This window comes from Blastocatellia bacterium, assembly GCA_025055075.1.
In the GTDB taxonomy this organism is placed as follows: Bacteria; Acidobacteriota; Blastocatellia; order HR10; family HR10; genus HR10.
Window position 1 is genome coordinate 57,672 of sequence record JANWYV010000004.1, and the last position, 57,671, is coordinate 115,342.

At 60.4% G+C, this 57,671-nt stretch carries 52 protein-coding genes and 1 tRNA gene (2 of these 53 cut by a window edge); 30 read left to right on the top strand and 23 right to left on the bottom strand.

All coding sequences use genetic code 11. The features are described from left to right. Together NZ746_00815 and era are read left to right on the top strand one after the other, a co-directional pair. Positions 1–1,066, top strand: partial view of a hemolysin family protein gene (locus NZ746_00815; protein MCS6815898.1) — the 3' portion only. 227 nt of this gene lie to the left of the window's left edge; the window shows 1,066 of its 1,293 coding nt (coding positions 228–1,293); its start codon lies beyond the left edge, outside the window; its stop codon occupies positions 1,064–1,066. Next, on the top strand, positions 1,044–1,982 hold the full coding sequence (gene era / locus NZ746_00820; GenBank protein ID MCS6815899.1) for a GTPase Era: 939 nt from the start codon (positions 1,044–1,046) through the stop codon (positions 1,980–1,982). Before NZ746_00815 ends, era begins: the two co-directional genes overlap by 23 nt. 125 nt (positions 1,983–2,107) lie before the next feature. On the opposite strand, the gene NZ746_00825 is transcribed toward era, so the two are convergent. Beyond that, positions 2,108–4,009, bottom strand: a complete 1,902-nt coding sequence (locus NZ746_00825) for a thioredoxin-like domain-containing protein (GenBank protein ID MCS6815900.1) — start codon at positions 4,007–4,009, stop codon at positions 2,108–2,110. A 364-nt stretch (positions 4,010–4,373) separates the two neighbouring features. Between NZ746_00825 and NZ746_00830 the strand changes: the two genes are divergently transcribed. Further along, complete coding sequence (locus tag NZ746_00830; GenBank protein MCS6815901.1) at positions 4,374–4,784, top strand: DUF4234 domain-containing protein; 411 nt, start codon at positions 4,374–4,376, stop codon at positions 4,782–4,784. Positions 4,785–4,882: 98 nt separating this feature from the next. Further along, positions 4,883–5,317 carry a DUF2752 domain-containing protein gene (locus NZ746_00835; GenBank protein ID MCS6815902.1) on the top strand — a complete coding sequence of 145 codons (435 nt, stop codon included), beginning with the start codon at positions 4,883–4,885 and terminating at the stop codon, positions 5,315–5,317. Positions 5,318–5,328: 11 nt separating this feature from the next. Here the strand turns inward: NZ746_00835 and NZ746_00840 are convergent, their stop codons facing one another. Beyond that, entirely contained in the window at positions 5,329–5,802 is a 474-nt protein-coding gene (locus tag NZ746_00840; GenBank protein ID MCS6815903.1) for a hypothetical protein, read from the bottom strand. Positions 5,803–5,871: 69 nt separating this feature from the next. On the opposite strand from NZ746_00840, the gene NZ746_00845 reads away from it, so the two are divergent. Then, positions 5,872–6,831 carry a glycosyltransferase family 2 protein gene (locus NZ746_00845; protein MCS6815904.1) on the top strand — a complete coding sequence of 320 codons (960 nt, stop codon included), beginning with the start codon at positions 5,872–5,874 and terminating at the stop codon, positions 6,829–6,831. Then, positions 6,795–7,940, top strand: coding sequence for a glycosyltransferase family 4 protein (locus NZ746_00850; GenBank protein MCS6815905.1), 1,146 nt, complete (start codon positions 6,795–6,797; stop codon positions 7,938–7,940). Before NZ746_00845 ends, NZ746_00850 begins: the two co-directional genes overlap by 37 nt. Before the next feature lie 12 nt (positions 7,941–7,952). Here the strand turns inward: NZ746_00850 and ttcA are convergent, their stop codons facing one another. Continuing rightward, entirely contained in the window at positions 7,953–8,831 is an 879-nt protein-coding gene (gene ttcA / locus NZ746_00855; GenBank protein MCS6815906.1) for a tRNA 2-thiocytidine(32) synthetase TtcA, read from the bottom strand. 179 nt (positions 8,832–9,010) lie between these two features. Here ttcA and NZ746_00860 point away from each other — a divergent pair, with 179 nt between their 5' ends. Beyond that, a complete protein-coding gene (locus NZ746_00860) occupies positions 9,011–9,964 on the top strand; it encodes a PDZ domain-containing protein (GenBank protein MCS6815907.1) in 954 nt (317 codons plus the stop codon). A 39-nt stretch (positions 9,965–10,003) separates the two neighbouring features. Here the strand turns inward: NZ746_00860 and NZ746_00865 are convergent, their stop codons facing one another. Next, entirely contained in the window at positions 10,004–10,603 is a 600-nt protein-coding gene (locus NZ746_00865; GenBank protein MCS6815908.1) for a molybdenum cofactor guanylyltransferase, read from the bottom strand. 46 nt (positions 10,604–10,649) lie between these two features. On the opposite strand from NZ746_00865, the gene NZ746_00870 reads away from it, so the two are divergent. From NZ746_00870 to NZ746_00880, 3 genes are all read left to right on the top strand, one after another. Further along, positions 10,650–12,524, top strand: coding sequence for a hypothetical protein (locus tag NZ746_00870; protein MCS6815909.1), 1,875 nt, complete (start codon positions 10,650–10,652; stop codon positions 12,522–12,524). Between the two features lie 93 nt (positions 12,525–12,617). Continuing rightward, positions 12,618–14,915 carry a hypothetical protein gene (locus NZ746_00875; GenBank protein MCS6815910.1) on the top strand — a complete coding sequence of 766 codons (2,298 nt, stop codon included), beginning with the start codon at positions 12,618–12,620 and terminating at the stop codon, positions 14,913–14,915. 296 nt (positions 14,916–15,211) lie between these two features. Further along, the gene (locus tag NZ746_00880; GenBank protein ID MCS6815911.1) at positions 15,212–15,643 is read left to right on the top strand and encodes an STAS domain-containing protein; all 432 of its coding nucleotides are present in this window, start codon (positions 15,212–15,214) and stop codon (positions 15,641–15,643) included. Positions 15,644–15,724: 81 nt separating this feature from the next. Here NZ746_00880 and NZ746_00885 read toward each other — a convergent pair whose 3' ends face one another. From NZ746_00885 to NZ746_00905, 5 genes are all read right to left on the bottom strand, one after another. Then, positions 15,725–17,125, bottom strand: coding sequence for a sodium:solute symporter family protein (locus tag NZ746_00885; GenBank protein ID MCS6815912.1), 1,401 nt, complete (start codon positions 17,123–17,125; stop codon positions 15,725–15,727). Beyond that, the gene (locus NZ746_00890) at positions 17,122–18,141 is read right to left on the bottom strand and encodes a P1 family peptidase (GenBank protein ID MCS6815913.1); all 1,020 of its coding nucleotides are present in this window, start codon (positions 18,139–18,141) and stop codon (positions 17,122–17,124) included. Before NZ746_00890 ends, NZ746_00885 begins: the two co-directional genes overlap by 4 nt. A gap of 78 nt (positions 18,142–18,219) precedes the next feature. Continuing rightward, on the bottom strand, positions 18,220–19,221 hold the full coding sequence (locus tag NZ746_00895; protein MCS6815914.1) for a M20/M25/M40 family metallo-hydrolase: 1,002 nt from the start codon (positions 19,219–19,221) through the stop codon (positions 18,220–18,222). Further along, positions 19,218–19,808, bottom strand: a complete 591-nt coding sequence (locus tag NZ746_00900) for a macro domain-containing protein (GenBank protein MCS6815915.1) — start codon at positions 19,806–19,808, stop codon at positions 19,218–19,220. The genes NZ746_00895 and NZ746_00900 overlap by 4 nt, the downstream gene beginning before the upstream one ends. A 27-nt stretch (positions 19,809–19,835) precedes the next feature. Beyond that, complete coding sequence (locus NZ746_00905; protein MCS6815916.1) at positions 19,836–21,356, bottom strand: fumarate hydratase; 1,521 nt, start codon at positions 21,354–21,356, stop codon at positions 19,836–19,838. 273 nt (positions 21,357–21,629) lie between these two features. Between NZ746_00905 and NZ746_00910 the strand changes: the two genes are divergently transcribed. Next, on the top strand, positions 21,630–22,259 hold the full coding sequence (locus NZ746_00910) for a class I SAM-dependent methyltransferase (GenBank protein MCS6815917.1): 630 nt from the start codon (positions 21,630–21,632) through the stop codon (positions 22,257–22,259). A 32-nt stretch (positions 22,260–22,291) separates the two neighbouring features. Here NZ746_00910 and purK read toward each other — a convergent pair whose 3' ends face one another. Beyond that, a complete protein-coding gene (gene purK, locus NZ746_00915) occupies positions 22,292–23,452 on the bottom strand; it encodes a 5-(carboxyamino)imidazole ribonucleotide synthase (GenBank protein ID MCS6815918.1) in 1,161 nt (386 codons plus the stop codon). Continuing rightward, on the bottom strand, positions 23,449–23,958 hold the full coding sequence (purE, locus tag NZ746_00920) for a 5-(carboxyamino)imidazole ribonucleotide mutase (GenBank protein MCS6815919.1): 510 nt from the start codon (positions 23,956–23,958) through the stop codon (positions 23,449–23,451). Before purE ends, purK begins: the two co-directional genes overlap by 4 nt. A 123-nt stretch (positions 23,959–24,081) precedes the next feature. Here purE and NZ746_00925 point away from each other — a divergent pair, with 123 nt between their 5' ends. Both NZ746_00925 and NZ746_00930 read left to right on the top strand, forming a co-directional pair. Next, the gene (locus tag NZ746_00925) at positions 24,082–24,753 is read left to right on the top strand and encodes a Crp/Fnr family transcriptional regulator (protein ID MCS6815920.1); all 672 of its coding nucleotides are present in this window, start codon (positions 24,082–24,084) and stop codon (positions 24,751–24,753) included. A 158-nt stretch (positions 24,754–24,911) separates the two neighbouring features. Then, positions 24,912–25,379, top strand: a complete 468-nt coding sequence (locus NZ746_00930) for a hypothetical protein (GenBank protein ID MCS6815921.1) — start codon at positions 24,912–24,914, stop codon at positions 25,377–25,379. Between the two features lie 74 nt (positions 25,380–25,453). Here the strand turns inward: NZ746_00930 and carA are convergent, their stop codons facing one another. From carA to lepB, 3 genes are read right to left on the bottom strand one after another with little or no spacing between them, the layout of a single operon-like run. Next, positions 25,454–26,584 (bottom strand): glutamine-hydrolyzing carbamoyl-phosphate synthase small subunit, encoded by a 1,131-nt coding sequence (gene carA, locus NZ746_00935; protein ID MCS6815922.1) that lies wholly within the window; start codon positions 26,582–26,584, stop codon positions 25,454–25,456. A gap of 23 nt (positions 26,585–26,607) precedes the next feature. Further along, a complete protein-coding gene (locus NZ746_00940) occupies positions 26,608–27,438 on the bottom strand; it encodes a hypothetical protein (protein MCS6815923.1) in 831 nt (276 codons plus the stop codon). 6 nt (positions 27,439–27,444) lie between these two features. Next, positions 27,445–28,005 (bottom strand): signal peptidase I, encoded by a 561-nt coding sequence (lepB, locus tag NZ746_00945; GenBank protein MCS6815924.1) that lies wholly within the window; start codon positions 28,003–28,005, stop codon positions 27,445–27,447. Between the two features lie 379 nt (positions 28,006–28,384). On the opposite strand from lepB, the gene NZ746_00950 reads away from it, so the two are divergent. After that, a complete protein-coding gene (locus NZ746_00950) occupies positions 28,385–28,597 on the top strand; it encodes a hypothetical protein (GenBank protein ID MCS6815925.1) in 213 nt (70 codons plus the stop codon). A 102-nt stretch (positions 28,598–28,699) separates the two neighbouring features. Here the strand turns inward: NZ746_00950 and NZ746_00955 are convergent, their stop codons facing one another. Both NZ746_00955 and NZ746_00960 read right to left on the bottom strand, forming a co-directional pair. Further along, positions 28,700–30,010 (bottom strand): alkaline phosphatase D family protein, encoded by a 1,311-nt coding sequence (locus tag NZ746_00955; protein ID MCS6815926.1) that lies wholly within the window; start codon positions 30,008–30,010, stop codon positions 28,700–28,702. A 6-nt stretch (positions 30,011–30,016) separates the two neighbouring features. Further along, positions 30,017–31,120 carry a VWA domain-containing protein gene (locus NZ746_00960; protein ID MCS6815927.1) on the bottom strand — a complete coding sequence of 368 codons (1,104 nt, stop codon included), beginning with the start codon at positions 31,118–31,120 and terminating at the stop codon, positions 30,017–30,019. Between the two features lie 81 nt (positions 31,121–31,201). Here NZ746_00960 and NZ746_00965 point away from each other — a divergent pair, with 81 nt between their 5' ends. The 3 genes from NZ746_00965 (at position 31,202) to NZ746_00975 (ending at position 34,815) form a co-directional block, all read left to right on the top strand. Continuing rightward, positions 31,202–31,624, top strand: coding sequence for a hypothetical protein (locus tag NZ746_00965; GenBank protein ID MCS6815928.1), 423 nt, complete (start codon positions 31,202–31,204; stop codon positions 31,622–31,624). Between the two features lie 879 nt (positions 31,625–32,503). Continuing rightward, complete coding sequence (locus NZ746_00970; GenBank protein ID MCS6815929.1) at positions 32,504–34,678, top strand: FG-GAP-like repeat-containing protein; 2,175 nt, start codon at positions 32,504–32,506, stop codon at positions 34,676–34,678. A gap of 61 nt (positions 34,679–34,739) precedes the next feature. Next, positions 34,740–34,815: transfer RNA gene (locus NZ746_00975), tRNA-Ala, on the top strand. Between the two features lie 141 nt (positions 34,816–34,956). Here NZ746_00975 and rbsK read toward each other — a convergent pair. Further along, positions 34,957–35,913, bottom strand: a complete 957-nt coding sequence (gene rbsK, locus NZ746_00980; GenBank protein MCS6815930.1) for a ribokinase — start codon at positions 35,911–35,913, stop codon at positions 34,957–34,959. A gap of 219 nt (positions 35,914–36,132) precedes the next feature. Between rbsK and NZ746_00985 the strand changes: the two genes are divergently transcribed. The 8 genes from NZ746_00985 (at position 36,133) to NZ746_01020 (ending at position 43,275) form a co-directional block, all read left to right on the top strand. Next, complete coding sequence (locus NZ746_00985; GenBank protein ID MCS6815931.1) at positions 36,133–36,471, top strand: hypothetical protein; 339 nt, start codon at positions 36,133–36,135, stop codon at positions 36,469–36,471. A 57-nt stretch (positions 36,472–36,528) separates the two neighbouring features. Then, positions 36,529–37,824, top strand: coding sequence for an asparagine--tRNA ligase (gene asnS / locus NZ746_00990; GenBank protein ID MCS6815932.1), 1,296 nt, complete (start codon positions 36,529–36,531; stop codon positions 37,822–37,824). A 14-nt stretch (positions 37,825–37,838) separates the two neighbouring features. Then, on the top strand, positions 37,839–38,396 hold the full coding sequence (locus NZ746_00995) for an LOG family protein (protein ID MCS6815933.1): 558 nt from the start codon (positions 37,839–37,841) through the stop codon (positions 38,394–38,396). 34 nt (positions 38,397–38,430) lie between these two features. Beyond that, positions 38,431–39,099, top strand: a complete 669-nt coding sequence (locus tag NZ746_01000; GenBank protein MCS6815934.1) for a class I SAM-dependent methyltransferase — start codon at positions 38,431–38,433, stop codon at positions 39,097–39,099. Further along, positions 39,096–40,007, top strand: coding sequence for an arginase (gene rocF / locus NZ746_01005; GenBank protein MCS6815935.1), 912 nt, complete (start codon positions 39,096–39,098; stop codon positions 40,005–40,007). The genes NZ746_01000 and rocF overlap by 4 nt, the downstream gene beginning before the upstream one ends. Before the next feature lie 78 nt (positions 40,008–40,085). After that, the gene (locus NZ746_01010) at positions 40,086–41,210 is read left to right on the top strand and encodes a D-alanine--D-alanine ligase (GenBank protein ID MCS6815936.1); all 1,125 of its coding nucleotides are present in this window, start codon (positions 40,086–40,088) and stop codon (positions 41,208–41,210) included. Positions 41,211–41,379: 169 nt separating this feature from the next. After that, complete coding sequence (locus NZ746_01015; protein MCS6815937.1) at positions 41,380–42,189, top strand: hypothetical protein; 810 nt, start codon at positions 41,380–41,382, stop codon at positions 42,187–42,189. 249 nt (positions 42,190–42,438) lie between these two features. After that, positions 42,439–43,275, top strand: a complete 837-nt coding sequence (locus NZ746_01020) for a hypothetical protein (protein ID MCS6815938.1) — start codon at positions 42,439–42,441, stop codon at positions 43,273–43,275. A gap of 104 nt (positions 43,276–43,379) precedes the next feature. Here NZ746_01020 and NZ746_01025 read toward each other — a convergent pair whose 3' ends face one another. Continuing rightward, positions 43,380–45,449 carry an FG-GAP-like repeat-containing protein gene (locus tag NZ746_01025; protein MCS6815939.1) on the bottom strand — a complete coding sequence of 690 codons (2,070 nt, stop codon included), beginning with the start codon at positions 45,447–45,449 and terminating at the stop codon, positions 43,380–43,382. A gap of 674 nt (positions 45,450–46,123) precedes the next feature. On the opposite strand from NZ746_01025, the gene NZ746_01030 reads away from it, so the two are divergent. The 3 genes from NZ746_01030 (at position 46,124) to NZ746_01040 (ending at position 51,198) form a co-directional block, all read left to right on the top strand. Continuing rightward, a complete protein-coding gene (locus tag NZ746_01030; GenBank protein MCS6815940.1) occupies positions 46,124–46,714 on the top strand; it encodes a class IV adenylate cyclase in 591 nt (196 codons plus the stop codon). After that, positions 46,702–47,661, top strand: a complete 960-nt coding sequence (locus NZ746_01035) for an NDP-sugar synthase (GenBank protein MCS6815941.1) — start codon at positions 46,702–46,704, stop codon at positions 47,659–47,661. The genes NZ746_01030 and NZ746_01035 overlap by 13 nt, the downstream gene beginning before the upstream one ends. Before the next feature lie 273 nt (positions 47,662–47,934). Continuing rightward, on the top strand, positions 47,935–51,198 hold the full coding sequence (locus NZ746_01040; GenBank protein MCS6815942.1) for a TonB-dependent receptor: 3,264 nt from the start codon (positions 47,935–47,937) through the stop codon (positions 51,196–51,198). 92 nt (positions 51,199–51,290) lie between these two features. Here the strand turns inward: NZ746_01040 and NZ746_01045 are convergent, their stop codons facing one another. The 4 genes from NZ746_01045 to NZ746_01060 form a co-directional block, all read right to left on the bottom strand. Beyond that, positions 51,291–52,154, bottom strand: coding sequence for a xanthine dehydrogenase family protein subunit M (locus NZ746_01045; GenBank protein ID MCS6815943.1), 864 nt, complete (start codon positions 52,152–52,154; stop codon positions 51,291–51,293). A gap of 20 nt (positions 52,155–52,174) precedes the next feature. After that, a complete protein-coding gene (cutA, locus tag NZ746_01050; protein ID MCS6815944.1) occupies positions 52,175–54,502 on the bottom strand; it encodes a glyceraldehyde dehydrogenase subunit alpha in 2,328 nt (775 codons plus the stop codon). Between the two features lie 39 nt (positions 54,503–54,541). Continuing rightward, positions 54,542–55,024 carry a (2Fe-2S)-binding protein gene (locus NZ746_01055; GenBank protein ID MCS6815945.1) on the bottom strand — a complete coding sequence of 161 codons (483 nt, stop codon included), beginning with the start codon at positions 55,022–55,024 and terminating at the stop codon, positions 54,542–54,544. Positions 55,025–55,316: 292 nt separating this feature from the next. After that, positions 55,317–55,550, bottom strand: coding sequence for a KH domain-containing protein (locus NZ746_01060; protein ID MCS6815946.1), 234 nt, complete (start codon positions 55,548–55,550; stop codon positions 55,317–55,319). A 173-nt stretch (positions 55,551–55,723) separates the two neighbouring features. Here NZ746_01060 and NZ746_01065 point away from each other — a divergent pair, with 173 nt between their 5' ends. Next, positions 55,724–56,419: an LON peptidase substrate-binding domain-containing protein gene (locus NZ746_01065; GenBank protein MCS6815947.1), complete on the top strand. Its 696-nt coding sequence runs from the start codon at positions 55,724–55,726 to the stop codon at positions 56,417–56,419. A gap of 48 nt (positions 56,420–56,467) precedes the next feature. Continuing rightward, entirely contained in the window at positions 56,468–57,178 is a 711-nt protein-coding gene (locus tag NZ746_01070; protein MCS6815948.1) for a molybdenum cofactor biosynthesis protein MoaE, read from the top strand. Here NZ746_01070 and NZ746_01075 read toward each other — a convergent pair. Next, positions 57,164–57,671: the 3' portion of a DNA-3-methyladenine glycosylase gene (locus NZ746_01075; protein ID MCS6815949.1), read on the bottom strand. 125 nt of this gene lie beyond the right edge of the window; 508 of the gene's 633 nt are visible here — the last part of the coding sequence; the start codon falls outside the window, past its right edge; the stop codon is at positions 57,164–57,166. The two genes, NZ746_01070 and NZ746_01075, sit on opposite strands and share 15 nt — an antisense overlap.

Sequence of the window (57,671 nt, forward strand, 5' to 3'; positions counted from 1 at the left end):
CGTCTTCCTGTTCCAGCGTTGGGAGGTCGAGCATCCGCTCGCGGCAGGTCTCGTCGCCATGATCCTCGTCGTCGGCGTGTTTCGGCAGTTCCTACCGCGCCTCCTGGTCCAGAACGATCCCGAGCGCATGCTCTTGCGCTTGCTTCCCGTGATCTCGGCTTTCTACGCGCTCTTTTGGCCGCCAGCATATCCCATCTATCGCGCCCTTCAGGCCGCGAAAGCTCGAACCCCTGAGCCCCCTGAGGAGGAGAGCTCCGGCGAAGAGATCCAAGCGTTCATTGACGTGGGAGAACAAGAAGGCATCATCGAGGAATCCGAAGGGCAGCTCATCCAATCCATCGTGGAACTCGGCGATCGGCGCGTCCGCGATGTGATGACCCCTCGAAGCGACATCGTCGCGATTCCTCTGCAGACGACCATCGAGGATGCTCTTCGTACAATGGTCGAGACCCGATATTCGCGATTGCCCGTCTATCGAGAGCACTTGGACGACATCGAAGGGATCGTTGTCCTTCGCGATCTTGTGGCCGCTTATCTCGCGGGCCGAGGGAATGAGCGAGTCACTGCGGCGATGCGACCGGCCTACTTTGTGCCAGAGACCAAAGGCGCGGCCGAGCTGTTGCAGGAGATGAAGCGCGCCCGCCTTCATATCGCTCTCGTCGTGGACGAATACGGAGGCATCGCCGGCCTGGTCACGCTGGAGGATCTGCTGGAGGAGATCATCGGGGAGATCCACGATGAAGGGCAACCCGAGCCCGCTGAGATCCTCGCTCAACCCGATGGGACGTTCCTCGTCAAAGGGACGACCGACGTCCGGAAGCTCGAACTCTTCTTCCGCACCGAGATCGAGAGCGACGACTTCACGACGGTGGCCGGATTGATCCTCAAACATCTGGATCATCTTCCCACTGTCGGCGAGGGCATCGAATATAAGGGCTTCCGCTTCGAGGTCGTGGATGCCGATGCTCGTCGTATCCGCACGGTGCGCGTTCATCCGCCCCCCCCGCCTTCCCCCTCCCCGGAAGAGGAGGGAGGAATTTCTCATGCGACGACTGCCCGGAGGTGAATCGCTCATGTCAGAAGACGTCGCTGATCGCCCGACGAAATCCGGATTCGTCGCCCTCATCGGCCGACCGAACGTCGGAAAATCGACGCTCTTGAATCAGCTCATCGGCCAGAAGATCGCTGCCGTCTCGGACAAACCGCAAACCACGCGCTGGCGCATTCGCGGGATCCTCACTCGTCCGGAAGGGCAAATCATCTTCGTGGACACGCCAGGGATCCACAAACCCATCCACCGCATGAACGAACGTATGATGAGCGCTGTCGAAGCCGCCATCGCCGACGTGGACCTTTTGCTCTTGATGATCGATGTGACCGAGCCCTTCGGAGGGGGCGATCGCTTTGTGCTAGAGATGGTGAAGCGAGCGGAGAAGCCGGCCTTTTTGCTCCTGAACAAGATTGATCGGCTGGCCGACAAGCGCCAGCTTCTCCCGCTCATTGATCTCTATCGCCGCGAATACGACTTCAAGGAATACATCCCCCTCTCGGCTCTCACGGGGGAGAACGTGGACCTACTCCTTCGCCGCCTCTTCGAACATCTCCCGGAAGGTCCCTTGTATTATCCCGAGGGCGAGATCACCGATCAACCCGAACGGCTCCTGGTGGCCGAGATCGTGCGCGAGAAGATCCTCATGATCACGCGCGATGAGATCCCCTATGTCACGGCGGTCTATACGGAGAGCTTCAAAGAGGAGGGGAACCTGCTCCGCATCCACTGCGTGATCTTGGTCGAGCGCGAGTCGCAAAAGCCGATCATCATCGGCAAAGGAGGCGAACGCTTGAAGAAGATCGGCACGCTCGCCCGCCAAGAGATCGAATTCCTGTTCGGGAAAAAGGTCTTCCTGGAGCTTTACGTCAAAGTTCGCGAGAAGTGGCGCGAGAACGACGCCCTGCTCACGCAACTTGGTTTGGAACGTTGACGGAGGATCTTTCGGCGAAGACCGACGAAGGGCGATTCCTCCATCTGCAGTGCGTCCTCAGCGTCATCCAGGAAGTGAGCGCTTCCTGAATGTGGCGAGCGGCCTTCTAGACTTCACCGCGGCCATCAGTGCCTCACTTCATACGCGAGAGAGAGACGCGGAGAGGTCCCGCCGGATCCAACCTCAAGGGGGATTTCCTGGCGGGCTTCGGTGAAATAGCAGAGGCCGGTGAGGTCAGAACGACAATAGTAGAGCGTCCATTCGACGATGAGCCGACCCTTTCCCTCACGGAAGACGACGGGGAGCGAGATGGGGAACGTTGGACGGCGAAGCGTCAGCGTCGTCTGCTCCTGATCGAAGCGCACGACGGGATCTCCTTCGACGCGCAGCGAAATCAATGAGGGGGCTTGTTCGTTCACCTTATGGTCCTTGGGTAAGCGTAACGAGAGAGTAAGCGTTCCCGCACCCGCTGCCACCCGTTGTGCGGGCCCAATCAACACGGGGGAGACGGAAGCCGCCTTCCCACGCGGACGCAGCCGCTCCACGCCCTTCAATTCCAGCGTGGCGACACGTCCCGTCTGCAGATCAGCGACGCGAATGACGTGATTGTTCGTATCGGCGATGTAGAGCTTCCCGTTGGCGACGCTGATTCCCGCGGGCTCATCGAAGAGCGGGCGCTCGCCATCGCGCAATCCGGCTTCCCCAGTGCCGAGAAATGTGACGACCTGCCGCACGGTGGGGAAGAGCTTCTTGATCTTGTTGTTGTACGTGTCGGCCACGTAAATGACGCCCTCGTGAAATGCCACGCCGAGCGGATGTTGCAATCGGGCTCGAGAGCTTGGCCCATCGCGATCGCCGAAGACGAAGAGGTCTTCGCCGACGAGCGTCTCCACGCGCCCGCGCGGATCGAGGTCAACGGCGCGAATGGCGCTCGCCTCGCTATCGGCGACATAGAGCCGCTGGCCATCGGTCGTCAGCCCACTCGGTTGAGCAAGCGACGCCTCCAGTAGAGGTCCATCTTGGCATCCTTCATATCCACTCCCCGCATACGGCATCACGGTCTTCGCCTTCAAATCCAGCACCCAGAGTTGATGTGAGCCGGCCATGGCGATGTAGAGCCGATCGTCCAGAAAGAGGAGATCCCACGGCGAATTCAAATCCACCTGAAGCGCTGGCCCTCCCGAATGGAACAGACGGCGCAATTGATATCCTGTCCCCGCAATCGTCCTCACCGTGCGGGCCTTCAAATCCGCTTCGCGAATAGCGTGATTCTCCGTATCGGCGATGTACAGTGTGTCGCCGCGCAGAGCCATCCCTTGCGGATGATTGAATTGCGCCGTCTCGAAATCCCCATCTCGCAATCCGGCCTCCCCGTGTCCAATCACGTCCAGGATCGTCCCATCGGTGAGCGAGGCCACCACGATGCGATTGTGATTCGAATCAGCGATGAAGAGACGCCCAGAGGCAGCGTCGGCGAGGACCTTCCCCGGGAAGGAGAGCACCGGCTCCGGCACGCGCTCCCGTTCAAGATCGAATCGAATGGGCCGACGATCAATCTCTCCCCGCGCGTCGAAGGTGCGGATCACCTCGGCGATCACCGCTCCGAAAACCTCAGCCGTGATCTCGCCCGCGACTTGTCCGACGATCTTCCCCCGTGGGTCAATGAGCACCAGCGTTGGCCATGCGCGCGCGCCGTAGAGCCGCCAGACGAGCATGTCGCGATCGTTCACCACCGGATGCTCGATCTCGTAGCGCAAGATCGCCTGGCGGATGTTCTCGGTCTCCCGCTCGGCGGGGAATTTGGCCGAATGCACTCCAATGACGACCAGCTCGCGCTCGAATCGCCGCTCCAACTTCTTCAACTCCGGGAGAATGTGCATGCAGTTGATGCAGCAGTAGGTCCAAAAATCGAGCAGCACGACTTTTCCGCGCAGTTCGCGGAGCGTGAGCGGACGCTTCGTATTCAACCATTCCAAGCCTTCCGGAAATTCCGGCGCCGTCACCTTCCCCATGTAATCCTCGGACATTCGCTGCCCCTCCTTCGACACGGGCCCCGCGCTCTTGATGGAGAGCGCCATCAAGACGACGGGGATCATGAGGATTTTCCCGTCTCTCGCCATGCGGTTTGAAGCCAACATGCTACCAGAACTTCCGGTGCGGAGCAATCGCGCCGCTATTGCCAGGTCTTCCTTCCTTGCCTCATAATGAGCGCCGGTGAGCGACGCGGCTCGGATCTATTGCGCGCAATGCGGTGCTCCGATTCGCTCGGGGGCGAAATTCTGCACCCGTTGTGGGTGGCGCGTATCTTCCTCTCCGGAGGAGGAGTCGAGTGGATATCGAAGCCTCTTCGCCTCGCCACCTCCCGTAGTCGAAGGGAAGCCATACTCCTCGATGGAGGAATGGAGGGGATTCCAGGCGTATTCCCGCACGTTCTTCGGCGCACCGGGTCCGGAACGGAACGTGGTACTCTATGTCATCCTATCGCTGCTCAGTTGTGGCCTCTTCGCACCTCTGTGGATGTATCTGATCGGCCGCGATCTGCGCCGAGCACTCGTGCACGAGGAATTGCGCCCCGGATTAGACCTTCTGCTGGCCGCTATCACCTGCGGCATCTGGTGGTTTTACCTCCTCTACCGGTATTCCTCGCTCGTCGTGGAACTGAAGCGCCGCGTCGGATTGAGCGGTGGGGAATTGCCGGTGATCTCCCTCATCCTCGGCATCTTGAGCTTGGGCTTGGTGAGCCTGGCGCTCATGCAAAGCGAATTAAATCGCATCTGGCGGGTCGTGGAAGGACGGACATGAGAATCGGAAGCGCAGGGGAATGGAGCCGACAAAGGCTCGCGCCACACCGGGAAGGAGACTCGCGGCGATGCGCTCCATTGGGAGAGCGCACGGAGGCTTTGGGCGAACTTCTTCTGGTTGCGCTGGCAGCGCTTCTCGTGTACTTGACGACCTCGGCCCCGACGACTTCACTGCTCTTTTGCCCGTTTCGCTGGCTCACGGGGTGGCCGTGCCCGGGATGCGGAATGACGCGCGCATTCGGCGCACTGGTGCAGGGGCAATGGGAACGAGCCCTCTCCCTTCATCCGCTCAGTCCGATCGTCGCGCTCGGATGGTTGCTCTTCGGGCTCTCCGCGTTCTCGAAGGCCATCCTTCCCTCGCGCGCTCCGTTCCGCCACCTCAGCGCTCTCGGCGAGCGCATTCTGATGACCTCGTGGACCATTGGCCTAGCTCTCGCCCTGGTCCTGGGCGTATGGGGGATTCGCTTGATCGCTCTCATCGTCAAGGGGGAAGCAAGCGAGCTTTTCCGCCAGGGCTGGTTGAGTCGCTTGTGAAAGCGCGACGCTCACGTTCGCTTCCGGCCAAAGAAGCGGTGCAACAAATGACGAAGCCGCTCCTTCAGGGGAAGCCCTCGCTTCAGGGAGATCGTACGTCCGCTTCTGCGACGCTCAATAGCAACAACGCGCCCGAGGATCTGGTGCAAAGCGATAGGCGTGCTGGGGAACTCCGCGCGATCCCCGCGCGTGATGGCATAGGTGCATCCGCCGCGCTCTTCGAGGGCGATCACGCGCTGCACGACGGCTGTGCCACTGCTCGTCGCATAGAGCACGATGTCGTGCGGACGAATCGTCGTCACATCCACGGGTTCGATGGTGAGAATATCGCCTTCTTCGATCGTCGGCCGCATCGTGGGCCCGGACATCTCCAGGCGCAGGGGGCGATTCCGCGAAAGCTCGAACCGGGCGTACTCCAGAAGCTCCGGCAGATCGAGCCGGAGCCGCTGTCCCCGATACGTCTTCATCTCTCTGAACGTCGGCATATCCGCCTCGCGTCATGCCAATATTAGCCCGAGTGGGTATAATCTTCAAGCCGTCAGGAGCCGAGCGCCATGCCCGATCTTTCGATCGTCATCGTGAGCTACAATACGCGCGAGCTGACGGAGCGCTGCCTGCGCTCTCTCTTCGCCTTCACGCGCGATCTTCCGATCGAAGTCATCGTCGTGGACAACGCGTCCGAAGACGGTACGGCCCGCCGAGTGCGAGAGGAATTCCCCGACATCCAGCTCGTCGAGAATACGACGAATGTGGGATTCGCGCGCGCCTGCAATCAGGGCTTACGGCGAGCACGCGGGCGATACCTCATGTTGCTGAACAGCGACACGGAATTGTGCGCAGACGTGCTCGGCCCACTGCTTCGTCGGCTCGATGCCCATCCGGAGGTCGGCGCGGCCGGCCCCCGATTGATCTACCCGGACGGGCGCACACAGCATTATTCGGCAGCGCGCGCGAAATCTCTGCTGGGGACGCTCGCCCAATACAGTATCCCCCGGCGCCGCGAGATCCCCCTTTATCTGAAGCCGCTTGATCCCTCGGGGTCTTTCTACGAGACCGAGTCCATCTCCGGTGCGGCGATGATCGTGCGGCGCGAGGTCCTGGAGACCGTCGGGTTGTTGGACGAAGGCTTCTTCCTCTACGGCGAAGATGCCGATTGGATTGCCCGCATGCGTCGAGCTGGATATAAAGTCGCCTGCGCTCCCGACCTCATCCTCCTTCATCATCATGGAGCGAGCAGTCGCCAGGATGAACAACGACGAGAGATCGAAGCCGTGAAGTCGAACCTGCGCTATTTCGCCAAACACGGAGGACGCTGGCACGTTCTCCTCTTCCGTCTGGGACTCGCCCTCATTCTCATTCTCCGCATGCTTTCGCTCGATCTGGCGCGCGCCCTCTTTCGCGGAAATCGAACGCGCCTCCGCAGGGATGCCGTACTGTTGAAATACGCGCTCGCGCACCGCGTGACAGAGAGCTCATCATGCGCGTGCTCTTCATCCATCCGAGCCCACATCTGACCGGCGCCGGACGTATGCTCGCTCTTTTGGCGAAGCATCTGCGGCGGCGTAGGCATGAGACGCTCGTCGTCCTCCCGGGACCCGGTCCCCTGGCGCGGGTCCACGCCGAGGATCTCGGATCCATCGTCTTCGTCCCCATGACGCCCATTCGGCGCTCCCCGTCGGCGATCGCTCGCCATCTCTTGGAATTCCCCCAAACGGTGCATCGCCTCGAACGACTCATCCGCACTTGGCGTCCCGATCTCGTACACGTCAATGGCGTGTACACACTGTGGGCGGGGATCGCCGCACGAAGAGCGGGCGTGTCGTGTCTCTACCATGTACACGAAGCGCTCGAATCTTACCCGCCATGGCTCTATCGAATGTGGCAAGCCCTCGTCGGGAAGCTCGCTTCTCGCATCGTTCTCGTCCACGAAAATCTCCGAGCCGCCTGGACCGACTTCGCTTCGCGGCTCCTCGTCATCGAAAACGGTGTGGATGTCGAACGCATTCGCGCGTATGTGAGAGAGTCATCATCGGCAGACCTGCGTCGCGCTTGGGGAGATCGTTCGCCTATTCTTCTTTGCCCCTCGCACATTATGCCCGGGAAGAACCAACTCCTGCTCGTGCGCGCGGCTCCGACAATCTTTCGCCAGCTTCCCGAGGCTCGGATCATCTTCCTCGGACGCACGCACGGACGAGCGACGAATGAAGCGTATCGTCGTGAACTGCAACGGCTCGCCCGCGCTCTAGGGGTCGAAACGCGCCTTCGCTTCGTTGATGAGCCCGAAGATGCTCACCGCGCCTATGGCGCCGCCGACCTCGTCGTTTCGACCTCACCGTTGGAGTCGTTCGGGCTTATCCCACTCGAAGGATTAGCGGCTGGGAAACCCGTCGTCGCCGTTCGAACGGCGATCGCCGAAGAGCTTCAGGCCCGCGGCCATGCGATACGCACAGTGAGCCGCGACGATCCCGAGGAATTGGCTCAAGCTATTGTGGAGTTGCTCGCGATGCCCTATTCACCAGAAGCCCTCGCTCTCCCCCGAGAATATGAAGCGGAGTACGTCGTCGCGCGATTTGAGATCGTATATGCGGGAATGCTCGACGAGCGACGCGCCACTGCCTCCTGAGCGCGCGATTACTCATCCATCGCGAGCGTCCATGTCCTCGAACGCCGTCGGCATCGCCAGAGCGACGCGCCTGTCCGTACTCCCGGAATCGGCAGAACATATGGGCAAGAACCGCCGATCCATGAGATGCGTGAGATTGACTTTCCCCAACGCCGCCAGCAGCGAATTCTTCAAGCGCGGATACCGGCGCTCCAATTCGTTGAGCAGGTTTTTCATCTGAAAGCGAAGTGCTGTCTCGTCTTCGCAATAAGGAGATGCGCAGGAGACAACGGGCGCTCCCGTATGGGGAACGTATTGGCGGATCTCGTCCTCGAACACGTAGCAGAGCGGACGAATGACGATGTTCTGCCCATCGTCGGAGATGAGGATGGGCGGCATCGTGCGAACCTCTCCCCGGAAGAAGACCGAGAGCAGAAACGTCACCATCAAATCATCGGCATGATGACCGAGGGCGATTTTCGTCGCCTTCAGCTCCTTCGCCAACCGATAGAGCGTCCCTCGACGGAGCCGCGAGCACAACGCGCAGGCCGTTGTGCCTGGTTCCAGTTTCTCCTGGATGATGCGATAGGTGGGGTTCGAGACGATGTAGTACTCGTACCCCTCGCGCTTCAAATACTCCTCGATGAGATCGGCGCGGAATCCGGGATACCCTTGATCAATGTTGACGGCGAAGAGCTCGAAGCGCACGGGCGCTCGCCGTTGGAGCAGGCGCAAGACGTGAAGGAGCGTCCAACTGTCCTTTCCGCCAGAGATGGCTACCAGAACGCGATCGCCGTCCTCGATCATCCGATAGTCCTTGATGGCGCGCCCCACCCGGCGTAAGATCGAGCGCTCCAACGCTTCGATCGAGCGCGTGCGCTCGCCCTCGTGATTCCGACGAATAGAGATCATTGGCTCGTTCACCACCTTCACCGGCCTGAAATATTATCCGAAAGGCCGGAGCGAAAGCAAATCGGCCGTGTCCGCTGACCGGATACGCCGCGCTCGGGTGACCGCGCGTCTTTTCTGGAACTCGGGCGTGCACGGAGCGTGTATGGGGGGTGGAATCAACAAGGATCAGGAGGTCAGCGATGAGGAGGAGTGTTGTAGGAATGGGACGGTTTCTCTTGGCAGGGATTCTCCTTGCCTCGACCCTCGGCACCAAAGCCGAAGGGACGCCGAGAGCGAATCCGAACGAAGGATATCTGGGCGTCTATGTGACGGATCTCACGCCGGAGAAGGCGAAGCAGCTCCGGACGCCCGGCGAATACGGTGTCCTCGTCATGGAGGTCGCCGAGGAGAGTCCAGCGGCCAAAGCCGGCATTAAAGCGAACGACGTCATCATCGAATTCAACGGCGTGCGCGTTGAGGGCGAAGTCCAATTCGGACGCCTCGTGCGCGAGACGCCTCCGGGACGAACGGTGCCGGTGAAGATCGTGCGGGATGGCAAGACGCAGGAGCTGAAGGTCACGCTCGGCTCTCGCCGACCGATCGCGATCGGTCCCGACTTTCGCTTCGATCTGAGGATTCCGGAGATTCGCATCCCGCCGATCGTCGTGCAATTGGGGGGATATTCGCTCTTGGGCGTTCGGGTGCAAGATCTCACCGAGCAATTGGGGGAATATTTCGGCGTGCCCGAGGGGCGAGGCGTGTTGATCACGTTCGTACGGGCGGGAAGCCCAGCGGAACGCGCGGGTTTGCGCGCCGGTGATGTCATCGTAGCTGTAGACGATACCGACGTCCGCGATGTGCGCGAGTTCACCCGCGTGCTCATGAGGAAAGAAGGCAATGTCTCGCTCACGATCGTCCGGAACAAGGAGCGGCAGAAGGTCACGGTGACTCTTGAGCGCCGCGAGCGACCGTGGGCGTGGTACTATAACCAGGGCGACTTCCGATGGGATGCCTATCGCCAGGGCTTGAGGGACTACTTGCGGGAGCTTCGGCAATACCTGGAATCATTGGAGCGCTATCAGCGAAGGCTTCGTCGCGACGAGATACCGACCGGTGATGCCTATCGCCGATCGATCTCTACTTCCGTCCTCTGAGCCGTAGGATGCTTCCTCAAAGCGCGCGGCGACGGGAGGCTATCTCTGATGGAACCGTTGCTGCGCGCGCCAGTAATCCTCCGGCGTATCGAGGTCCCAGAAGAAGTTCTCCGCGCCCGGCAAATGGGCGATCGCCGAAAAGGCGAGGAAGCGGACGGCAAGATGTTCGAGCACGCGATTCATGCGCCGCTCGCCCTGCTCGATCAGATCGGTCACTAGGGGCAAACAAGCGACGGAATAGATAGCGCATAGTGGCTGCGGGCGCCCTCGCGCATCGAGCGGGACGATCGCTTCGGCTTCATGGAAGGAATCCCGAAGCAAGCCGAGGAATTCGCCCGTCAGGAAGGGGAGATCACATGCCAGAATGAGCGCGGCTTCCTTCTGACAGCGCGAGAGCGCGATATGAAGCCCCGCCAATGGTCCTATGCCACAATAATGGTCCGCAGCGAGGGCGATCCCCTGCTCTCGGCAAAAGGTCCCCACCTGAGGGTCCGAGGTGACGACTGTGATCTCCGCTGTCACGGCGCGCGCGGCAGTGATCACCCATTCGAGGCAAGGTCTCCCCCCAATGGGGAGAAGTGCTTTATTTCGCCCCATGCGGGTGCTTCCCCCTCCCGCCTGAATGAACGCACTGATCATTCGGCCCTCTTGTCCACTCCTCCGATTTTTGCCACAATACGGGTGTATGAGGCAAGCAGCGAGTTGGATTCTCATACTCCTCTTGGGAATCCCGTGGAGCCTGGCCAGTGCTTCTGCGCAGTCGGCGTCAGAGCGATTCTTCCCCGTGGATCAAGTGCGGCCGGGACTGCACGGTATCGGCAAGACAGTGTTCGAGGGAGATCAGGTTGAGGAATTCGGGGTGGAGATCCTCGGCGTCCTACCCGGTCGGCCCGGACCGAAACAAAGCGTCATCATCGCGCGGCTCACGGGGCCACGCTTTGATCGAACGCGCATCTTCGCGGGCATGAGCGGCAGTCCGGTCTATATTGACGGACGGCTTCTGGGAGCCATCGCGTATACGTTCCCCTTCGCTATGGAGCCGATCGCTGGCATTACGCCGATCCAGGACATGATGGAGTCTCTGGAAGCTCATTCTCCTTCATCGCCATCCTCTTCCCCCGGCATGGCGCGTGTGAGTGCTGCGCTCTTTGAGCAGGCGAGAGACGTTGACCTTTTGAGCCGTCTGTTCCAAAGCCTGCTCCCCCTCGAGCGGATTCCGATCGAGCCGAATCCCCGAATGCCCGCGAGTTTGCGACCGTTCTCTGGCCAGCAGCTCGTTCCGATCGCGACGCCGTTGTCCATTTCGGGAATCTCGCCAGAGGCTTTCGAGCGCTTCTCTCCGGAGCTGCAGAAATTGGGCTTCTTTCCCATCGTTGGGATCTCCGCTGGAGCAGCCATCACGCCGCTAGCTCCGATCACCGCTGAGACGCTGACGCCAGGAAAGTCCGTCAGCGTGCAGCTCATGCGCGGTGATCTCTCGATTGAAGCGATTGGCACGGTGACCTGGCGCGAGGACAAGAAGGTCTACGCCTTCGGGCACCGTTTGTTCAACCTTGGTGGGGTCGAGATGCCGCTTTCAGAGGCTTCGACGATCGCCGTCGTCCCAAGCCTGATGAACTCATTCAAATTGGGTGTCACGGAGAAGCTGGTGGGGACATTGCGGCAGGACCGCTCGGCAGGCGTCTTGGGCATTCTCGGCGAAGCCCCTCGCATGATCCCGCTGACGATTCAGCAGAAGAAGAGCCGAGGAGGGAGCCATACCTATCGCGTCGAGATGATCAACAACAGCGTGCTCACGCCGCTTCTGGTGAACCTCGCGGTCTTCAATGCCGTCACGGGTAGCGAACGAAGCTTCGGCGACATGACCGTGCGCGTGCGCGGGACGATCAAAGTGCGCGGGCACGAGGATGTTCTCGTCGATGGTCGCTTCTCAGCCATGAACGAAGCGCCCGCGCAAGCGGCACTCTCGGTCGCTCTCCCGGTGAGCTATTTGCTCAATAGCGGCTTCGAGGTGACGCTGGAAGGTATTCATCTGGAGATCGAAACGCTCGAGCAACGGCGCGTGGGCATGCTCGATCGGGTGTGGGTCAATCGCACCGAAGTGAAGCGTGGCGAGACGATCGAACTGCAGATCTACGCGCGCGCCGAGGATGGCCGCGAAGTCGTCGAGCGCATGCCCCTTCAGATCCCAGCAGATGTTCCTCCGGGCAAGCTCTCGATCATCGTGGGAGACGGGAACGCCATCCAGGCTTATGATGGACGCTCGGCAACCGCCTCGCTTGGGTCGGTGCAGAGCCTGGCGCAACTCATCCGCACGCTCAATCGTTTGCGCAAGAGCGACCGATTGTATGTGAAGCTCGTCCGCTCGAGCCTGGGAGCTATTGTGAAGAACGAAGAGCTCCCAGCCCTGCCGCCCTCCGTCCTGGCGACGATTGGATCCGAGCGCACGGCGGGAGGGTATCAATCCATCCCCTATACGACGCTGAAGGAGATGGAGCTGCCTCCGGGAGAGTTCGTGATCACGGGCCAGCGACAAGTCTCCATCACCGTGGTGCGATGACCTGTGGAACACCAAGTGCGCGCATTTGGAGACGCTGAGATTCGCCGAAGCCGCCATCCTTCATTCCCGCTGACACAAAGGAGAATGACCGACATGAACGGAAAACGCCTTCCCATAGGCTCGGCCCTAACTCCCCCATCCCCATATCGCCGAGCCTCGATGTGCTGGGGAATGGGATTTCGCTCAACCGCACTGATCCCACGATTTGCGACGTTCCTGATCCTCTTCCTCTCGCTCGGCCTTGGCCTTTTCGCGCTTCCGGCGATCGGGGGCGGAACACAATACTGGCAGCTTCAAGGACAAGCCGCATATTTGCGCGGCGATCCGGATGGGATCTCCATCTCCCGCGAGGGACGACTCATGCTGGCGCCCGCGCTCGTTCCGATCTTCGATACTGGACAAGCCTTCATCTGGTCGAGCGTCGCCGATCGGAAAGGGAACATCTATTTGGGCACGGGACATGAAGGCAAAGTTTTCCGCGTGGATCCCCAAGGGAGAGGGACGCTCGTGCTCGATACGGAGGAACTGGACGTCACGGCCTTGGTCGCGGACGACGAGGGCAACCTCTATGTGGGGACTTCCCCGCAAGGGAAGGTCTATCGCCTGACGCCGCAGGGCAATAGCTCGGTGTTCTTCGATCCGGAGGAGACCTACATCTGGTCGCTCGCCTTCCACCAAGGCACGCTCTTTGTCGGCACCGGGGCCAAAGGTCGCATCTATCGCGTGGACCGAACGGGCCGCGCGGAAGTTTTGGTGGACACGAAGGAGACGAACATCATGGCGTTGCTCGTGGACTCGACCGGAGCCGTGATCGCGGGCACCGATCCCAGCGGCTTGGTTTTGAAAGTGACGCCAGAGGGTCGAGCTTTCGCTCTCTACGACTCTCCTGTCCGCGAGATCCACGATTTGCAGCTCGCTCCGGATGGGACGATCTATGCGCTGGGGCTGAGCGAACGGGAGACGCGATCTTCGCCCGCGCCCTCATCTCCCTCCTCGCTTCCGCCGGTGACGGCCGTCAGCAGCACGGGCAGTGTGACGGTGACGATCACGAGCTTCGATCTCACGCCCTCGGGAACGTCCGTAGAGCCGGAAGCGCAAAACGTGAACGCCGTCCTCTATCGGCTCCGTCCGTCCGGAGACGTGGAGACGCTCTGGAACGCCCCCACCTTCAGCGCCTTCTGCGCGACGCTCGATGAAATGGGGAATGTGCTCTTGGGGACGAACGATAAAGGGCGCATTTACGCCGTTGATTCGCAAGGCCGCGCGACACTCCTTGTGCAAGCTTCGGAAGCGCAAATCTCGCGCTTCGTGCGGAGCCAGATGGGACTCTTTGTAGCGACGAGCAATCTGGGCAAACTCTTCCGCCTGGGACCGGAATGGGCAGCACGCGGAGTCTATGAATCTCCCGTCTTCGACGCGCGTTTCATCGCCCAGTGGGGCACGATCACTTGGCAGAATCAGGTCGGGCAGGTTGAGATCCAAACGCGCACGGGGAACACGGAGACTCCAGATGAGACGTGGAGCGAATGGTCTCCACCGGTACGAAATGGAGGGAAAGTGGCGAGCCCTCCGGCTCGATTCATCCAGTTTCGCCTGACGCTCACCGCAGATCGCGCGACGCCCGGAACTTCTCGCTCGAACGCGCGTCCGCAGATCGAGGGCGTGCGCATCGCCTATCTCCCGCAGAACGTGAAACCGACGATCACTTCGTTCGAGGTCCTTCCCGCAGGCGTCGCTTTGCAAGAAGTACCCCAACAGCCGATTGACCCGGGCATCCTCAGCTCTGGTTTGGATCCCGCGATCTTCGGGATAAGCGCCAATGTTCCCCCACGACGCGTGTACCAACGAGGAGCGCGCTCCTTTCAATGGAACGCGAGCGATCCCAACGGCGATCAACTCGTCTACAGTCTCTTCTCTCGAACGGTGAGCGAAGGACAATGGCGACCGCTCGTTCGCGACCTCACGCAGACATTTTATACGCTCGATACGGAAACGCTCCCCGATGGATGGTACGTCTTTCGGCTCGTCGTCAGCGATCTTCCTTCGAACTCCCCGGAACGCGCGCTCGAGGCGGAGCGGCTCACCGAGCCGATCCTCATTGATAACACGCCGCCCTTGATTCGTGCGACGGAACCTCGCCTTTCTGGGCGGCGCGCGGAGGTGACGTTCACGGCTGCGGATGCGACGAGCAATATCGCGCGCGCTGAGGTCAGCATTGATGGCGGGCGATGGCGGCAGCTCCTCCCCGATGACGGCATCGCTGATTCGCCGGAAGAGACGTTCACCGTCCGCGCCGAATTCGAGACCTCGGGAGAGCACACCATCACGGTGCGCGTCTTCGACCTGCAGGGGAATGTCGGCTCGCGAAAAGTGACCCTCATGATCCCGTGATCCAGGATGATTCGCTGAGACGTCGAGAAATCTCGCGCCAGCGTTTCGGCATGCCTCACGGGTGAGTCCCGTCAAATGCCGCCCGCCACGTGATTTCACCTATTTGCTCGCCTTCCTGCGGCGAGGGAAGAGTCGGGTACTCTCCAACACATTTGCCTTTTCCTCGCGGAGGGCATCCCGCGACCGGAACGAATAAGGAGGCGAGAAAACATCCGAAGCTCGGGCATCCTATCTCGGCGTCTTTTCATCCCATTTTTCGGTCACCGAGGACAGATTCGATGGTCGGACTCAGGACGATGATGGGTGCAAAGGCGAAGAGGACACCGGCGTTGCAGATCATACCGCGTCCGATGGGCGAGAGCCTTCTGTTGAGGGCCGAGGGGAAGCTCACGGTCGCGACTGTCCCCATCTTCAGCTCGGCCGTCGCTACGGCGCTGCACTCGAACGCGCGCGCCATCATCGTGGACCTTCGAGAGCTCACCGATATAGACGCTCGGGGCGTCGGTGAATTGGTGAAGGCACACACTCTGGGCCAAAGCCAAGATCGCCCAGTGAGATTCCTCATCCGAAATGGACGTGTGGCGCGCCTCATTCGACTGGCGAATCTCAATAAGGCGTTGACACTCCTTGAGGATGCCCGCGAGCTCAATCGCTTCGAAGTGGGTGATGAGTCACGCCGCTTTCCACGACTCCCTCTCACCGAGGAGAGCGACAAGAAGCAATCGTAGGATTTCGCCCCCTGGCCCTCCGCCTCATGCCGTAAGAGAGCCTTCGGGAACGCATCGAACGAGAGATTGGCGTCTGCCCCATCAACGCCGAGGACGAAGGAGCGCTGGCAACATTGCTCCGAAAGAGGCCAGAAGCCCAAAAGCAATTGGAGGCGAACCGGTCCTATTCTGACTGTTGATCACCAGATGCGCAACAGCGGTCACGATGAGCCCGATCGCGATCGCTCCGAGCGCGTCTCGCTCCTTCGGACGCGTTGAGAAGAGCCCGAGGATCAGCGGGACAAAGAGCGCGACCGAGAGAAGCGTGTAGAAGATCGAAAGGGCGGCGATGACCGAGGGGAGCACGATGGCCAACACGATGCCCAGAATTCCGGCCAGAACGGCGGCGCGACGGCTTGTGCGCAGTAGCTCTTGCTCGGAGGCCTCTGGCCGCAGGAACCGCTTGTATAGATCCTGCGCGAGCGAGGTCGAGAGCATGAAGAGGACAGCGTCCGCTGAGCTCACCTCAGCCGAGAAGATCGCTGCAAGCAGTACGCCTCCCAACCACACAGGCAACATCGAGACGAGGGCCACTGGTAAAGCCAGTTCGCGATTCGCCAAATCGGCATGCGCGGCCCGCGTGGCCATACCGATCACCACTGGGAAGAATGCGAAGAGCAGTAAGGCGCCAGCATTCGCCCCCACGCCGATTCGCACGGCGCGCGCCGAACGCGCTCCATACACCTTCTGCAACAATCCCGGAGAGACGATGAACGAAGGCGCGAGCATGAGGAAATAGGCGAGAGCACGGTCTCCCCCGAATCCCAGGAACTCGAAATATGACGAGCCGACGACATCATGAGCGCGCATCGTCTCTTGCACGCCCGTCCATCCGTCTGCGCGATCGAGTACGAACCAGAAGGCGAGCGAAAATCCACTCAATTTCACGACGACCTGAACGACGTTCACCCATGCGGCCGAGACTAATCCGCCGACGGCGAAGTAAAGGATTGTGACGAGGCCACCCAGTGCGCATCCGAGAGGCTTCGGCACGCCGGCGACGACGTTCAAAATCCATGCGACGGCGATCCACTGACCGGCAAGGATGGCGAGCGATCCCATCCACAGGATGACGGCAATGACGCTGCGCACAGTGCGACCGTAACGATGTTCCAGATAATCCCCGACCGTGTAGAATCCGTGCTGCGCGGCAAGGGCCCAGAGCTTCGGGCCAATCACAAGCGCGAGGATCAAGCTCCCGAGCCCCGCTGATCCCACCCACCACCACCCGGAGAGCCCGAACTGGTATCCGAGTCCGGCCGCTCCAACCGTAGATCCTGCTCCGATATTGGCTGCCAGGAGCGTAGCGAAGAGCAAGCCCGATCCCAACTTCCGGCGCGCAACGAAGAAATCAGCGGCCGTGCGAACTGAACGAGAAGCGATGATGCCGAGGGCGATGAGCGCTCCGGAGTAGAGGAGCAAGAGGAGGACGTATTCGTTCATCGCGTCTCGGCGTGCATGAGGTCGCGCGCAGCGGGATAGCCCGGCAGTCCTTCCGCCTTCAAGATAGCGCGAACGACGGCCTCGGCAACGACCTCGGCCGCCAACGCGCCTACGACTCCGAGATCGCTGCCGCGCACCTGTCCCGTCGAAAGCGCGAACAGGGTGTCTCCATCAAAGGGCATATGCACGGGACGAATGGAGCGGGCGAGCCCATCATGTCCCATCTGCGCGATCTTGGTCATCCCCGCCTTATCGAAGGCCGCGTTGGTCGCGATGACGCCAATAGTCGTATTCTCTCCGGGTCGCAATCGAGCCGGGCTTTCCCCTCGACGAAGCAAGGCCATGGCATCGGCCAAGCGCTTGCCATCCGGCGTGCGCACGCCTGCCAGAATACGCCCCGTTTGGGGATCCACGATGTCCCCTACAGCATTCACGACGACGAGCGCGGCCACGACCACCTCGCCCACGCGAAGACTAGCCGTTCCCACGCCTCCCTTCATCGCGCGCTCCAAACCGAACAACTTCCCCACGGTCGCTCCCGCTCCTGCGCCAACATTTCCTTCTTCGACGGGCCCGCTAGAGGCGCGCGCGCACGCCCGATATCCCGCTTCGCGATCCGGGCGAATCCGGGGATCGCCCAACGCGAGATCGAATAGGATGGCCGCCGGGACGATCGGAACTTTCGCCACGCGCGTCTCAAACCCAATGCCGCGCTCTTCGAGATACTGCATGACACCAGAGGCGGCATCCAAGCCAAACGCGCTTCCACCAGCGAGCACGATCGCATGCACTTTTTGCACCGTGTGAATGGGATTGAGCAAGTCCGTCTCGCGCGTTCCCGGAGCCGATCCGCGCACGTCCACGCCGGCGATGGCACCCTCTTCGACGAGGACGACCGTGCACCCGGTAGGACGTTGCGAATGCGTGAAGTGACCGACCTTGATTCCGGGGACATCGGTTATCCCTCCGGATGGCGACATCTCTCTGCGCCCCCTCCATTCATGAGCTTCCGACATCTTCCCTCTCCCAAGGACGCTGCCCACGAGAAGAGAGAACACGTGCTGATGAAATGCTCGCCGGGTGAGTTTCTCCATCTAATGGGACGCCTCCGTTCGGAAGCTCCGCGTTGGAGAATCGTCCGCGTCCTCCCGCAGCGTCCGAAGCAAGGCGAGGGCAAGCACCTTGCACCCCGCCACCACATCTTCCAAGCGGCAGTACTCATCCGGCTGCCGCGCTAGCTCGAAGCGTCCGGGCCCGTACAGAAGATATTCTCGAACGCCGCTTCGTTCGAGGTGTGCGCATTCGGATGTGGCTGGGCCAACCACGCATTCCGGCGGGCGAACGAGCACGCAACGAATGGCGCGATCCATCGCGCGCGCGAGGCGCATCTCCATCGGCGCTTCCGATGCCAACAGGAGCACAGGCGCGCTTCGTTCAACTGGCGCTTCGACGAGGCGCCCACGCGAAGGCTCGTGGCGAGGAGCGAAGCGAAGGCGCTCCACGCCGCAAGCTGCGGCAATGAGCACGTGATCGGTCTGTCCGGCGCGCACGATTCCCGCATCCACCAGGTACCCCATGCCAGCTTCTCCGCCACTCTCCCCGTCTACGGTCGCGCTCACCTCAAGCACGCCGTCGAAAGCAACATGCGCGCGGCGCAGCGCTTCCACCGCGTAAAGATTCATCGCCAATCCCGCCTTCGCATCTGCGGCCCCACGTCCGAAAATCTTCCTCTCGCGAATGAGCCCACCGAACGGTTCCACAGTCCACCCCGTTCCGGGCGGGACGACATCCACGCGCGCGCTCAAATGGACGGTGCGTCCCGGTCCGCATCGCGCGAAGCGACCCACGACGTTCACTCGCGGATAGCACGCGCTGTGAGCCGGAGACTCGACGGCCGTGAGACGCACCACCTCGTACCCGAAACTCATCAGTTGCTCCTGCACCAGCGCTGCGCACTCGGCATAGTTCTCCCCGGGCGGATTCACCGTGGGAATGCGAATCACGCGCGCCAGGAAGTCGAACATCTCCTCGGCCATTTCGTCCACGCGCGCGAGGACGCGCTCTTCGTCAGGCGTCAAGAAGGCCGGATGGTTCATGCGTGAGGCTCCGCGGGGGACTCGAAGATGCGATGAAAGGCCTTCAAGAAGGCTTCGAGCGTCAGCGCATCGAAAAGGACGAACCGGATCTCTCTCAGCGAACTCTCTGGGTGCGCGCGCAAGAAGTCGCGGGCGGCCTCAAGCAGGATTTCGGCGCAGCGATCAACCGGGAAGCCAAAGATCCCAGCGCTAATCGCCGGAAGCGCGAGGCTCGCGAATCCGCGCTCGGCAGCGAGCGCGAAGCTGGAACGTGCAGCCGATCGCAACTGTTCCTCTTCGCCCTCGCTTCCCCCTCGCCAGATCGGCCCAACGGCATGAATGACGGCGCGACACGGCAGCGCGCCAGCGCTTGTGATCGCCGCGCTTCCAGTCGGGACCGGCCCATGCTGGCGCACCCATGCATCGCTCTCTCGCTGGATCACCTCTCCCCCTTTGCGCACGATCGCCGCGGCCACCCCTCCTCCATGCGCCAAGTGCGAATTCGCCGCGTTGACGATAGCGTCCACCCGCTCTTCGGTGATGTCACCGTGAACGAGCCGAATGATTTGTCCGGATGGGAGCACATGTTCCGCCTTCACCTCGTTCATCGCGTCGCCTCCTCATCGCGCGAACGCCTAGAAAACGGGCTCAGCCAATCGCTCCAAGAGGATGGCCGAGGCGCGTTCGACGTCTTCGTGAAGCGAATTCCCGTGCGCATCCATCGTGACGATGGCTGGGAAATCCTTCACCCGCAGATGCCACATGGCTTCTGGAATGCCGAACTCAAGCAGGTGAACGCCGAGCACGTCCTCGATGCATCGAGCATAATATTGCGCAGCGCCACCGATGGCATTCAGATACACGGCCCCATATTCCTTCATCGCGGCCAGGGTCTTCGGCCCCATCCCACCTTTGCCGATGACAGCGCGCACGCCGTATCGGCGAATGACCTCGCCTTCATACGGCTCCTCGCGCATGCTCGTGGTCGGACCGGCCGCCGTGATGCGCCATCGTCCGTTTTCCTGAAGGGCGACCGGACCGCAGTGGTAGAGGACCGCTCCCCGCAGGTCCACCGGAGGTTCGTGCTTCATCAAATACGCATGCACGGCATCGCGCCCGGTGAAGACCTCCCCCTGAACGAGCACGACATCGCCGACCTTCAAACGGCGCACGTCCTCCTCCGACAGTGGCGCACGAATCGAGATCTCCTTGCCGGTCAGTGGCACCCCTTCGGCCCGGGAGAGCGGTTGCGGATGTTCATCGCGATAAAGCCAACGCACGATCTCTCCCGTCCGCGCATCCAACACGACCCCCAACCGACGAAACGCCCAACAATCGTAGGCGACCGAGACGAAGAAGCTCGCCGGCAGCCGATTGAGGACTCCGATCTTGCATCCGATGAGCGTCACCCGTCCGCCGAATCCCATCGTACCGATGTTGAGCGTGTTCGCCGCCTTGAGGATATATTCCTCCAATCGCGCGAGATCGGGATCCGGATTCACATCATCGAGGGGACGGAACAATTGCAGCTTCGCATGGTGATAGCCCGAAGCCCGGTCTCCGCCGATGCACACGCCGACGGCGCCAGCGCTGCAACCCTGCCCTTGCGCCTGCCAGATGGCATGCAAAATACACTTGCGCACGCCATCCAGATCCCGATCGGCGCGCCCCAGATGCGGCAGCTCACACGGGAGCGAATATTGCGCGTTCTGATTCTCACATCCCCCACCTTTGAGGATGAGCCGGACCTCGATCTCTGCATCGTTCTCCCATTGCTCGAAGTGAATGATGGGCGTGCCCGGCCCGAGATTCGTGCCACTATTCTTCCCCGTGAGGGAATCCACCGAATTCGGACGCAGCTTCCCCAACCGCGTGGCTTCGGCGATCGCCTCCAGGATCTGCGCCTTCATCGCGATCTGATTGACCCCGACAGGGACCTTGATTTCGAACGTTGGCATTCCCGTGTCCTGACAGATCGGCCCCTCAGCTTCGCACGCCATATCAACGTTGGTCGCGATAATGGCCAACGCTTGCGCCGCGCGCGTCCCCGGTTCCTCCCATTCCAAGGCCGCGGCGATCGCGCGTCGCACATCGGCCGGAAGCGTCGTCGAAGTCTTCGTGATGAGTTCCAGCATGCTGTCCTTGAATGCGCGCATTGGCGTCCTCCTCACCTCAGAAGCCTCGTTCTCTCCTCGGCTTCAATAGCAATCGAGCCGCCGTCAGCGGATCCGGCCAGGTGATGCTCAACAGTCAGTTCAGCATCTCCTCTCCTCCGCTGCAGGAGGAGATTTATACCACAAAAGCTCGCCCCAAAGGAATCGGCATGCGACACGGGGAACAGAGGATAACGCCCATTCTTTACGTCGAGCGATGCCTGTAGCGAAGCCTATCGAGAATGGCTACAATCCCTCTCGATGGAGGGAACAGAGTTGCGCGGGACGCTCAGCAAGCGCTGGCACGCGTGGTTGATGGCGCGCGCCAGCCGATATGCGGACGCGTATCTGCGGCCTTACAAGGAGCAACTTTTTGCTGGACTTCACGGACGTGTTTTGGAGATCGGGCCGGGGACAGGACCAAACCTTCGATATTACCCCTCGCAGATGCAATGGATCGGCGTCGAACCGAACCCCTTCATGCATCGGTATCTGAGGATCGAAGCGGAGCGATGGGGCGTGGACGCGAAGTTCATCAACGGGCGAGCCGAACGGCTCGACCTCGACGACGCCAGCGTGGACGCTGTCATCAGCACGCACGTGCTGTGCTCGGTGTCAGATCCCGAGCGCGCACTCCGCGAGATTCTCCGCGTGTTGGTCCCGGGCGGACGATTCCTCTTCATCGAGCACGTCGCGGCTCCAGCAGGCACGCGCCTTCGCTATTGGCAGGAACGCTTGCGACCTCTTTGGAGACGACTCGCCGACGGCTGCCATCCGGATCGCGAGACAGATCAGCTCATCCAAGCCGCGGGGTTCGAGCGCGTGTTCATGCACCGACTCTCATTCCCCTTTCCCGTTGTCGCTCCACACATCATCGGGACGGCGATCAAGAGCGCTGCATCTTGAATTCCGCTCACATCATGTGAGCGCGGATCCGCTCATCCCCATCGGAGCTGTTGGCGCACGCGATGAGCTAACTCGAGCGCCTGGGTGACCTCTTCGGCGAGGACGGTCACATGTCCCATCTTTCGCTTGGGACGCGCCTCTTTCTTCCCATAGAGATGCAGGCGGACGCGCGGATCTTCCAAAATCCGTTCCACGCCGATCAACCGGTGACCACGCCCATCTCCGAGCAGATTGATCATCACCGCCGGCGAACGCAGAATGGGCGGAACGATCGGCAATCCGCAGATCGCACGCGCATGGTTCTCAAACTGCGAGACCATGCACGCGTCGAGCGTATAATGCCCAGAATTATGAGGCCGTGGGGCGATCTCATTGACGAGGAGGCGATCGTCCTCAAGCAGGAACATCTCGACGCAATAGACGCCGATGATCTGAAGGTGCTCGCCGATCGCGCGAACGATCCGACGGGCTTCCTCTTCGACCGATGGAGCGACCCGAGCGGGGACGATCGAAGTGTCCAAGATATTGTCCACGTGCACGTTCTCGACCAAGGGGTACGTGAGGACCGTTCCCCGTTCATCTCGAACTCCGATCATGCTCACCTCTTTGGCAAAGGGCACCCATTGCTCCCAAAGCGCCTGCGGCTCGGCGCGCGATGTCTCGGGCACGCCCAAGCGGTGGAGCGCATCACGCGCCTCTTCCAGCGTTCGGACGAGGGCTTGTCCCTTCCCGTCATATCCTCCGGAGACCGTTTTGAGCACGGCCGGGAATCCGATCTCGCGAGCCGCGCGTTCACCATCCTCGATCGAGGCGATGGCGCGAAAGGCTGGGACGCCGATGCCCAAGTCGGAGACGAACGTCTTCTCGCGCCACCGATTTTGCGTGATAGCGAGGACAGCGCTCGAAGGACGGACCCATCGGCCCTCCGCTTCGAGCCGTTGAACCGATGTCGCTGGCACGTTCTCGAACTCGTAGGTCACGACATCGCTGCGGTCACCGAGTCGCGCGACAGCCTCCAGATCGTCATAGGGAGCCACGATCTGTGCATCGGCGACCTGACCGCAAGGCGAGTCCGGTTCCGGATCCAATGTGATCACGCGATAGCCCATGCGCTTGGCCTCTAGGGCGAGCATGCGCCCCAATTGCCCACCACCGAGGACGCCAATAGTGCGCCCGGGTTCGATGATCGTCATTCCGACTCCTCCTCGATCGTCATCTGCAAGACGTCGTTCTTCATCGCCTCCACGTAAGCGGCGAGCCGCTCGGCGATCTCCGGATATTTAATGGCCAGGATGCGCGCCGCCATCAACCCCGCGTTCTTCGCGTTCCCAATGGCGACGGTCGCTACCGGCACGCCAGCCGGCATCTGGACGATCGAGAGCAACGAATCGAGCCCATTGAGGGCCCGCGAGGGGACGGGCACCCCAATGACGGGCAAGATCGTCTTCGACGCCGTCATGCCTGGCAGATGCGCCGCTCCTCCGGCCCCCGCGATGATGACCTCCAGCCCTCGCGCCCGCGCCGTCTCCGCATACTCGAACATCAAATCCGGCGTCCGATGCGCCGAGACGATGCGCACTTCATGGGGAATATCCAACTGCCGCAAGATCTCCACCGCGCCGCGCATTGTCTCCCAATCCGACCGGCTTCCCATGATCACGCCCACAAGTGGACGGCTCTGCCGCTCATTTGCACTCATATGACCTCCGCCGATTCCCGCGGATCCGAGCAACCTCGTATCTCTTCGCGAAGCGCTTCGAAGCCGGATTATCTTATCGCACCTCTTCCCTCTTCGGGAAGTCTCGCGTATGATCTTCCTCTCATGCTCACGCTCAATGCCGTATGGTTTGTGACTTCCAGCGCGTGGGGCGCCGATCTCTCGCGCGCGCTCTCGGCGCACGCGTGGCCCATAGATCTCATTCGACGCGGGCTGTATTTGTATCTTCCCGAGGAAGCGGGCGACTACGTTTATTTGGTGAGCGCCGGACGGCTGCGGATCTTTCGCGTGAATCCGATGGGCGAGGAGAAGACGATCGCAACGCTCGGCCCGAACGACCTCTTCGGCGAACTCCGCGGAGGCCCCCGAGAATTCGTCCTCGAAGCTGTGGAGGATCTGGCGGTGAAGACGGTGGACCGTCGGGCGCTGGAGGAACATGCGATGCGCCCTGCGACAATACGTCTCTCTGGCGAAGGCGGCGACCTGGATCTCTCCCTCCCGATCTCGCGATTGCTCGATACAGCTCCTCGATCGCGCCTGGCTCGCGTGCTGTCACGATTGGCTGAGGAATACGGTGTGCCCACGCTCGATAAACGCACCCTCGTCCCGGTAAAGTTGACGGCTCGCGCTTTGATGGAGATGACTGGACTCTCTGAGGAAGCGGTGCGAGAGGTCCTGGAAGAACTACTCGCCGAGCGCGTGATCGCTTTTGAGGGCGGGAATCTCCTCATCCGCTATCGAGCGGAGCTGGAACGGATGACCGAAGACGCCGTATGAGCAGCGACCGGAAACAGCGAGAGCATCTCGCGCCGAGATTCTTCGCCTTGTGGGCACTCGTAGGCCTATGTGGATTGCTCCCTGCTTGCGCTCCTCCATTTCGCGTCCCCACGCAGATTCGTCTTCCTGAGCAGAGCCCTCGTGGAGAGGCGGAGAGCGTGGATCTCGCGATTCGCGCGACCCTCCTTGTGGACGAAGAAGCACACTTGGACCTCTTTCGAGCGAATCTGCTATTGGCCGGGCTTTTGCCGATCTATCTGGAGATGAAGAACCGCGGCGATGCGGCGATCGAACTTCGCCGAGCGCGCGTGGACGCTTGGGATGAAACTGGAAATCGCCTCGCTGTGCGCGCGCCCAAGCAAGCGCTTCGCCAACTCTTCGACTACTACGAGGTCACGGCCTATCGGATCGCCTCGCGCGAAGAGCTAGAACGAGCGTTCTCGGAGATTGCTTTCGCATTCACGCCCGCGCTCGCTCCCGGAGAGATGCGACGCGGGATGCTCTTCCTCGCTCTTCCTCCCGGTCCCCGTCCTCTGCCGACCCGTCTCACGCTCACGCTCGCTGCGCTCCGCCGTGCGCGCTCGTCGGAACCGCTCTCGCTCACGCTTCAAATCAGCGCGCGATAATCGGCGAGACGACACACGCTCACTCTGGAGGAATAGGCCTTCGGGAAGAGACGCTGCGCGCCCCTCGAATCGGCTCAGCGTTCGCGCCGGTGTTGCTCCATCATGCGGATGAATTCGTCGAAGAGATAGAGGGCATCGTGCGGACCGGGCGAAGCCTCCGGATGGTATTGGACGGAGAAGATGGGCAGTTCCCGATGACGCATGCCTTCGAGCGTCCCGTCGTTCAGATTGAAGTGCGTCGGCTCGATCTCCGGCGGAAGCGTCTCCGCCGCCACAGCGAATCCGTGATTGTGCGCCGTGATCTCCACGCGTCCAGTTCGAAGATTCTTCACCGGCTGATTCCCCCCTCGATGGCCAAACTTCAACTTATACGTGCGTCCGCCGAAGGCGAGCCCGAGCAGTTGATGCCCCAAGCAGATGCCGAAGATAGGGAGTCGCCCGATCAGGCGTCGGATGTTCGCCACGACGCCAGTGAGGGGTTCTGGATCACCCGGTCCATTGGAGAGGAAGACTCCATCGGGCTTCAAGGCCAGCACATCTTCGGCCGAGGTGTGCGCCGGCACGACTGTTATCCAACAGCCGCGCGCAGCCAGTTGCCGCAGGATGTTGAACTTAATGCCAAAATCATACGCTACGACGTGGAAGCGCGCCGTAGCCGCTGACGATGAGTCGTTCGCCGGATCCACTTGAGCCGCCCATTCGTTCCACACATACGGATGCTCGCACGTCACCCGACTCGCCAAATCGAGGCCGAGCATCGAAGGAGCCTCGCGAGCCCGCCGCACTGCGTCCTCAGCATCGAGCGTCTTCGTCGAGAGACAGGCGCGCATCGCTCCTCGCTCGCGAATGTGCCGCACCAAGGCTCGCGTATCAATTTCCGCGATGCCCACGATGCCGTAATGCTTCAGATAATCCTCCAAGCTCGCCTCAGCGCGCCAATTGCTGAAGGTCCGAGAATATTCCCGCACGACGAAGCCTTCGACGAACGGACGCCGCGACTCAATATCCGCCGAATTCACCCCATAATTGCCGATGTGCGGATACGTCATGACGACAATCTGTCCGGCGTAGGAAGGATCGGTCAAAATCTCCTGATACCCTGTCATCGAGGTGTTGAAGACGATCTCCCCTGTACGCTCGCCTTCTGCGCCGAAGGCCTCCCCACGATAGACCGTGCCATCTTCCAGCGCGAGAATCGCCTCCATAGTCACTCTCTCCGATCGAAACCTTACACTGCCGAGGATCGACCCTCGGCGCACGACGCCTCGGTCGGTTCGGCCTCTCCTTCCGCGCGAGGCGGATTAGCTCCTACAACAGCCTCAGCATCGTGGGGTCTCGTTCGGGATCCCCCTTCTTTGGAAGACCGCGCTCCTGCAAAGACATGATGGAAATAAGGCGTCAAAAGCTGATGTCCGATGAGCACCAGCACCGGCGACGCCACAAGGAGGACGAACGCCTTACCCACCACGGGCACCGCCGCCAGCGAGACGATGGCCGGAAGAAGAACCGCCAATGTCCGAACGAGCGATATCGAGAGGGCCTGCCGCAACGCGATCCCCACGAGGAAGGCGAAGGGCGGAAGCGCCGCGATCCCCAGAGCCATTTCGTATCGCGGCGCCCACTCCGGCAACACGAGGAAAACCGGCAGGATCATCACGCCGTGAGCCACCGTCCACCCATAGAGCGCCGCCCCCAACATCTGCCGGTAGTGTTCGCGCCAGAGGACAAGCAGTGGCTTCCGCACGGAGAACGCATTTGCGAAAAGAAGGAGGAGGGGGACAAAGACCATCACCAGCACGACAAGCCATCCGAATCCTTCTCGCACAGCCTCGCGCAAGGCACTCAAAAGGTAGCGCACAGAGACGGCGTCCCAGTGTCCGCGCGCGCTCAGCAGGTAGCGCACTTGCTCGAACACCCCCGTGAGCTTGCTCTCGTAGAGCATCGTGATGCCGAGAGCCCATAGAGCCACTCCTCCGATCTCCGACCAGCGGATGATCCGCGCGAACGCCCGCGATGGGGCATACAGAAGCTCACCTACGGTTCGAATCACGCGGGACATGCCGAGTTATCGCAGTCGCCCCATGTTGCTGAGCGGCCAATAGCGGAAGACGGCCTTCCCGTAAATGTACTTCTCCGGCACGAGCCCCCACTGCCGGCTGTCGTTGCTCGAGTCGCGGTTATCTCCCATGACGAAATAGTAATGCTCGCGCACGTACACAGGCGGCATATTCTCCTCGCGCGTATGAAGACGCGAATCCAAATACGGCTCCGGCAAGGGTTCCCCATTGATGTAGACGACGCCGCGACGAATGGCGATCGTCTCGCCAGGCAGCCCGATCACCCGTTTGATGAATGACTTGGATGGATCGTTCGGATACCAGAAGACGACGATGTCGCCGCGTCGAATCGGCTCGAACTTGTAGATGAACTTGTTCACGAAGATGCGCTCGCCATCGTGCAAGCGCGGCAACATACTCGTTCCTTCGACGCGCACCGGTTGAATCACGAACGTGACGATCACGATCGCGATGAGCACCGTGAGCGCCAGGTCCCGCAGGAAAGCGCGAATCTCCCGTCCGAGCGCGATCACATCCCTCGGGGGTCGCGTCTCCGATGTTGTCTTCATCTGAGAACCATCTTCCGGGACGCCCCTTCCCCACGCGCCCGACTCCGGCCAACGGTGCGCCTCACTTTCGACGGATGCGACGAAGAGCTCCGCCTCATCTCCCACGCGCGCGCAGGGATCCTCGATTCGCGGAGGATCGATCGAGGTCTTCGATGGCTCACCGATCCGATAGTGTTCCTCACCCATCGCGGTCGCTCCACCTTCCGCTCGTGAGCAATAAGGGTATGGGCTCTCCGCCCATTTGTCAATTCGCGACTGCGGCGGCATTTGAAACTGCTGGGCACGCCATTGACTTCCCGAACTTCTTCTGGCAATCTTTTCGCCTTTTGTGACGATCGAACGTCGTCACGGAATCCAGTCGCACAAGGAGGGAGTCGTCATGGCACGCACAGCGGCCAAGCCGATTCGGCTCATCTGTCCTAAGTGTTTCGCAGCGTTCACCGTCGTCGCCTACATCTCGAAGGGGGTGGATAGGGAAGCGTACTATCGGCAACGCGCTGCCGAACACGACTGCTCGGCCAACGGCAAAAAGCAAGAGAGCGGATTCAAGGATCCGCTGAAGGCCTCCAAGGAGAGAGCGCGCAGTCGCTAATTCTCCCCAGGTGAACTGACGATCGGCCAACCTCGCGTGACGGAGTCGTGCAAAGCCCGACTCCGAAGGAGCTGTAGTATTCCTTGGCGCGTCCCGATCCACTTACGGCACGCGCATCGTGTGCAACCGTTTCCCCGCGGCATTGAAGATCGAGATCTCCGCGCGCGGCTCGCCTCGATCGGGGAATACGCGCACAAGAGCATAGGTGTACATGTTCGTCGCCGTGAACTCGACCTCGGGCCGACGCCCGACGAACGCAATTGGCGAAGGGAACTGCGCAATCGGCCCAGCGATAACCTCAAGAACGCCCTCAGCATGACGTAATACAGCCGCGTAATGAACGTCGGCGGCCAAAAAGATCACGTTTTCGATGCGATGGGCGCGGATGAAGTTTAAAATCTCCTGCCGCTCGATCCGATAGCCCTCCCAGGAATCGCGAGCATGATACTTCAAGGGCACAGTCGTGGCGATGAATTTGAACGTTGCCGGAGAGGCGAGCAGCGCCGCCTTCAACCATGCCTTTTGCTCAGCCCCGAGCATGGTCTTCGAGGGGCCATCTCGCTCCGATTGCGGACTGCGATATTGGCGACAATCGAGCAAGAAGATCTCAGCCGCACGTCCCCAACGGAACGAGCGGTAGAGCCGCGTCTCATCGGTCCCCTCCCGGCGAATCGGCCAATATTCGAGGAATGCCTGGCGCGCTATCGGAAGACGCGGATGCGTGCGATCGGCATTGTTGGCGATCTCATGATCATCCCACATGACGTAGAACGACGTTTCGCGCGCTAGACGTTGGAAGGCTGCGTCCTTTCGATTTCCCAGATACTTCAGGCGATACTCCGCGAGCGTCTTCGCCGCCGGGCCTGGACCTTGATCGGCATAGATCGTATCGCCGAGGAAGAGGAAGAAATCGGGACGCTGCGCGCGGACGGCGTCGAAGAGTCGGAACGGTTGATAGGCTTCACCCGCATCCCCACTGTAAGCGAATGCGAGCGGCGCCCACTCGTCCTCCTCAGGCGCCGTCAGGAATTGTCCGATCGAGCTGACGAACGCGCGCGAAGGAGCTGTCGGGTCTTGTACGTGAAGGCGGTAGAAATATCGCGTGTGCGGCAGAAGTTCACTGAGGGGAATCTCGGCTGTGAAATCTCGATCTGAGGAGAGCCGAATGGGTTCTGTGAATTGAGAAGTCGCCAAATCAGCCTCGGTTCCATACTCGACCTGCAGGATTGCCTCTCGATTCGCCCGAGCCCAGAGGAGCGCGCTGTCCTCAGTCACCTCACCCACGATCGGTCCGCTCACTTCCAATCCGTGAGCGATGCGCGCCGCCTCCGGAGAGGCGGAAGCGAACGTTCGGACCACGGCCTCTAACGCGAGAAACATGAGGATGGGAAGGAATCGCGACCGGTTTCGCATAGGACCTCATTTCGAAGGTGCCCAATATCCGGATCGGGCATGAACGCGAGCGCCGGGAACGGTGACCTCCACGCGCAATGAGCGCCAGCGGCCGTCTCGCTCCTGACGGCTCGGATAGTAGCCGATGCTGTAGAGCGTTCCGAGCTCGGCTTGGATCTTCGCGTACACTTCGTCCAATTGCGAGAGCCGCGACAACGGATAGACGCGTCCGCCAGTGCGTTCGGCCAACTCCCGCAACTCCCGTCGCGCCAGACGATATAATCCGCGCGTGATCTCCATCAGCTCCTCTTCGGTGAAGAAAAACGGATTCCGATACCGAAGGGGGAGATCCCGTGGACGATACGTTCTCCGATAGCGCTCCAACTGCGCGGGCGAGAGCGTGAGTTCTCCTCGCCGGATGCCTTCGAGCACAAACGCTTCGGTATCCAGCTCGATGACGTACACGGCGACAGCCGCTTGCTCCAACCGTTTCGCCGCCTCGGAGAAATCGTAGAAGCTCGCCGAATCCACGCCGTCGGTGAGGGCGACGATCACCTTCCGCCCAGACGCTGAGCGCAGCAGCTCATCGGCGACGACAGCGAGGGCATCGTAAAAAGCGGTCGCCGAGCCCGCCTTCAAATTCCGCAAAGCGCCGATCGCTTGCTTTCGCTCCTGTGTGAAATCCTGATGGAGGACCGCTTCGCGATTGAACTCGACGATGGCCACCCGATCCTGCGGACGCATCCGCTCGATGAACCGCATCGCCGCGCGCTGAACCGTCTTCAGCTCACCGCGCATACTGCCACTTGTGTCCAAAAGCAGGACGATGTCCACCGGTGCCTCCACCGTGGCGAAGTGAGAGATCTGCTGCTGCTCTCCGTCCTCGTACACGCGGAAGTCCTCGCGCGTGAGATGGGGCACGCTCTCCCCCTTTGGACCGATGACCGAAACGGTGAAGGAAACGAGATCCGAGCGCAACTCGACGATTGGTTCTTCGCCAGATTTCGGTCTCTGTGCGAAGGCTCCGGAAAAGCTGATCCCCAAGCCAATGAGGATTCCGAAGATCAGCGATCGTCGCGGCCAATCCCCCGCACGATGCGGCACCCGATCGTTCGAGCAAGTTGTTGACATGCCTCGTCGCATCCGATATATTGTTCGCCGAACAGCGCTTGGAGATTCCAATTCTGCCACATGAAGCGAAGGAGGTAAACGATGCGCGGGAGAGGACGGATCGCCATTCTGGGTTTCGTCTTCGGTACCTATGCCGCGGGATTGGGGCTCCTCTTCCAGCTCACGATCCCCGCAGAGAGCTGGGCGCAGCCGCAGCAAGAACGGAATGCCGTCGTGAAGGGAACAAGCACGGGCGCTCAAGCTACAGGTGAAGCTGCGGCACAAGCGGGCAAGGCTACAGCAAAGGCCGCTCGGACTGGCGCAAAAGCGACGGCAGAGGCAAGCACGTCGGCGGGAAAGACGACCGCCAAAGCGACGGCGAAGGGAGCGACGACAGCCGGGGAGGCGACGGCTCAGGGAGCGACCGAAGCGGGGAAAGCAGCGGCCAAAGGCGGCAAAGCTGCTGGAAAGGCCGTCGGCAAAGCTGGCAAAGCCGTGGGCAAAGCCTTCAAGCGCATCTTCTGAAAGCGAGCCCATATGAGGACGGGATACAAGCACGTCACTGCGTGGTGTGTGGTTTTCGTCTCTCTTACGCTTTGGGTACCGCTCACTAGCTCAACTCCGCAGGCTGGGACGATCATCGTGGATACGCTTAGTGATGCCGACGATGGGACTGATGGACGTTGTTCCCTGCGAGAGGCTATTGTGGCAGCAAATACTAACGCGACGTACAACGAGTGCACGCGCTCGGGCCCACCAGATGATACGATCACTTTCAGTGTGAGCGGGACCATCGTGCTGAACAACGGCATGCTTCCCATGATCCTTAGCGGATCAGGAGTGCTCACGATCGATGGAGGCGGGCGCATCACTATTAGCGGCGCAGGAACGACGCGCATTTTGCACAACCAAGGGGATCTGAGGTTGAGAAATTTGCGACTCGTTGAGGGTTACATAGATATTGGCGATGGTGGCGCTATTTTCAATGATGGAGGCGACCTGCGCATCGAGAACAGCATATTACGAGACAACGTCGTGGACGAGGGATTTGGAGGAGCAATCTCGAATCGGCTAGGTCGAGTCGTTATCATGAACAGTCAATTCTTGAATAACCGTATCCCGATTACTGGCGATGGCGGGGCGGTCTTTAACTTTAACGGAATGGTCGTCGTGAGTGCCAGTATCTTCTCAGAAAATTTCGCCGAGGTAGGCGGCGGAATAGCTCAGTTCCAACCAACATCGCATCTCATGATCAGTGAGACGACGTTTTCGAATAATAGCGCAGTCTTCAGTGGAGCTGTAGCTAATGACCGTGGAGCGGTGATTATTGTTCGTAGTACGTTCTCAGGGAACCGTGGAATTGGTGGATACAGTGGTGCAGTCTCTAATTTTGACAGGATGACGGTGACGAACAGTACGTTCTCAGGGAATATAGCTAGAGGGGGCAACATTGGCGGAGGAGCCATCGTCAATGGAGGAGAATTGTACCTCAGTTTCGTGACCATCGCCTTTAACCAAGCCACCACTGCAAACGGAGGAGGGATTTTCAACAATAGCGTCGGCGTTGTGCGCATCAAGAATTCGATTGTAGCGGGAAATACCGCGGGAGGCGCTGGAGGAAACTGTTGGAGTCAAGGCGGACCGATCCTTTCCCTTGGCGGGAATGTGGATAACGATGGCACCTGCTTTGGAGGAGCGGGGAGCCCGAACATTAATCTCGGTCCCTTGCAAAATAACGGAGGGCCGACGCAGACCCACGCTTTGCAGGCGGGTAGCGTTGCAATTGGCGCAGCGATTGACTGTACCGATGCGCAAGGCAATTCGATCACTGAGGACCAGCGAGGAATTCCTCGTCCTCAACCGGCTGTTGGAGCATGCGATGCGGGGGCATACGAAGCCCGACAGTTCAGGCTCACTGTGCAAAGGATCGGCACAGGGAGCGGGACGGCAAACAGCTCTCCCACAGGGATCTCCTGCGGATTAGATTGCACTGAAGATTACAGTGAGGGCACGACCGTACAGTTGATGGCCACTCCCGATCCGGGCTCCAGCTTCGCCGGCTGGGGAGGCGCCTGTTCCGGCGTCTCGCCTTCGACCTCCGTGGTCCTCGATGCGAACAAAACATGCACGGTGCTGTTCCAGCTTAGCCGCGCGGATCTTCGCATTAGCAAGCGGGCATCGCCTGACCCGGTGGTGGTTGGACAGTCGTTGCTGTATACCATTGAGGTCATGAACAGAGGGCCTGCGACTGCCACTAACGTTCAGGTGGAGGACTTCCTCCCAGAAGACGTTCAGCTCGAGGGGGTCTCTGGAACGGGGTGGAGCTGTAGCTCTGCGGGCAATCAGGTCACTTGTACTCGTCCTTCTATACCGGCTCAAACGACGGCTCCTCCGATTCGGGTGAGCGTGCGGGCACCGTTACGAATGATCACTCTCACGAACACGGCGAGCGTGCGTTCATCAGTCCCTGACCAACAACTGCAGGATAACCAAGCGAGTGTGGAGACACCGGTCGTTGGGCCGACTATGGCGTTTTTCATGGCTCGTTTCTCTCCCACAGGGGCTGAGGTCTCGATGGCCGCTTCATCATCACGCGGGGTGATCGTAGCCGATCCGCTTCAGGATCACGTGCGAGTGTTCGCATACCACAAGCAGGAGGGATTGAAGTTGAGGCAAACGATTCGGGTGGGACGAGGACCGGTCGCCGTGGCTGTAGGAGATGTGACAGGAGATGAGTGGACGGATGCTGTCACGGCGAACTTCTTGGGACGCAGCGTGACCGTAGTGCGAGGGCGAGGAGACGGAACGTTCGAACCTCGAGCGCGGACGTTCACCATCGGGGGGAGACCTGGGGCCATAGGGCTTGGCGATTTCAATCGAGACGGGCGATTGGACCTGGTGGTGACGTATCTTGATACGGGACAGCTTGAGCTTTGGTTAGGACGAGGAGATGGGACGTTCAGGGCAGGACGCCGAATTGCCGTTGGGAAACAACCCGTGGCGTTAGCCATAGCAGATATAAACCGAGATGGATTCCTCGATGCAGCAGTAGCCGACTGGGATTCTTCTGACGTGACCGTGCTCTTGGGGAAGCCAGGTGGGGCATTGGCGTCCGCTCAAGAGGTGAGCGTGGGAATGAAACCGACAGCAGTGACAGCGAGCGATTTGAACGGAGATGGATACGTCGAGCTGATTGTGGTGAACCATCGAGAGTCAAGTATTTCGATTTTGCAGAATGAGGGGAATGGGCGTGGGACGGTACGCTTTCGATCGGTGATAACTGTGCCGACGGCCGACGCTCCGCTGGGGGTGGCCGTGGGACGCTTCTCGTCTACGGGATTGAGTTTGGCCTGCGTGGGCGCGAATGCTCGAGAGATTTGGCTGTATCAACTCGATGAACGGATGATTCCAAGTCTAAAGCAAAAGCTGACTGCAACCAATATCTCGGCTGCTCTTACGGCGGGGGATCTCAACGAGGATGGCTGGTTGGACGTGATCGCCCTAGATGCACTTGGAGAACTCTTAGAGGTTTGGACGGCCGATGAACGAGGAATCTTTCACAAGAGGCTCTACCGCTAGGCCTCATGGCGATGCGACCTTGACAGATTCAGCGATATTCTACTATGGTTAACGCGTTGGTGGGCCGGTAGCTCAGCTGGGAGAGCGCCAGAATCGCACTCTGGAGGTCGGGAGTTCGAATCTCCTCCGGTCCACCAAATCGCCGCGATTTCCCGCAATATTCCCTACCGGTTGTCCATGAGACGACCGCGATGTTCTTAGCTCTCGCGCGAGAATTACCGCGAAAGACTCTGCTAGCTCCTGCCAGAGTTGTCTCTTGCGAGATGGAAAGCAATCGTTCAGATCCTCCGAATGGGCGGAGATTGCGCGCGGAGCAACTCGGTGACTTCCGCGCGCGTGGGCATTGAGGGTTGCGCTCCCTCTTTGGTGACAGCGATCGCGCCGCAGGCGTTGGCGAATCTCACAGCTGAGAGGAGATCCATGCCTTCGCTCAGGGCGACGGCCAAGCCTCCGGTGAACGCGTCGCCCGCCGCCGTGCAGTCTACGGCTTTCACCTCGAAAGGTGCGGCGTGAAATGTCCCTCCGCGCGTGGCGATCACAGCGCCTTCTCCCCCTAAGGTGATCACGACGCATCCAGCGCCTCGATCGAGCAACCGACGAGCGGCTTCACGGGCGCTCTCCAGATCGGTGATCTTCACCCGACTCAGCTCCGAGGCCTCATGCCGATTCGGGGTGATGACATCGGCTCGCCGCAAAAGTTCGTCTTCCAACGAGCGAGCGGGAGCTGGGTTCAAGATCACGCGCAATCCATACTCACGAGCGGCTGCTGTGACGGCTTCGACGATTTCGAGCGGGATCTCCAGTTGAAGGATCACCGTCGTATAGGGATGACAGGTTTGAAAGAGATTCCGAAAGTACGCCGCTCCACGCGTCGCCCAGTGGCGATTGGCCCCGGGAGCCGTGGCGATCGCATTCTCCCCCGACTCATCCACCATAATGAGGGCGACGCCCGTATGGGCATCGGGCAGCCACTCGACGAGGGAGACGTTGACACCGCCACTGGCGAGGCTTTTGACGACCATGGCCCCGAAGTCGTCCGTCCCGACGTTCCCGATGAGTCGCACCTTCCCTCCCAAGCGCGCGACGGCGAGGGCCTGGTTCGCTCCTTTTCCTCCCCCGAATACTTTGAAATTGTATCCGGAGACGGTCTCCCCAGGTCGCGGCAGCCGTGGCACGCGAATGACCAGATCCGCATTGATGCTCCCCACGACGATGACATCCGATGCGGCCGGCATGATGCTCCTCTCCTCAACAGGTGCTCATTCGTTGAGCGATAATTCTACCCACTGGTGAGCTGATCCTCCACCGAGCTGGAGTCCGACAACCATCCCCACGACCCCATCGAGATACGGCAAACCATTCTGATGACGTTCGCTGAGGGCTTGGCGAATCGCGGAGACTCGCGCTACCATTGGGCCGCATATCTTGAGGAATTCGAAGCGTGGACGAAAGCCATGGAGATTCTGAGAGTCGTTGCGGCCATTCAGGGCGTCTATGGGATCTTGAATCTGCTTGGGGGGATCTTCGCGGATGCATATGGCGTTCCGCTCCGGCCGCAGCTCGGATTCGCGTTGGTGGGATTCGCCCAGGTGGCTTCGGCCGTCGGGCTGTGGCGCTCTCGGAAATGGGCTGCCATCGTCGCCTTCGCGACGTTGGTCGTCCTCAGCGGGCTGGCTCTCTATATGGACCTTTCTTCCTCGGGAGATGTTTCGATCGCAGACCATCTCATCCGTGCGGCGATCGGTGTGGGGATCGCTGGTCTGATCCTCCTCCGATGGAAACAACTGGCCTGAATCGCGCCACCTGCGATAGGATTAGAAGGCCATAAGTTTCGGGCGAGGGGAACGACGATGAAGCATGTCTACGTGAGCGAGATCGCCCAGTACGTGGGTCAGGAGGTCATCCTGAAGGGATGGCTCTACAACAAGCGCTCCAGCGGCAAGATCATGTTCCCGCAAATTCGAGACGGCTCCGGAATCATCCAAGGCGTCGTTCTCAAGACGCAAGTCCCCGAGCGCGTGTGGGAGGATTTAGATCACTTGCCACAGGAATCCTCGCTCATCGTGCGCGGCACGGTTCGAGAGGAGAAACGCGCGCCCGGGGGATACGAGATCGAGATCCATGATGTGGAGGTCGTCAGTGTCGCCGAACCGTATCCGTTAGGGAAGAAGGATCATGGGATTGAGTTCCTCCTGGACCATCGGCATCTCTGGCTCCGCTCCCGTCGCCCGCATGCTGTCCTGAAGATCCGCCACGAGGTGATTCGCGCCATTCGGGAGTTCCTGGATTCCAATGGCTTCGTACTCTGCGATGCGCCGATCTTCACCCCAGCGGCTTGCGAAGGGACGACGACGCTCTTCGAGGTGAACTATTTCGAGGATCAGAAGGCCTACCTGACGCAATCCGGCCAGCTCTACAATGAAGCGGCGTGTATGGCCTTCGGGAAAGTCTACTGCTTTGGCCCGACTTTTCGAGCGGAGCGTTCCAAGACGCGACGCCATCTGACGGAGTTCTGGATGGTCGAGCCGGAAGTCGCCTATGCGACGTTGGAAGACATCATGGAGCTGGCCGAGCAACTGGTGACCTTCATCATCGAGCGCGTGCTGGAACGACGGCGCGCGGAACTGCAGGTGCTCGAGCGCGACATCTCGCGCTTGGAGAACATCCGCCCGCCGTTCCCACGGATCCGCTACGACGAAGCGGTCGAACGGCTTCGGGAAGGAGGCTTCGAGTTCTCGTGGGGAGATGACTTCGGCGCGCCGCACGAAACGTACTTATCTGAGCAATTCGATAAGCCCGTGATGATCCACCGGTACCCGGTAGCGGTGAAGGCGTTCTACATGGAGCCGGATCCGGAACGCCCGGAGCTGGCCCTCTGCGTGGACATGCTCGCCCCCGAGGGCTATGGAGAGATCATCGGCGGCGGTCAACGCATCGCTTCGCTCGAATTGCTCAAGCAGCGGATTCGCGAGCATAACTTGCCGGAGGAAGCCTTCGAGTGGTATCTCGACCTACGGCGCTACGGTTCCGTTCCCCATGCGGGTTTCGGATTGGGGATCGAGCGCACGGTAGCGTGGATCTGCGGTCTGGAGCACGTGCGGGAGGCCATTCCCTTCCCACGCATGCTCTATCGCCTTAAGCCTTGATCGGGCGAACCACGATGCATCGTCCCGTCATCTCCATCTTCGGCAGCTCGCGTTGTCAGCCCGAAGAGTGGGAATATCGGGAAGCGGAACGCTTGGGCCGGCAGCTCGCAGAAGCGGGATACACGGTGTGCACGGGCGGATATGCGGGCGTCATGGAAGCGGCCAATCGCGGAGCGTGGCTTGCAGGGGGTGATTCCTGGGGCGTCACCGTGGATGTCTTCTCGGAGCCACCAAACGCTTATCTCTCGCGCGAGATTCGTACGCGCGATCTCCTGGAGCGGCTGAAGGTCGTCAGCGAATTAGCGCATGGGTTCGTCGCCTTGCGAGGGGGGATCGGGACGCTCGCCGAGATCGCTCTCTTCTGGAACCTCGCTCTCATCGAGCAATCGGCATCGGGTCGCCCTCTGATCTTGCTGGGCGAGTGCTGGGACCCGATTCTTGCGAGCTTTCTGGAGCATTTGGCGTTTCGCCCGCAAGACCTCTCGGCCGTCGTATGCGTGTCCTCGGCCGAAGAAGCCGTGCGTGAAATCTGTCGGCGCGTGCCGCGGGGGATTTCGACCGGAGCGTCGTGAGGCGATGAACGTCCTCGTGGATCGAAAAGAGCGAATGCTCGCGCATGAGGTTTCTCATCGTGGAAGCCGATGGGGTAGTTCTTCTTCCAGCGCAATATTTCGCGCGTGGTGGATCCGCTTCCTGGAGATGGCTGACGTCAGACCTGGAGCGCGGGTCCTCGATATCGCTTGGGAGACGGCCGGAACAGCTCTTCAGCTGTCGCGGCTGGTCGAGCCCGGAGGGCGCGTCGTGTGCCTCAGCTTCACCGAAGCGCAGATGGAGCGCTTGCGAGCTGAAGCGCGCGCCTTCGGCCTGGCCGCTGAGAGTAAGATCGAATGGCGCGTGGCGACGACACATCGTCTCCCCTTCGAGGACGCGCAGTTCGACGTCGTCAGTTGTGCGGCCGGCGTACGGCATCTGAACGTCCCGCATCTTGCCCGCGAAGCGCATCGTGTGCTCGCCGCCAGAGGCCGGTTCGTCCTGACCGAGCGCCTATTGCAAGGGACGCCGTGCGATTCGCTCTTTTTGCGACTGCGACGAGCCTTCTATCGCTATATTCGTCGGGATTCGGAGGAAGCAGAGGCGACCTTCTATACTGCCGATCGCTTGGCCGAACTTTTACGCGCGGTTGGCTTCGCCCAAATCTTCGTTCGCGGCCTAGAGCGGCCGCGTTTTCAAGGATGGCCCGTCCTCTCGCTCGTGCGCGCATGGAAAGCCTCATGAAGCGCCCGATCAAAATCATCGGTGTGCCCATGGACCTCGGCGCGAACCGTCGAGGGGTAGACATGGGCCCTTCAGCGCTCCGCATTGCAGGTCTTCAGCCGCGGTTGATTCAGCTCGGATATATCGTTGAGGACTTGGGGAATCTCCCCGTCAACATCCCAGAAGTCTTGCGGATCACCGATCCGCGCATGAAGTACTTGGCCGAGGTCGCTGACGTCAATCGCCTGCTGGCCGATCGCGTCGAGCAGGTCGTCGCTGAGGGAGCGATCCCCTTGGTGCTGGGTGGCGATCAATCCATCTCCATTGGGACGATCGCGGGATTGGCTTCGCACTATCACCGACGCGGAGAGAAAATCGGCGTCCTTTGGTTTGACGCGCACGCCGATATGAACACGCCCGAGACGACGCCATCGGGTAATATTCATGGCATGCCCTATGCCGTCTCACTCGGCCTAGGCGTGCCGGAGCTGACCGATCTGAAGGGATTCCGTCCGAAGCTAGACCCCTCCTGCTGCGTCCTCATCGGCGTGCGAGATGTGGACCCGCTCGAACGGGAGAACATTCGTCGAAGCGGCATCGCGGTCTTCACGATGCGGGAACTGGACGAGCTGGGCATGCGCGCCGTCATGGAACGCGCCATCGAGATCGCTTCCCGAGGGACGGTGGGGTTTCACGTCAGCCTCGACATGGACTTCTTCGACCCCTTTTATGCCCCGGGCGTGGGCACCCCCGTGCCGGGCGGTGCGACTTATCGCGAGGGCCACTTGGCCATGGAGCTCATCGCCGACTCCCAGAAGCTCCTCTCGTTGGAGATCGTGGAGGTGAATCCTGTGCTCGATGTGCGCAATCATACGGCGGAATTCGCTGTCGAACTCGCTCTCTCCGCATTCGGGAAGCGCATCTTGTGACGCGATGTTTCGCGTCTTCATGGTGGAAGCCAACGTATTCGAGCGTGTATACTTCCAAACAGCGGAGGCGGGACGGCGATGAGGAAGCTGCGCGTGGCGGTGATCTTTGGCGGTCGGTCTGGAGAGCACGAGGTCTCCTTGCGATCGGCAGCCTCGATCATTCGCGCCATGGACAAGAGCAAATACGAGATCCTCCCGATCGCGATCACCAAGGAAGGCCGATGGCTCTCTCCGATGGACTCCACGAAGCTTCTGCCCCAGGACGTCCTTCGTGACCTTGGACAACCGGTCGCGTTGCTGCCGGATCCGACGACGGCGGCGCTCGTCCGCTTCGACGGCGAGCTACGGGCAATTCGCCAGGAGAAGGTGGACGTCTTCTTCCCCGTCCTGCATGGGCCGTATGGGGAAGATGGAACGATCCAGGGCCTCTTCGAAATGGCGAACGTGCCATACGTCGGCTGCGGTGTGCTGGCTTCGGCCTTGGGGATGGATAAGGACGTCATGAAGAGGCTCTTTCGCGAAGCCGGATTGCCCGTCGTCCGGTTCATCGCCTTTCGGCGAACAGAATGGGAGCGCTCCCCTCGCTCTCTCTTGCGACGCGCACAGCAAGAGATTGGCCTGCCGTGCTTCGTGAAACCGGCCAGCCTTGGCTCTTCGGTCGGGATCTCGAAAGTGAAAAAGAGCGCGCAACTGGCCGATGCCATCGCCCTCGCGGCCAAGTATGACGTCAAGATCATGATCGAAGAAGCCATCACCTGCCGCGAGATCGAAGTCAGCGTCCTTGGCAACGAGGATCCGATCGCCAGTATCCCGGGCGAGATCGTCCCAGGGGCTGAGTTCTACGACTACGCCGACAAATACATCAACAACGCTGCCCAGCTCATCATCCCGGCCAAACTCCCCAAACGCTTAGTCCGAGAGTTTCAACGCCTGGCCATCCGCGCATTTCAGACCATCGACGGCTCGGGGCTGGCTCGCGTGGACTTCTTTCTGGAACGCGGCACGAATCGGATCCTCATCAACGAGATCAACACGATGCCAGGCTTCACGGAGATCAGCATGTATCCGAAGCTCTGGGAGGCGAGCGGCATTCCCTACAGCCAGCTCATTGATCGCTTGATCGAGCTAGCACTCGAACGCCACCGCGAGAAATCGCGATCGCGAACGAGCTACGAAGAACTTCCCCTCTTACTCAATCGCTGATCGCGCCCGCCTAAGCGAAACGATCTTTTCACAGCCGAAATGGAAGGCGCCGCCTTCTCTCCTCCCTTCGTCGTCCCTAACGCACGCTCACTCAAACGCTTAACTGTCTCCCGATCCCTCATCCGACTCTCGGCACGTCCTTTGCTCCCGGATTCTGCGAGAGGGAGCGGTGGGGACGAAGTGTAAATGGCCGATTTGGGTGATCGCGATTTGGCTCGCCGCATGGCCCGCGGCGCGCGCTGAGTCCTCGTACATCGCGGCCAACTTCTCCTCCCGATGCTCGAACTGTTGGCCGGGATGGAATGAACTCCTTCGACCGCTACGCGGGGTTGGCCCGTGTGCTCAAAACGGATTGGCTTTTCTGTTCATCAATGGGAGCTTCGACGATCCCACCTTGAATCAAGCCCACCTCCACTTCAGCCGGGCCGAGCGGGTCACGGAGGTCGTAGCCGAATTCCAATTCAACAATGCGACCATCGGGGGACGCCTCCTCCTAACCAATGGGAATTTCCACTGCCTCCCGCAGTCCTATCTACCCGCCTTCGTCACCGACGAGCTATTCATCTTGACCTTGCGCGATGATGGCCGCAATTGGTACGGAGCGTTTCTAGGAGACCTCACGCTTCTGGAACCGGAATTCGCCCCACGACCGGAGCGAGCTGAGAGCTATACGACTGTAGGGCTCATGGAGAAAAGCGGAGGGGAGTTTCGAGTGCGAAAGCTTGTGGTGATTCCGCAAATCACCCGATTCTCTCCGATCCGCCTCCGGGTGGCGATCGAAGAGACGCCCGAAGGCCCGCAACTTCTGGCCGTGTATCGCTTCGCCTCTGGGCGATCCCTCGAGATCAGTCACCCCCTCGATCCGGCGGATGGGCGTCCGAGCGGACGCGCGGGCATCGTCTACATGGTCGGTAACGGTTCGCCGTGTGCGAACCTCGTGCAGCGAGAGATCGCCGTACGCTCGTTCCTCGTGCGGTGAAGCGAGGGCAAAATATGGCTTGACATATTACCCGAAATCTCTTATTTTGTGCCGGGTCGCTTCGCGTGGAACGAACAGAGCGACGACGGAGGCTCATGCGGAATATGAGGCGTGTGAATGTCCCACGCTCGCTGCCAATAGGGACGACGGCCTCGAGGAATACGGCGCTTTCCGTCAGGAAATCCTCCCCTCATCCGATTGCTTTGTCTCGCGGAGTTGCTATGCTCTCCAGCACGTGCGGAGGTGACTATGCGCGAAAACAAGTGGAGTCGGAGGACACGACGAGCTATCCTCGGCCTTCTTACCCTCGCCTTCTTTCCTCTGACCCCATCAGCCCAAACGGGCATGCAGACGGAACGGTTCACAGCCTCTTGCAAGAATTGCTGGCCAGGCTGGATTGAACTCGCGCGGCCGGTCGCTGGTGTTGGACCGAGTACCCAAAACGGACGTGGGTTCATCTTCATCAACGGCTTCGACGCCGATCCGATGCGCAATCGAGAGCACCTGCATCTTTTGCGCTCGAACGAGGGCGCATCTGAAGCCACCGCTCTATTTCAATTCAATAACGCGACCATCGGGGGGAAGTTGGCGCTGCCCACAGGGGGATTTGTGTGCTTACGGGATGTTGATGTCATCACCACTGTAGCGAATGAGCTGTTCATCGTCACGATTCGTGATACCGGAGCGACATGGTATGGTGCCTTCGTCGGCGACCTCACGGTCCTTGATCCCGATTTTGTCCCCGATGTAGAGGCGCCTATGTGGCAAGGGTACTCGATCCTGGGGCTGCTCCAGATGTCCAATTCCGAACTCGAGCTTTTGGCCCTGAAGGTGATTCCTCTCCTGCGACGCTTCGCTCCGATGCGGTTGACGATCGCCCTCGACGAATCGGACTCGGATGTTCCGACCTTGCGCGCGGAACTCACCACAGCATCCGGCGCGAGATATCGCGTCTACGCCGAGCTGGACCCGGCGCATCGGCTGGACACCGGCCGAACTGGGGTCATCTACTTGGTCAGCCAAGCTCGCCCTTGTACCACGCTCTCACAAAGAGAGCTTGCTCTGCAAAGCTTTCAATTTCGCTAGGCCCCTACCTGCCGCCTAGTGAAGACCGATCTTGACGTGGGCCGGGAGCTCAGTTGGGCGCTCCCCGTCCTCGAACCCACAATGGGCCATGTTTCGGCCTCCCCTCACCTTTTGAGCTGGAAGCGTCCGCCTCCGACGTTCACCAATGCCACTGGATCTCGCCTCACGATTCCGAGGACGGCAATGTCAAGCAATCCATCGTTATTGAAATCCCCGCTCGTGAGCGAGACGGGATCAGCTAAGGCCCTCAAAAGCGTGGAAGGGGCAAACGCACGCCCATTCTTGGCCATGACCAGAGACACCGTGCCCTCCGCGAAATTCGCTACGGCGATCCCCGCGAGGCCTCTGATAAATTCCCCGCTCGTGAGAGACAAGGGCACCTGTCCGACGAGAACATCCCGACGGAAAAATCGGCCTCCCCTCTCCGCAGAAAGAAGCAATGACACACTTCCAGCATTCATGTTCGCTGAAGCCAGATCCACCCATCCATCTGCATTGAGGTCGGCAACAGCGAGCGCGACCGGCCCTTCATCTACCGCCCAGGTTCCGGCCTGCCTGAATCGTCCCTGACCATCACCAATAAGTAGCACAACAGTATTGGAGCTCGAATTCGCGACGGCCAGATCGAGCGTTCCATCCCGATTGAAATCGGCAGCCACAAGAGCGCTCGGTTTCCCGTCGTCAGAGATCCGGACTGTATCCGCCTGCGGAAGCCTCCCATCCGCTCGTCCGAGGAAAATGGCGATGTCGTTTGACCCCATATTAGCCACGGCAGCATCCACGTAACCGTCTCGGTTGAAATCCCCCGCCACGATCGAACGCGGGCGCTTCCCGATCACAGGGACGTGGACAATTCGTTCGAACGTTCCATCCCCACGGCCATACGCAATAGAGAGGCTATCTGCGAGCATGTTCGCCACGATCACGTCTGTTCGTCCATCCTGATTCACATCACCGACAGCGAGAGCCACAGGCCCATCTCCGACAGCATAACTCTTGAACCGACGAAACGTTCCATCTCCATTTCCGAGATACACCACGATCTGATCTTGCTCGAAATCGGCGACGACTAATCCGAGATTGGGCTCCAAACCTTCTTCGCCGAGAGTCGTGAGGACAGGACTCATGAAGGAGATGCTGACGATGGCTGGGGCTTCACCACTCAACGTGACCGCCGCGATCTGGCACTGCGGACCGAGGGCACGATTGACCAACCATGGCGCGAACTCGACCTGCGCCGTCATCACAGGATCGCCGTTCCCAAGGCCAATGCCCGAAGGACCCCGCGCATCACCCCACCAATTATATCGAGCGTCCATGATGCGGCCATCGGTAGCCTCATTCTGCGCCCCAACATCATTCCCCACCACGTTGTTGCAATGGAAAAAGGAGCTTGAAGCCGGAAGCGTGGCCGTCGATTTGAAGAGAAGCCCGATCTCACTCGCCTCCACTGTATTCCCCACAACAATCGTGCCCGGCGCGCGATCAACGGCGATCCCGTTGCCCATGATTCCCCATACCCGGTTACGACGGATGATCGTGCCCGAAGCCGCATTGTTGGCTGCGACGCTCACGGCGAGAATCCCATTGTCATGAATCTGGACGACTTGGTTCCCCTCGATGATGTTGTCCTTGGCAACCCCATCTCCGACGCCCCCGCCTCGTACAAGAATTCCCCAATCGCTATAGGTCGTCGCCCCTCGACCTCTCACGATGTTGTTGAACACGCGATTCCCATCTCCCTGAACGAAGACGCCACGGTGGGCATGCGGATGGCTACCCGCTGTCGTGTCTTCCACAACGAACCCTTGGAAGGTCACGCCATTACCTGTAATGCGGACGGCGGCCGGGACCAACTCGCCGGGCCGAATGATTGTATTGGGCGTGCTATCGACGGCCGAGCCATCGAAGGAACGCACGGTCAGGCCGTTCTTATTGATCGTCACCTGCTCGCTATAAACTCCCGGACATACGAGGATCGTATCACCAGGGGCAGCCGCTCCAACGGCCCCTTGAATACTTGTGAAGGCTGCCCCCGAAGCGTCGCAATTCGCAGCCGTAGCTTGGCCATCGTCATCCACGACCAGAATACTCGCGCTTATGATCGCTGGACTTCGCATGAGGGCGAAAACCACGATGCCAATGGCGAATGCTGAAAGAATTCTGCTATTCATAGCCAATCCTCCTCGAGGGAGATAAAGGGAGCGACCCTATCCTCCTGAAGGCATATGCCGCTTCCCTCCCGTTAACCGGCGGGGATTATAGCAAAAGGAAGTGGGGGGATAATACCTTCATTCGTCCACCGTTCGGACAGCGTTGAGAGGACGTTCACGAGCAAGGTCTTCACTATCGGTGGAGGCCAAACGGCGCGGCTCCCAACGCGCACGTGAACTCGCACCGATCTTCGACTGAATGGCCAGTAGCTCGATGATCTCTCGCCCGGCCTCGCAACTGCGATCGTACCGGAGGGCGATGACGATCCTCCCGATCGTCGCCGGCAGGGCCGAGAATACGGCTGCGACCTCCTGCCATATTGCCGCCTTTCCCCTCCATCATCCAACGAAGGGCCATATCAGGCCGAACGTCGCCGCGCCTGAGAAGCCTGGAATCAAGAACGCGCCGCGCATAGCGACCTCCGACTCAGTGAACACCCGTTGAGGAGAGGATGACGCCGAGTATGCGCTGCAATTCCCCCTGCCCGATCCCCGAGATTGTGACTCTTCCACAAGCGCCGTTAGCCTCTATCAGCGAGATGGACGCCAAGCGCCCTTGCTTTCCCTAAGCGGCTTGGGTATTTTCATCGCGTGCAGATGGCGGGTCAGTCGCAACACGAGAACCAACGAGTCGTATGGGGACGAGAGACATCGAGACGGAAGTGAAGGTTCCTGTCGAGGGCAATCCCCTGGATGGACTCGCGGAGCCGGATGTACGTTTGGTGAGGCCGCGCCATTTTGAGGAGAATTGGGTCCTCGACTTCGAGGACGGACGCCTTCAACGTGCTGGCCGCCTCTTGCGTATTCGCCGCGTGGCAGATCGCGGGACGCTGACTTTCAAGGGGCCGTCTCTTGCTCACCCCCGACTAAAGGTCCGTGAAGAAATCGAGACGGAAGTCCGCCATCCCGAGCGCGCACTCGCGATCTTCGAACGGCTGGGCCTTCGGCCGATTTATCGGTACCAGAAGTACCGCACTGAATATCGCGTACAGCTTCCTTCGGGAGCCGCGCTCTCGGTCATGTTCGACGAAACGCCCATCGGGAACTTCTTGGAACTCGAGGGAGACGAAGCGAGCATTTGGGAGTTCCTCGAGCGATTCCGCTTGCGGAAGAAGCCGCTTCTTCGCGCGAGCTATCCGACCCTGTACGCAGAATTCTGCCGGGTCCAGGGCAAGCCCTTCGGGGACATGCTCTTTGAAGAGGAGAATGTCCGATGCGCGCGATGATCTTAGCGGCGGGCTTGGGCACGCGACTGTGGCCCTTGACGGCCGATCGCGCTAAAGCCGCCGTCCCATTCCTCAACAAGCCGATCATCGTTCGCCTCATCGAGTATCTGAAGCACTACGGGTTCACCGACGTGATCATCAACCTTCATCACCAAGGGGAGTCCATCCGTCGCGTCGTCGGCGATGGCTCGGCTTGGGGCGTGCGCGTCTTCTATTCGGAGGAACCGGAGATTCTGGGGACGGGCGGCGCGCTGGACAAAGTCCGTCATTTGCTCCAGGACGAGACGTTTCTCGTCATCAACGGCAAGATCATCACCGATATTGACCTGCATGCCGTGTGCGACGCCCACCGGCGACGTGCCGCCTTGGCGACGCTCGTGCTCATGAAGAATCTGCAGCGCGAGCGCTTCAGCATCGTCGAAGTGGACGGCGATGGGAAGATCGTGCGCTTCGGCGGAATGCCCTCTCCCCAGGAGATGCCGGGCGATCACGCGCCATTGCTCTTCACAGGCATTCAAGTCGTCGAGCCGGAGATCTTCGACTTCATTCCGCGCGGCGTGTTCTCGCATACGACCATGGACGTCTATCCGCGCGCCATCGCATCCGGACAATGCATCGCTGCCTATATCGCCGAAGGCCAGTGGTACGAACTGAGCACATTAGAGCGCTACTTGAACGCGAGTCTCGCCTTCCTCCGCCGCGAAGGAAGATCCTTCATCGCTGGCGAGGGAACAGTCATCGAAGATGACGCAGAGGTGAGGGAAAGCGTCCTCTGGGAGCGCGTTCGCATCGGGCGAGGGGCACGCTTGCGGCAGTGCATCATCGGCGACGACGTGACGATCCCTCCAGGAAGCGATCTCGAGCGCGTCGCCGTTGTTCGCGCCGCCTTATGCCCATCCCCTTCGGCGGGAACGATCGTGGGTCAGAACCTTCTTGTCCCGTTCTGAGGACGCCCGCGCTAACCCTTCGGCTCATCACGAACTTCCACATTTTCGCATAAAAATTCGAGATTTCGGCCACCCATCTTCCAGAATCCTGGAGGGAATTTCCGAAGCCTCGGAGATTCGGTCCTGGTCCGCCCGCGTCCTTTTCAGCTAACTCCCTGAGAAGCCGTGAGAAAGGAAATAGAGGGTTTTGGCACGCCGCTTGCTTAAAAAGCATGCGGTTGCCTCCCGCAGGAGGCAACCCGACTTCGAGAAGGTAGAGAAGGAGGTGGCGATATGAGACGACTCGCTGCGTTCGCGCTCATCGCGAGCTTGCTCTGGACTTTCGGGGCGAGCCTCGCGGGTGCTCAAACGATCTTGGGATCCATCTCCGGTGTCGTGACGGATCCCCGAGGCGATCCCATCCAAGGGGCGACGGTCACGATCAAGAACGAGGACACGGGATTGACGCGCGTCCTGACGACGAACGAGACGGGATTTTATCGTGCGGATTCGCTCCCGATCGGAGAGAACTACACGATTACCGTCGAAAATCCTGGATTCAAGAAGGAGGTTCGCACGAAGATCGCTGTGCGCGCGGTGGCCATTACGCGCGTGGACATTCAACTCCAGGTGGGGGAGATCGCGGAAGTCGTGGAGGTGACGGCGACAGCGGCCGAGCTGCTCGAACGCACGGAAGCACGAGTGGCGAAGTCTATTGAAAGCCGGCAGGTCTTCGAGCTACCCGGGCGCAATACGCTGACGGGCTTGGCGTTGTTGGTTCCCGGGACGGTTCCGAATATCCCCGGTATGCCCGGCTCCGGCTTCGCCACCAGCGGCGGACGTTCCCGTTCGAACAACTTCAATTTGGATGGCTCGAACAACAATGACGACTCGCTCTCGATCCCGCGTCAGACGGTTCCTCCTGAGGCGATCGCTGAATTTCAGATTGTGACGAACAACTTCAATGCGGAGCAAGGGCGCAATTCCGGAGCCGTCATCAACGTCATCACCAAGTCGGGGACGAACGAATACCACGGAACGTTGCACTGGACGTGGGCGGGCAACGGGTTGAACGCTCTGACCCTGCAGCAGGAGCGCGTATATCGAGGAGCCTTGCAGCAAGGTCTGCCTAAGCATCAAGCGTTGCGCTCAGCGAAGAATCCGACTGTGGATAACCTCGGAGGGTTCACAATCGGCGGTCCGATCATCCGGGAGAAGACCTTCTTCTTCGGATCTTACGACTTCGACCTGTTCCGCAGCACGATCGGATCGGCCGCGCGCAATGCGATCACGCGCGAAGGGCTGGACCTCATTCGAGCGAATGCCGCGGCTCAAGGGTTCCGACCGGAGGCGATCGATTTCCTTGCCAATACGTTCCCCGTAGCCAATGACTTCTCGACCCGATTCAACGTGAACGTGGCGGCGCCTGGACAACCGGCGCTGTTGATTCCCTTCGCCCGTTTCAATCGCGGAGCTGTCGAGACGCTCAAGTACGATACGAACTTCCATCGGTTCCTGGCGCGGCTCGATCATCGCTTCGGCGAGAAGGATCAGATTTTCGGCCGTTACCTCTTCGACGACAGCGACGATCCGGGGACACCGGCCTCGCTGCGCGGACAGGAGATCGGCACGGCCGTGCGGAACCAGAGCTTGACACTCGTTCACACGCACGTCTTCTCGCCGCGCGCGGTGAATGAATTCCGCTTCGCCTATAATCGCCGGGCCATCACGTTCCCCTTGGGCGAGACGGTGCGCCGCTTCGGGGCGTTCTCCGTCGGTGGGGTAGGAGGCGCCTTCACCCTCGGGAACGTCAACTTCCCGCAGTTCCGCACCGACAACATCTACCAATACGCGAACAAGTACACGTTCACGTTCGGGCGCCATTCGCTGCGAGCGGGCGTGGACATTCGTCGCGTGCAGTTGAACTCCTTCTTCGCGCCGGTCGTGGATGGGCAGGTGACGTATCCGAACCTGCGCGCCTTCCTGCGCGACGAGAACGCGACGTTCAACCAGTATGCCGGCGAAGCCTATGTTCCCAGCCGGTTGACCGAACTGGGCGCGTTCATCCAGGATGATCTCCGGCTCACGCCAACCTTGACCCTCAATCTGGGCCTCCGCTACGAATACACGGGGACGCCCTTCAACTACTTCTCGAATGCGAAGCCGGACATCAACAACTGGGGACCGCGCTTCGGGTTCGCCTGGAATCCGAAGACCGAGCGGACGGGATTCTGGGGATGGCTCACTGGTGGCGACAAGCTCGTGATTCGTGGTGGCTACTCGCTCACCTATGATCAGATCTTCCAGAACATCCTGCTCAACACCTCGCGGAACTACCCACGTGGTGTGCAAGTGGCGCTCGGCCCGATCTCTGGTCAGCGGCTCTTCTTGCGCAGCAACTGGCCTTCGCCGCCAACACCTCAGGACTTCGTGCGCTTGGGCGGAAATCCCGACTTGTTGCCGTATCGGTACTTCTCCCTCAACAAGCGCGTCAGCCAGCCCTACACGAACCAATACAGCCTGACGCTACAACGGCAGTTCCTCAACGATTACGTCATTAGCATCGGCTACGTCGGCACGCGCGCGCTCAAGCTGGTCCGCGAATACGAGACCAACATCGGCTTCTTCAAGGCTGCAGTGGATCGCAATCCGTCCGCGTATCAGAGCGTCCTGCCCTTCCTGCAGTTGACCACGCGAGGGGGACAGCCTGTGTACCTGAGGGATCCGGCGCGCGGGTCCATCCTGGTCGGCGATGGGCATGCGCAATCCTGGTATAACTCGCTGCAGGTCTCCGTGGACAAGCGCCTGAGCCGCGGGCTGCAATTCGGCGCCGCTTACACCTACTCCAGTTACATCAGCACGAGCGATGACATCCTGGGAGCCTGGCTGGCTCAAACGCTGCCGGCCAACCCCATCAATGCGCGATTGGATCGCGGTCGCTCGATCTACGATCGCCCGCATCGGTTCGTGATCAACTACGTGTGGGATATCCCGGGCTATAAGGGCGAGAGCGGATTCCTGCGGCAGACGCTCTCGGGATGGCGCCTCTCCGGAATCACCACGTTCCAGTCGGGGACGCCGTACTCGGTCTTCAACAACAACAACGCGCTCGGCATCCTGCCCGGGCAGATCACCACGATCGCCTTCTCGCAACGCGTCTCGATCAATCCGGGTGGAGATCCTCTGCTCGTCACGGGTGTTGGCGCGGATGGGCGTCCGCTCAACCCGAACGCCTACTGGATCGTCCCCGGGACGAACTCGGGGATCGTGGGGAACTCCGGGCGGAACCGCTTCCGGACCGAGGGTGTGAACAACTTCGACATGGCGCTGGTGAAGGAGATCCGGATCACCGAGAGCCAGAACCTGCAAATCCGATGGGAAGTCTTCAACGTCTTCAACCATCGCCAGTTCATCTATCCGCCGCCCAACTTCCTGTCGGAGACGACACTGGTGGGGCCGACGCAGCCGGATCTGAACCTCGGATGGTCGCATCTGGGGTTGACCGGCGCGACGCCTGGCGGCCGGAGCATGATCTTCACCGTGCGGTATAACTTCTGAAACACAAGGAGGCCCGGCTTGCGATGCCGGGCCTCGAAGGTCAAAAGAAGCGAGGGGCATCGTGACCCCCTCGCTTCTTTTCTTTTTTCCCTTCAGACTCTCGCGCGCGCTTGTTCAATCGCCCGTCGGCACCAAACGCGGGCCAAGTGCGCGCGATACTCCGCCGAAGCGTGCAAGTCCTCGAGCGGATCAATGCCCTCGGCAGCTTTCGCTGAAGCGTCGGCGATCGTGGAGGCGTCCAGCATTCGTCCCCGAAGCGCATCCTCAACAGCCCGCGCGCGATAGGCCTTCGGCGCGACGCCCGTGATCCCCACAGCTGCATCCTGACAAACGCCATTTGAATCCACGGCGAGCACGACGGCCACGCCACATAGCGCGTATCCAGATGCCTTTTGCGCGACCTTCACATACGCCGCCCCTGTGCGCGGCCCGAGCGCCGGCACTTTCACCTCCACCAGAATCTCCCCCGGTTCAAGAGCCGTCGTCAACATGTCCACGAAGAAATCTTCGGCAGGGATCCACCGCTCTCCCCGTGTGCTCACGGCGCGCAGCTCGGCTCCCAACGCCAAAATGGCCGCCGGATAATCAGCCGCTGGATCGGCATGCGCCAGGCTGCCTCCGATCGTTCCCATATTCCGCACTTGCACATCTCCAATTTGGTGCGCCGTCTCCGCCAAAAGCGGACATCGCTGCCGCAGCACCTCGGAGGTCTCCACCTCCACGTGTCGAGTCATCGCACCGATGAGCAGATGATCCCCCGACTCCCGAATATATGACAGCTCCTTCACGCCGCCGAGATCAATGATGTATCGCGGCTGCGCCAATCGCAGCTTCATGAGCGGGATCAAACTATGTCCGCCAGCTAGGAGTTTCGCTTCATCCCTATGCTGCTCCAAAAGAGCGAGCGCTTCTGAGAGCGCGGTCGGTCGAAAGTACTCGAATGTCGTTGGGATCATAAGCGTCTCCTTCCTCCGCCTTACGCTCCGCGGATCGCCCGCCAGATCTTCTCGGGCTTCAGCGGCATATCCAGATGCCGCACGCCAAATGGTGCCAACGCATCTAGGACGGCATTGACGATCGCAGGCGTCGCGGCAATCGTCCCCGCCTCACCAACTCCCTTGACGCCGAGCGGATTCACTGGCGAAGGCGTCTCCGTGCGCTCCGTCTCGAACCACGGAACATCCGTCGCCTTCGGGATCGCATACTCGGTCAACTCGCCCGTCACCAACTGTCCGTTCTCGTCATACACAGCTTCCTCCAGCAGCGCTTGTCCAAGCGACTGAACAATCCCCCCATGCACTTGCCCATCCACGAGCAACGGATTGATGACTCGCCCGCAATCATCCACGGCCACATAGCGTCGGAACTGCACATCCCCAGTCTCCGGATCCACCTCCACGACGGCGATGTGCGCACCGAAGGGGAACGTGAAATTGCTCGGCTCGAAGAAGTACGTCGCTTCAAGTCCAGGCTCCATTCCCGATGGTAAGCTCTTCGCCAAGTAGGCAGCCAAGGCTACCTCTTGGAAGGTCACCCGACGTTCGGGATTATCCTTGAGGAAGAATCGCCCGTCCTCAAATCCCACGTTGGCCACATTCTCCTCGCCCAACAAGTGGGCGGCCAAACGCGTCGCCTTCTCCTTCACTTTTTGCAATGCGCCGTAGACGGCCGTTCCTCCGACGGCCGTCGCTCGACTCCCAAACGTCCCAATCCCATATTGCACAATGGCCGTGTCGCCGTGAATGACGCGAACGTCCGCTAGCTCAACCCCCAACTCATCGACCACGATCTGCGCAAACGAGGTTTCCTGTCCTTGCCCATGAGGCGAAGCGCCGGTCAAGACGGTGACCTTTCCCGTCGGCTCGACGCGTACTGTGGCGCTCTCCCATCCTCCCGCCGGAAGTGCAGGCGAAGGCCCCAGAGCGCAAATCTCGACGTACGTTGAGATGCCGATGCCCAGATATCGCCCTTGCTGTCGCAGCTGCTGTTGTTCTTGTCGGAGTTTCTCATAGCCGACTAGTTCCACAGCACGCCGCAGCGCCTGTTGATAATTACCGCTGTCGTAGGCCAATCCGCTAGCCGTCGGAAATGGGAACTCCTCAGGTTGCGGGAAATTACGCATCCGCACCTCGACCGGATCCAGGCCCAGCTCCCCCGCAATCCGATCCATCATGCGCTCGAGCAAGTAGGTGGCTTCGGGCCGCCCCGCTCCGCGATACGCATCCGTGGCCATCTTGTTCGTGAACACGCCGATGACCTGAACATGCAGATTGGGAATCTTATAGGGCCCCGTTGCCATCAATCCCGTCAGCGTCGGAATCGCCGGTGTCAGCAGTTGATGATACGCGCCGACGTCCTGGATGATTTTGTATCGCAAGCCGAGGACCGTCCCATCTCGCTTGACGGCTGCCTCGACCTCAGCGATCTGTCCACGCCCGTGAATCGTTGAAAGGAAATTCTCTCGCCGCGTCTCGATCCATTTGACGGGACGACCAAGCTGCAGGGCCAAATATCCCACAAGAGCTTCTTCCGCATAGACGTTCAGTTTGCTCCCAAATCCTCCCCCCACCTCAGGAGCAATCACTCGCACGCGATTCTCAGCCATCCCCAACATGGCGGCCAATTGCGTGCGCAAAAGATGAGGGATCTGCGTCGAAGTCCAAACGGTGAGCTGCCCCTCACCGGGGAGATACTCCGCCACGACCCCACGGGGCTCCATCGCAACGGGAATGAGCCGTTGATTCACCATCCGCTGCGCGACCACCGTATCGGCTTCACGAAAGGCTCGCTCGATATCTCCCCCGCTCAACTGCCATACGAAGGCGACGTTCGTCCCGAACTCCTCGTGAATCACCGGCGCTCCATCGGCGAGCGCTTGCTCGGGATCGACGACGACATCCAGCGGTTCGTACTCCACTTCGATCAAATCCACGGCGTCGCGCGCCAGATACCGATTCTCCGCCACGACGACGGCGATTGGCTCCCCGACGTAATTCACCTTCCCCACCGCCAGCACTGGATGCTTGGGAATCTTCAAATCCGGCAACCGGCTCGCTACGGGAACCGGACCGATCTTCTCGCGCACGTCTTCCCCAGTGAGAACAGCGATCACCCCAGGCGCTTGCCGCGCCTTCTCCACATTCACCGCCTTCAAGCGCGCGTGGGCATAAATGCTGCGCAGAATCGCCGCGTAGACCATCCGCGGCCGCACGATGTCATCCACGTATTGCGATCGCCCTGTGATCAACCGCTGATCCTCCACGCGCGGAATGGGTTCGCCAACGACCTTCTTCCCCATTGCCATCCCCTCCTGATATTCCGGGTTTGTTCGTCTTGAGCGAGATTATCCGCCCCGCGCTGCCCGCATCTTCTCCGCTGCATATCGAATGGCCTCGATGATATGCTGATATCCTGTGCAGCGGCAGAGATTCCCCTCGATCCCTCGCCGGATCTCCTCCTCGCTGGGATCGAGCGTGCGCGACAGCAATTGATAAGCCGCCAAGATCATCCCCGGCGTGCAATAGCCGCACTGCAACCCATGCTTCTGCCAAAACCCCTCTTGAATCGGATGCAGCCGCCCGTCCCCAGCCAGTCCCTCGATGGTCGTGATCGTCGCCCCATCCGCCTGAACGGCGAAGAGGGTGCACGACTTCACCGCCGCTCCATTGAGCAACACGGTGCACGCCCCACACAGGCCCGTCTCACACCCGATGTGCGTTCCCGTCAACCCGACGACATCTCGAAGGTAATGGACTAACAGCAATCGGGGCTCCACCTCATGACGATAAGGCACTCCATTGATGACCACTTCGATTGTCCGCGTCACACCTCACCTCCTGCTGCGGAGAGTTCGGCGGTCATTATTGATCGGCTTCCACACCTTTGTCAAGAGATGCTCTTTTAAGGCCTGCGAGACGCTCAATGTACCATCTCGTGAGAATTCCGCGCGCTTTGGCGATGAGCAAAGGGCAATAAAAAATATCCTCCAACACCTGGCCGGGTCCATGGCCGGAACGATCGCAGAGAACGGACTTCGCGCCTTGAGCCTCAACCCCTTACAGGCAATCGGAACGGCACGCGTCCGATGAAAGGTCTTCCCTACAAGAGCCCTCGCCCGCTCAGTCCTCGAGGATCTCCAGCCCCACCCGCTTCTTCTGCTTCATCCCCGCTGCGCTGAGGATCGTCCGAATCGCCTTAGCGTTTTCCCCACCCTTGCCGATGACCTTTCCCAGATCGGACTTTGCCACGCGCAATTCGTAGACGATCGTCCCCGTTCCGGCGACCTCCCGAACGCGGACCTGATCGGGATAATCCACCATCGCTTTCACGATCTCTTCGACTAATTCCTTCATACCACCCGGACCGTCCATACGCTGATTTTCTCACCCGATAATGCGGGTTTATCATACACACTCTTGGCAGGAGTTTCAATAGCTCCTGGCATCCGAAGGCGCGAGGCTTCCTCCCCTCGCCCTGAGATGTTACACTTTAGCGCGCGAAGCCATACAGAGAGGGGGAGAGCGCGATGAGGAAGACCAACGACAGCAGGCGATTGCCGATCTTTCCGCTTCCAGTCGTGCTGCTTCCAGAGATGAGGCTTCCACTGCACATCTTTGAACCGCGATATCAGCTCATGCTTCGGCACTGTCTGGAAGGCGATCGCCTCTTCGGCTTGAGCTATCATTCGGACGCCGAGGTCGGCCGATTGGTCGTTCCTGACCTAGAAAGCATCGGCTGTGCAGCACACATCTTGCATGTCCAACCGCTCATGGATGGCCGCGCCAATATTCTCACTATTGGCACGGATCGCTATCGAATCCGCCGGTATCTCTCTCACGATCCCTATTTGCTCGCGGAGGTCGAATTCTTCGAGGATGTCCCTCCGGAAGGCGAGGAGCGAGAGACCGTGACGATCCTCGTCGCTCACGCCGCGGCACTCTTCTCCCGTCTCCTTCGCGCTCTGCGACTCTTGCAAGACTTGCCGGATCAACCGGTCGCCCTACCAGAAAACGCCGAGCGACTCTCGTTCACGATCGCGGCCGCCGTGCTGCAACAGCCGGAAGAGCTGCAGCAGGTCCTCGAGCTGGTCTCCACGCGGACTCGACTCGAGTTGTTGCTCACCCATCTGGAGAAGCTCGTGGCGGATTACGAGCATCGCGCGCGCGCTCATGTGGAAGCGAAGTGGAATGGACAAAGGAAGCCCCCCTCTCAGGTTCACTGAAGCGTCCAGGCGATTGCCGATGGCGAACGTTGATGAAAGGAGGTCGCGATGATCGCGGTAAAAGTCCGATTCTTCGCGCAATGTCATGAGCGAGCGGGCACTGCCGAATATGAGCTGTTGCTTCCCCCCTCAACCACGGTCGCTCAGGCTCTCGAGGAGCTCTATCAGCGGTTCCCGACGCTCGGCGATCTGCGCGGACGCATCCTCACAGCCGTCAATGAACAATACGCGACGCCGGAGACGCCGCTCCATGCGGGAGATATCCTGGCGCTTTTGCCCCCGGTCAGCGGAGGGCAGGAGGAGGACATCTTCGAACTGGTGCGTGAACCGATTAACGCTCACGCCCTCGTTCGGCGACTCCTTCGAGGAGCGGCCGGAGCAGTCGTCATCTTCGAAGGCGTCGTCCGCGAACAGACGGCCGGTCGGCGCGTCCGCTATCTCGAATACGAGGCCTATGAGGAGATGGCGCTGCGCATGCTCCGGCAAATCGGACGAGAGATCCACGAGCGCTGGTCCATTGATCGAATCGGCATCTTGCATCGGCTCGGGCGATTGGAGATCGGCGAGTCGAGCGTCGTCATCGTCGTGACGTCCGCTCACCGACGCCCCGCTTTTGAGGCTTGCGAATACGCGATCAACCGACTGAAAAAGATCGTCCCGATTTGGAAGCGGGAGCATTTCGAGGATGGAAGCGTCTGGGTGGAAGGAGAATGGCCATCGCTGGAAGAGCTGCCTCGAAGTGAACTACCGCCGACTTGAAGAGGAACGCCCTGGACGAGAGACGAATGGATTCCCACGGATGTAGAAGCGCCAAAGCCTCTCGCTCCACGGGCCCGCATAGTCTACCCCAACGCGCGGCGTCGCGACGATCTGATCAGGGGCGACCGCATCCCCGCGATCTTCCACATAGAGCACCGATCCGCATAGATCTATGCCGTTGAACGTTCGATCTATCGCCAGATACCGACAGACCTTGCCGGGCCCATTCGGCATGACCAAGGCATTCTCTACTCCGGACACCAGGGGGTCGAGGGCACGGATGAGTACGGCTGCCGGATATCCCTCTCGCTCGGTCACAATGTTGAGGCAATGATGTACGCCGTAGATCAGGTAGACATAGGCGTATCCCGGGGGTCCGAACATGACGGCCGTCCGCGGAGTGAGTCCACGCCAGGCATGCGACGCGCGATCTTCAGGACCGACGTACGCCTCCGTTTCAACAATCCGTCCGACGATCGGTCCGTCGGCAGTA

What these genes read in the sequence shown, in the direction of transcription:
- NZ746_00875 (MCS6815910.1), top strand. Translation starts at nt 12,618, where the DNA reads ATGAACGGAAAACGCCTTCCCATAGGCTCGGCCCTAACTCCCCCATCC.
- NZ746_01070 (MCS6815948.1), top strand. Translation starts at nt 56,468, where the DNA reads ATGATCGCGGTAAAAGTCCGATTCTTCGCGCAATGTCATGAGCGAGCG.
- NZ746_00860 (MCS6815907.1), top strand. Translation starts at nt 9,011, where the DNA reads ATGAGGAGGAGTGTTGTAGGAATGGGACGGTTTCTCTTGGCAGGGATT.
- NZ746_00830 (MCS6815901.1), top strand. Translation starts at nt 4,374, where the DNA reads ATGGAGGAATGGAGGGGATTCCAGGCGTATTCCCGCACGTTCTTCGGC.
- NZ746_00885 (MCS6815912.1), bottom strand. Translation starts at nt 17,125, where the DNA reads ATGAACGAATACGTCCTCCTCTTGCTCCTCTACTCCGGAGCGCTCATC.
- NZ746_00850 (MCS6815905.1), top strand. Translation starts at nt 6,795, where the DNA reads ATGCGCGTGCTCTTCATCCATCCGAGCCCACATCTGACCGGCGCCGGA.
- era (MCS6815899.1), top strand. Translation starts at nt 1,044, where the DNA reads ATGCGACGACTGCCCGGAGGTGAATCGCTCATGTCAGAAGACGTCGCT.
- NZ746_00900 (MCS6815915.1), bottom strand. Translation starts at nt 19,808, where the DNA reads ATGAACGAGGTGAAGGCGGAACATGTGCTCCCATCCGGACAAATCATT.
- NZ746_01060 (MCS6815946.1), bottom strand. Translation starts at nt 55,550, where the DNA reads ATGAAGGAATTAGTCGAAGAGATCGTGAAAGCGATGGTGGATTATCCC.
- NZ746_00840 (MCS6815903.1), bottom strand. Translation starts at nt 5,802, where the DNA reads ATGCCGACGTTCAGAGAGATGAAGACGTATCGGGGACAGCGGCTCCGG.
- purE (MCS6815919.1), bottom strand. Translation starts at nt 23,958, where the DNA reads ATGAGTGCAAATGAGCGGCAGAGCCGTCCACTTGTGGGCGTGATCATG.
- NZ746_00995 (MCS6815933.1), top strand. Translation starts at nt 37,839, where the DNA reads ATGCATCGTCCCGTCATCTCCATCTTCGGCAGCTCGCGTTGTCAGCCC.
- NZ746_01030 (MCS6815940.1), top strand. Translation starts at nt 46,124, where the DNA reads ATGGGGACGAGAGACATCGAGACGGAAGTGAAGGTTCCTGTCGAGGGC.
- NZ746_01020 (MCS6815938.1), top strand. Translation starts at nt 42,439, where the DNA reads ATGCGCGAAAACAAGTGGAGTCGGAGGACACGACGAGCTATCCTCGGC.
- NZ746_00960 (MCS6815927.1), bottom strand. Translation starts at nt 31,120, where the DNA reads ATGTCAACAACTTGCTCGAACGATCGGGTGCCGCATCGTGCGGGGGAT.
- NZ746_00940 (MCS6815923.1), bottom strand. Translation starts at nt 27,438, where the DNA reads ATGTCCCGCGTGATTCGAACCGTAGGTGAGCTTCTGTATGCCCCATCG.
- NZ746_00865 (MCS6815908.1), bottom strand. Translation starts at nt 10,603, where the DNA reads ATGATCAGTGCGTTCATTCAGGCGGGAGGGGGAAGCACCCGCATGGGG.
- NZ746_00845 (MCS6815904.1), top strand. Translation starts at nt 5,872, where the DNA reads ATGCCCGATCTTTCGATCGTCATCGTGAGCTACAATACGCGCGAGCTG.
- asnS (MCS6815932.1), top strand. Translation starts at nt 36,529, where the DNA reads ATGAAGCATGTCTACGTGAGCGAGATCGCCCAGTACGTGGGTCAGGAG.
- NZ746_01000 (MCS6815934.1), top strand. Translation starts at nt 38,431, where the DNA reads ATGCTCGCGCATGAGGTTTCTCATCGTGGAAGCCGATGGGGTAGTTCT.
- NZ746_00950 (MCS6815925.1), top strand. Translation starts at nt 28,385, where the DNA reads ATGGCACGCACAGCGGCCAAGCCGATTCGGCTCATCTGTCCTAAGTGT.
- rbsK (MCS6815930.1), bottom strand. Translation starts at nt 35,913, where the DNA reads ATGCCGGCCGCATCGGATGTCATCGTCGTGGGGAGCATCAATGCGGAT.
- NZ746_00905 (MCS6815916.1), bottom strand. Translation starts at nt 21,356, where the DNA reads ATGCGCGCATTCAAGGACAGCATGCTGGAACTCATCACGAAGACTTCG.
- cutA (MCS6815944.1), bottom strand. Translation starts at nt 54,502, where the DNA reads ATGGCAATGGGGAAGAAGGTCGTTGGCGAACCCATTCCGCGCGTGGAG.
- purK (MCS6815918.1), bottom strand. Translation starts at nt 23,452, where the DNA reads ATGACGATCATCGAACCCGGGCGCACTATTGGCGTCCTCGGTGGTGGG.
- NZ746_00870 (MCS6815909.1), top strand. Translation starts at nt 10,650, where the DNA reads ATGAGGCAAGCAGCGAGTTGGATTCTCATACTCCTCTTGGGAATCCCG.
- NZ746_00895 (MCS6815914.1), bottom strand. Translation starts at nt 19,221, where the DNA reads ATGAACCATCCGGCCTTCTTGACGCCTGACGAAGAGCGCGTCCTCGCG.
- NZ746_00890 (MCS6815913.1), bottom strand. Translation starts at nt 18,141, where the DNA reads ATGTCGGAAGCTCATGAATGGAGGGGGCGCAGAGAGATGTCGCCATCC.
- NZ746_01040 (MCS6815942.1), top strand. Translation starts at nt 47,935, where the DNA reads ATGAGACGACTCGCTGCGTTCGCGCTCATCGCGAGCTTGCTCTGGACT.
- ttcA (MCS6815906.1), bottom strand. Translation starts at nt 8,831, where the DNA reads ATGATCTCTATTCGTCGGAATCACGAGGGCGAGCGCACGCGCTCGATC.
- NZ746_01035 (MCS6815941.1), top strand. Translation starts at nt 46,702, where the DNA reads ATGCGCGCGATGATCTTAGCGGCGGGCTTGGGCACGCGACTGTGGCCC.
- rocF (MCS6815935.1), top strand. Translation starts at nt 39,096, where the DNA reads ATGAAGCGCCCGATCAAAATCATCGGTGTGCCCATGGACCTCGGCGCG.
- NZ746_01045 (MCS6815943.1), bottom strand. Translation starts at nt 52,154, where the DNA reads ATGATCCCAACGACATTCGAGTACTTTCGACCGACCGCGCTCTCAGAA.
- NZ746_00880 (MCS6815911.1), top strand. Translation starts at nt 15,212, where the DNA reads ATGATGGGTGCAAAGGCGAAGAGGACACCGGCGTTGCAGATCATACCG.
- NZ746_00965 (MCS6815928.1), top strand. Translation starts at nt 31,202, where the DNA reads ATGCGCGGGAGAGGACGGATCGCCATTCTGGGTTTCGTCTTCGGTACC.
- NZ746_01010 (MCS6815936.1), top strand. Translation starts at nt 40,086, where the DNA reads ATGAGGAAGCTGCGCGTGGCGGTGATCTTTGGCGGTCGGTCTGGAGAG.
- carA (MCS6815922.1), bottom strand. Translation starts at nt 26,584, where the DNA reads ATGGAGGCGATTCTCGCGCTGGAAGATGGCACGGTCTATCGTGGGGAG.
- NZ746_01065 (MCS6815947.1), top strand. Translation starts at nt 55,724, where the DNA reads ATGAGGAAGACCAACGACAGCAGGCGATTGCCGATCTTTCCGCTTCCA.
- NZ746_00985 (MCS6815931.1), top strand. Translation starts at nt 36,133, where the DNA reads ATGGAGATTCTGAGAGTCGTTGCGGCCATTCAGGGCGTCTATGGGATC.
- lepB (MCS6815924.1), bottom strand. Translation starts at nt 28,005, where the DNA reads ATGAAGACAACATCGGAGACGCGACCCCCGAGGGATGTGATCGCGCTC.
- NZ746_01025 (MCS6815939.1), bottom strand. Translation starts at nt 45,449, where the DNA reads ATGAATAGCAGAATTCTTTCAGCATTCGCCATTGGCATCGTGGTTTTC.
- NZ746_00825 (MCS6815900.1), bottom strand. Translation starts at nt 4,009, where the DNA reads ATGTCCGAGGATTACATGGGGAAGGTGACGGCGCCGGAATTTCCGGAA.
- NZ746_00925 (MCS6815920.1), top strand. Translation starts at nt 24,082, where the DNA reads ATGCTCACGCTCAATGCCGTATGGTTTGTGACTTCCAGCGCGTGGGGC.
- NZ746_00955 (MCS6815926.1), bottom strand. Translation starts at nt 30,010, where the DNA reads ATGCGAAACCGGTCGCGATTCCTTCCCATCCTCATGTTTCTCGCGTTA.